Here is a 53,524-nt window from a genome sequence, read left to right on the forward strand (position 1 = left end):
CCATGCCGAACACGGAAGTTAAGCGTCTCAGCGCCGAAAGTAGTTGGGGGATCTCCCCCTGTGAGGATAGGACGTTGCCAGGCAACAACAGAGAGGACGACCGAGCATACGCTCGGTCGTTTTTTTGTATCGATTAGCGGTGCTCTCTATGAGGGCATCGCTTTTCGTTTGCCTTTTTTTAAATCAATGATAAAATATAGTCAAAAGTCAAAGATGGTCAGAGGGTGGTGGAGATGAGAAATATTTCGGATGTCATTGAACAGTATTTGAAGCAAGTGTTAAAGGAAAGTCAGGCAAATGCGATCGAGATTAAACGTCAAGACATCGCACAACGATTCGAATGTGTCCCATCCCAAATCAATTATGTCATCAACACACGTTTTACCGTCGAAAAAGGATATTTAGTAGAAAGTAAACGAGGTGGCGGTGGATATATTCGGATCCGACGCGTCATCTTACATGAAAAACAGGATGTGCTCTCTAGTTTGATGGATGTCATTCATGAGCATCCACGTCTGAATGAACAACTCGTTGAAAATGTGCTCGTGCGATTAGTGGAAGAACAAATGATGCACGAACAAGAAGCACAATTGATTTACCATCTCTTATCAGATGAAGCATTAAACTTACAAGTTGATGATCGTTCTTTTATTCGACGTCAACAATTGCTGGCACTGATGAAAGTACTTCGTTATCGTAATGGGGGATAAGTCGTATGTTATGCGAACGTTGTAAACAACGACCTGCTGTCAATGAAGTCGTTGTGATGGAACAAGATGTACCCGTAAAAAAACGATTATGTCGACAATGTACGGTAGAACTGATGACAGGATATGTACCGGTCGTGAAGCGATGCCCGACTTGTCAGATGACACGCCAAGACCTATTGCGTGTACGAAAAGCAGGATGCGCTACATGTTATACCGTATTTCGGGATGAATTGATCAAAATCACTCGTCAATATCAACAAGGACATGATCATCATATCGGTTCAATCCCTGACCAGCTACGCACGCCACATGAACGGATTGAAGAACGGCTCGAAAAGTTGGCAGGGGAGTTGAACCGCGCTGTCGAACAAGAAGATTATGAACGGGCAGCACGCATTCAAAAAGAAATGAAGCAATTAGAAGGGCAGGGAGATGTCTGATGGAAACTTTCCTAACACATCCACTTGGTCCAAAAATGAAAGAACGTGCCAAGCTCGATGATTTGGTCGTTTCTACAAGAATTCGACTGGCGCGTAATGTCAAAGACACGGTATTCTCTCCCGTACTTTCTAAAGAAGGAGAACGTCAGCTTTGCGATCGTCTAGAAGGGCGTTTACGTGGATTGAAAGGATTCGAATATCTTCATATGCGTGATTATGATGAAGTGACACGACAGGCGTTGATGGAGAAACACCTCATTAGCCCAGCCGTTGCAACCAATGAAGAGAGTGCGGTCTTTTTAAGTGAAGATGAAACCATCAGTGTATTGATTAATGAGGAAGACCATTTACGCATTCAAACGCTACTTCCAGGATATCAAGTGAAAGAGGCGTTTGAATTAGCGAAACAAGTTGATGCATTATGTGCAGAATCCCTATCGTATGCGTTTGATGAACAGTTAGGCTATTTGACGACATGTCCGAGTAATATCGGAACAGGACTTCGTGCCTCGGTCATGTTACACTTGCCGGGACTCACCTTAACGGGACGAATCAGTCCAATCTTACGAGAACTTCGAAAATTGGGCTATACGATTCGAGGTCGTTATGGTGAAGGTAGTGATGCGGCGGGTCGCTTGTTCCAACTTTCGAATCAACGGACATTAGGGAGTCACGAGTCACAGTTACTGGCTGACTTTATGGAAGTGACAGAACAAGTGATTCAAGCAGAGCGTCATGCGCGCGAAGAACTCGTTGCGAATCGACAGGAAGAGTTAGAAGATCAATTTTATCGATCATATGGTATTTTGCGATATGCAAAGTTACTATCTTCTACTGAAGCCATCGAACGATTATCTGATTTACATTTGGCGAGTGACCTAGGGATTTTGTCTGATTGGAGTCCACCAAAGTTCCATGAACTCATTGTTCGGCTACAATCAGGTTTTCTACAAAAACATTTCGGGAAAACATTATCTACGCAAGAACGGGATCGAGAACGAGCGACCCTCGTTCGTCGAACGTTAGATCAAGGCTTAGTTTGATCCAACTACAAGGAGGTTTTGTCAATGATGTTTGGACGATTTACAGAACGAGCACAGCGCGTATTGGCTTTAGCACAAGAGGAAGCAGTACGTCTTGGCCATCATAATATTGGTACAGAACATATTTTATTAGGATTGGTTCGTGAAGGAGAAGGGATTGCGGCAAAAGCGCTCTTCGCTCTCGGATTGACTTCTGAAAAAATTCAACAAGAAGTAGAATCATTGATTGGACGCGGTTCTGAGAATGGATCGACGATTCACTACACGCCACGTGCGAAAAAGGTCATTGAACTCTCGATGGATGAGGCACGTAAACTAGGACATTCATATGTTGGAACGGAGCACATCCTTCTTGGATTGATTCGTGAAGGCGAAGGTGTCGCGGCACGTGTCCTCAATAACCTTGGAATCAGTTTGACGAAAGCACGTCAACAAGTATTACAGCTTCTCGGTAACACGGAGTCTTCTTCAAATGCTTCACAACCAGGTGCGAGCGCTGCAACCCCAACACTTGATGGGTTGGCACGCGACTTGACGCAACAAGCACGTGAATCGCGTTTAGACCCGGTCATCGGCCGCGCAGGTGAGATTCAACGTGTCATTGAAGTCTTATCTCGTCGTACGAAAAACAACCCGGTTCTTATCGGAGAGCCAGGTGTCGGGAAAACGGCAGTAGTCGAAGGTCTCGCTCAACAAATCATTAACAACGAAGTACCTGAAACACTTCGCAATAAACGAGTGATGGTACTCGACATGGGTACACTCGTAGCAGGTACGAAATATCGTGGTGAGTTCGAAGATCGATTGAAAAAAGTAATGGATGAAATTCGTCAGGCAGGAAACGTCATTCTCTTCATTGACGAGTTGCACACATTGATTGGTGCGGGGGGTGCAGAAGGTGCGATTGATGCGTCGAACATCCTCAAGCCGTCATTGGCTCGTGGTGAACTTCAATGTATCGGGGCGACAACACTTGATGAATACCGGAAGTACATCGAAAAAGATGCAGCGCTTGAACGACGCTTCCAACCAATTCAAGTAAATGAACCGACAACAGAAGAAGCTGAACAAATCCTACTCGGGTTGCGCGATCGTTATGAAGCGCATCACCGCGTAACGATTACAGACACAGCGATTCACGAGGCGGTCGTTCTGTCTGACCGTTACATCTCGGATCGTTTCTTACCGGACAAAGCGATTGACCTCGTCGATGAGGCGGCATCAAAAGTACGACTTCGCTCGTTCACGGCACCACCGAACTTGAAAGAGTTGGAGTCACGCCTTGAATCGATCCGTAAAGAAAAAGACTCTGCTGTTCAAAGTCAAGAGTTTGAAAAAGCGGCTTCTCTCCGCGATACAGAACAAAAGTTACGCGATGAGTTAGAAGAGTTGAAAGCAGAATGGCAGAACAAGCAAGGAAACGAAAAACTTGAAGTGACGAAAGAGGATATCGCTCAAGTTGTCGCAAACTGGACAGGTGTGCCGGTCACGAAGATTGCCGAAGAAGAGACAGACCGTCTCCTCAAACTCGAATCCATTCTTCACAACCGTGTCATCGGTCAAGACGATGCGGTGAAATCGATTTCCCGCGCCATTCGTCGGGCTCGGGCTGGCTTGAAAGATCCAAAACGTCCAATCGGTTCATTCATCTTCCTCGGACCTACCGGAGTCGGGAAAACCGAACTCGCTCGCGCAGTTGCCGAAGCGATGTTTGGGGATGAGGATGCGATTATTCGAATCGACATGTCAGAGTACATGGAAAAACATGCGACGAGCCGTCTCGTTGGTTCGCCTCCTGGTTATGTCGGTTACGAAGAAGGCGGTCAGTTGACAGAAAAGGTACGCCGGAAACCATACTCGGTCATCCTTCTCGATGAAATTGAAAAGGCTCACCCTGAAGTGTTCAACATCTTACTTCAAGTGCTTGACGACGGTCGCTTGACGGATTCGAAAGGTCGCACGGTCGACTTCCGAAACACCGTCATCATCATGACGTCAAACGTCGGGGCCGCAGCGCTTCAACGTAATAAATACGTTGGATTCACAGTCGAAGATGACGTGAAACGTGAGTATACGGAAATGAAGGATAAAGTACTCGAAGAACTGAAAAAGGCGTTCCGACCTGAGTTCTTGAACCGGATTGACGAAATCACGGTCTTCCATTCACTTCAAAAAGAGCACATTCAAGAAATCATCAAACTTATGGCAGAGACGCTCAAGAAACGTCTTGCCGAACAAGGTGTTGATTTCAGCTTGACGGATGCGGCGCTCGACAAGATTGCCGAAGTCGGCTACGATCCGGAATACGGGGCTCGCCCTCTCCGTCGTGCCCTTCAACGAGAAGTGGAAGATCGCCTCTCAGAAGCAATGCTTGGCGGCACAATCGCTAAAGGCAGTAAAGTTGCGCTCGACGTACAAGATGGAGAGTTTGTCGTTCGTAACGAAGGTGTGGTTCAGTAAATCATTCAGCTCCCTCGTTGTTTATGAGGGAGCTTTTTTTAGACGGGAAGGAAGCTTATGGCCAAAATTAAAACGAAATACGTCTGCCAATCGTGTGGATATGAATCAGCCAAATGGATGGGACGTTGTCCAGGTTGTAATGAATGGAATACGCTCGTTGAGGAGTTCGTCGAAGAGAAGAAAGCCAAACGTGGCGCAGCGTTTGTGCATAGTTCATCCCGACAATTGAAGCCAGAACGACTCGCAAACGTCGTTTCACAAGAAGAGACACGCGTGCACACGAATAGTCGTGAATTTGACCGTGTGCTCGGTGGGGGGATCGTGCCGGGCTCACTCGTCTTAGTCGGCGGGGACCCGGGAATCGGGAAGTCGACGATTCTGTTACAGGTCAGTGCACACCTAGCCCATAGTGGTAAAAAAGTGCTCTATATCTCAGGTGAAGAATCCCTCAAACAGACGAAACTACGAGCGGAACGTCTCGGCTTACCGACCGAAGACTTATTTGTGCTCGCTGAGACAGACATGTTGATGATCGAACGCGTCATTGATGAAGAACAACCCGGGTTTGTCATCATCGACTCGATTCAGACGGTATATATGGATGAGATTCAATCGGCGCCAGGAAGTGTGTCACAAGTACGAGAATGTACGGCAGCGCTCATGAAGATTGCCAAAACACGAGGGATTGCTGTGTTCATCGTCGGTCACGTAACGAAACAAGGATCGATTGCGGGCCCACGTTTACTCGAGCACATGGTCGATGCGGTCCTTTACTTTGAAGGGGAGCGTCATCATACGTTCCGTATTTTACGCGCGGTGAAAAACCGTTTCGGTTCAACGAACGAAATCGGGATCTTCGAGATGAAAGAGAGTGGGCTAGAAGAAGTTCTCAACCCGTCCGAAATCTTTTTAGAAGAACGAACTGCCGGTGTTTCCGGTTCGACGGTCGTCGCTTCGATGGAAGGGACAAGGACAGTGCTCGTCGAACTACAAGCACTCATCTCGCCAACATCATTCGGTAACCCGAGACGTATGGCGACGGGAATCGACCAAAACCGGGTCGCGCTTCTGATGGCCGTCCTTGAGAAACGCTCTGGCTTATTGCTTCAGACACAAGACGCCTACTTAAAAGCGGCGGGTGGCGTCAAACTAGATGAGCCTGCGATTGACCTCGCGATTTGTGTCTCGATTGCCTCGAGTTTCCGTGACCGCCCGACTCGTCCGACGGATGTCTGCATCGGTGAAGTCGGATTGACTGGAGAAGTGCGACGCGTATCACGGATTGAACAACGTGTCGCCGAAGCTGCAAAATTAGGATTCACACGTGCCATCATTCCGAAAAACAACATGGGTGGATGGACCGCTCCGGCAGGAATTGAAGTGGTCGGCGTCGGAACGGTGGACGAAGCACTGCAGTTGGCGATCCCGTTTTAACGGGACGCCAATGGCAGTTTTTAACGCTTTGTAACGAACGTGATTGAAAAAACCATGTTACAATGAAAGTGTTATTTTTGAAATTTTATTTCATATAGAAGGAGGTGGAATGAGTGAAGATTGCTGTACGAATCGGATTTATTTTGATTGGTCTCGTCGTAGGTTGGTTCGGAATTATCGAAGCGACGTTATTATTAGGAGACCTCGGCATGAATGTGCCGGAATGGTTAACGATTCCATACGTAGCAAGTTTGATTGGTGGACTTATCTTCTTCATTCTTAGTTTATTCTTAACCGATGGTGTTGTTGCATTTATTCGTTTTGTCGAAGAACGGCTCGTCCGTTTACCGGTAGGGGATATTTTATTCGGTTCGATCGGCCTCATTATCGGGCTCTTGATTGCCTTTTTGATCAGTGTCTCGCTTGAAGTAACGAACATTTTCTTACTGAGTAAGATCGTTCCGATCTTTGTGACGGCACTGTTTGGTTACTTCGGTTTCGCGGTCGGGTATCGGAAGCGTAACGAATGGATTAAACTATTTGTAAAGAGTGAGCGGGAGAAACCGGCAGCTGAACCGGTACAACGTTCGAATGATAAAATCTTAGACACGAGCGTCATTATTGACGGTCGTATCGCAGATATCGCCACGACCGGATTTGTGGAAGGCACATTGATTGTTCCGCAGTTCGTCATCGGAGAACTTCAATATATCGCGGATTCATCGGATACGTTGAAACGAAACCGTGGTCGTCGTGGACTTGATATTTTAAAAGAACTGCAAGAAAACAAGCGAATCCAAGTTGAAATTTATGATGGGGACTTTGAAGATGTACCAGAAGTCGATATCAAATTAATCAAGTTGGCAGAGTTGAAAAATGGGATTGTCGTCACGAACGACTACAACTTAAACAAAGTCTGCGAAGTACGAAATGTTCCAGTCTTGAACATCAATGACTTAGCGAATGCCGTCAAGCAAATCGTCATCCCTGGCGAAGAGATGGTCGTCACTGTCATTAAAGAAGGAAAAGAGCAAAATCAAGGTGTTGCCTATCTCGAAGACGGGACGATGGTCGTCGTGGAAGGTGGACGTAAGTTGATCTCGAAGACGCTTCCTGTCGTCGTGACGAGTGTGCTGCAGACATCTGCAGGCCGAATGATTTTTGCTCGTCCTGAATAACGAACAAAAAAGAGACGCGTGAGCGCTCTCTTTTTTCACGAAGAGAGGTGTTTAGCATAGTATCTTATACAGTTGTGATCCCGGCTGCGGGAAGAGGGAAACGAATGGGAGCGGATGCGAACAAACTCATGTTGTCGCTCCGTGACAAACCGATTATCACGTGGACGTTACAAGCGTTCGATACCGATCCTTGGTGTGAACGGATTGTTTTGGCGATTCGTCCAGAGGAACGTGACTGGTTTGAAGCGATCACGGCACAAGTCGAAACACCGATTACATATGTAACAGGTGGGGAAGAACGACAACAGAGTGTCCATGCGGGGCTTAAGGTGGTTGCACCCGATACGATTGTGATGATTCATGACGGTGCCCGTCCGTTTGTAAAACGTGAACAGCTGCATCAAGTGGCAGAAGCGGCGTTACAAGGTGGCGCCATTTTAGCAGTACCGGTCAAAGACACAGTTAAACAAGTCGGACGTCATCAAATCGAACGAACGGTTCCTCGGGAAAATCTATGGTTGGCGCAAACGCCGCAAGCTTTTCAGGCCAAGGCGATCTTGGCGGCACATGAACGAGCGGTCGAACAACAGATGATGGGAACGGACGATGCGAGTTTATTCGAATGGCTTGGTGAAACGGTACAAGTCGTTCTTGGAGACTATCATAATATTAAGATGACGACGCCGGAGGATTTACTGTTTGGTGATGCGATTTTAGCGAGGGAGGACTTACAATGAGAATTGGTCAAGGATTTGATGTACACGCATTTGCGGAAGGACGTCCATTAATTTTAGGAGGAATTGAGATTCCACATGAACGTGGTCTACTCGGTCATTCCGATGCGGATGTGTTACTCCATACGATTGCCGATGCAGCGCTTGGAGCGATTGCGGCAGGTGACATCGGGAAGCATTTCCCTGATACGGACCCGGAATTTAAAGATGCGGATTCGAAAGAATTACTTCGCCACGTATGGCAACTTGTGAAGGATGAGGGGTATGTCCTCGGAAATGTGGACGCGACCGTCATGGCACAACGTCCGAAGCTACGTCCTTATATTGATGAGATGCGAGCGGTCATTGCCGACCTACTCGAAGCGGACATCGAACAGGTGAACGTGAAAGCGACGACGACGGAGAAGCTCGGCTTCACAGGACGTGAAGAAGGAATCGCGGCGCAAGCGGTCATCTTACTCAACCGGGCTTGACAGAAATGGTATACTATTTGGGCAGAAGAGAAGAAAGGTGGAACTATTATGAGTGAAGTGCGTGTACGCTATGCGCCTAGTCCGACGGGGCATCTCCACATCGGAAATGCGCGGACTGCGTTATTTAACTACTTATTTGCTCGTCATGCAGGCGGGAAATTGATTCTTCGAATTGAAGATACTGACCAGAAACGAAATGTATTAAACGGTGTCGAGAGTCAAATGAAGTATTTGGAGTGGCTCGGAATCGATTGGGATGAAGGTCCTGGTCGTGATGGAGACTACGGTCCATATTATCAAATGGAACGTCTTTCACTATATGAGAAATACGTCAACGAATTGATGAGCAAAGGTCTTGCTTATAAATGCTATATGACATCAGAGGAGCTCGAAGCAGAGCGTGAAGCACAAATCGCGCGCGGCGAAGCACCGCGTTATTCTGGTGCGCACCGCAATCTGACTGTCGAAGAACGTGAAGCGTTTGAAGCAGAGGGCCGCAAGCCGTCAATTCGAATTCGCGTGCCGGAAGGCGTGACGTATAAATGGACGGATGTCGTCAAAGGCGATGTCTCATTCGAGTCGAAAGACTTTGGTGATTGGGTCATCGTGAAACAAGATGGCATTCCGACTTACAACTTTGCTGTTGTTGTCGACGACCACTTGATGAAGATCAGCCACGTCTTGCGTGGAGACGACCACATCGCAAACACACCAAAACAGATGATGGTATATGACGCGCTTGGATGGGAATATCCTGAATTCGGTCACATGACGCTCATCTATAACGATCAACATAAGAAATTGTCAAAACGTGATGAATCGATCATCCAGTTCATTGAACAATATGCGGATCTTGGCTACCTGCCAGCAGCGCTCTTCAACTTCATTTCTCTTCTTGGCTGGTCACCAGTCGGAGAAGAAGAAATCTTCTCGAAAGAAGAGTTCATTCAAATGTTTGATGCGAACCGCTTGTCGAAGAGTCCAGCTGTGTTTGACCAACAAAAACTTTCTTGGATCAACAGTGTATACATGAAGAAGGCCACGCTTGACGAAGTAGTGGCACTCAGTTTACCATTCTTACAAGAAGCAGGACGATTACCCGAGGCGGTATCTGTCGAGGAAGCAGATTGGGCAACAAGCTTGATTGCATTGTATAAAGAACAAATGACGCACGGAGCAGAGATTGTCGCGTTGACGGACTTGTTCTTCAAAGATGAAATCGAGTATGACGAGGAAGCGAACGCTGTCCTTTCAGGGGAAACGGTTCCCACTGTCCTTGCAGAGTTCAAACAACAACTCGAAGGAATCGAAGACTTCACACCAGAAGCGATTAAAGCGGCGACGAAAGCAACGCAAAAAGCAACTGGTCAAAAAGGGAAGAACTTGTTCATGCCAATCCGTGTCGCGACGACAGGACAAACACATGGACCAGAGCTCCCGAACGCGATTTCGTTAATCGGAAAAGAGCGTGTCTTGAAACGTCTGACAACTTTATTGGCATAAAGGCATCGATGAGGAAAGTAAGCGGTATGACACTTTGCAGAGACTAGAACCTAGGCTGGGAGTTCTAGATGTGTCCCCCGAAGAAGTGCACCTCGGAGCCGTCTCGGCGATACGTAGTCGAGGCCGTGACTCGGCGTTAACGAGACTTGAGAGGGGAACACTTTTTCCCAAACAGAGTGGAACCGCGCTTACGGCGTCTCTGTGCCTTGGCACAGGGGCGTCTTTGTTTTTGTATACGAAAAGGAGATATCAATTATGGGATTTTGGAGCAGTGTACGCGAAGACTTGCGGACTGTCTTGGAACTAGATCCTGCCGCCCGTTCAAAAGTAGAGGTGGCACTGACGTATCCAGGATTACACGCCATATGGGCACATCGGATCGCGCACGGATTATGGAAGCGTAACGTGAAGCTTGTGGCCAAGTTATTGGCCCAGTTCAGTCGCTGGTTGACCGGTATTGAAATTCATCCGGGAGCAGTTCTCGGCGATCGTGTATTCATCGATCACGGTTTTGGTGTCGTCATCGGAGAGACGGCGATTATCGGGAACGACGTGACAATTTATCAAGGCGTCACACTTGGAGGAACAGGGAAAGAGAAAGGGAAGCGTCACCCGACGATTGGGAGTGACGTGCTCATCTCGGCAGGAGCGAAAGTACTTGGAAACATTACGGTTGGCGATTGCGTCAAAATCGGAGCAAGTTCTGTCGTCTTGAACGATGTACCGTCTGATTCGACCGTCGTCGGGATTCCGGGTCGTGTCGTCATTCGAAACGGGAAGCGTGTGAAACAACATGACCTCGATCATCGTTTCCCAGATCCGGACCGCGAGTGTCAAGAACGCTTAGAAGCGGCAGTGGATGAACTACAACAAAAATTAGCGACGCTTGAAAAGCGGATGGAGGAGAAAACGCATGATTCAGCTGTACAACAGTCTCACGAATAAAAAAGAACCGTTTGTTCCAATCGTTCCGGGGAAAGTATCCATGTATGTGTGTGGACCGACCGTCTACAATTACATCCATGTCGGAAATGCCCGCCCGGCCATCGCCTTCGATACGGTTCGTCGCTATTTGACATATCGTGGGTATGAGGTGAAATACGTCCTAAACTTCACGGACGTAGACGACAAGATCATTCGTACCGCGAACGAACTTGGGGAAGACACCGAGACGTTGACGAATCGTTATATTGAGGCTTATTTGGCCGATACGGGAGCATTGAACGTGCAACCGGCAGACGTTCACCCGCGTGTTACCGATACGATGGAAGAGATCATCGAGTTCATCCGTCAACTAGAGACGGAAGGGTTCGCTTATGAATCAGAAGGCGACGTTTATTTCCGGACGAAGAAGTTTGAGACGTACGGGAAGCTAAGTCAACAATCGATTGAAGATTTACGGGCAGGCTCGCGTGTCGATGTCGGCGAAAAGAAAGAAGACCCGCTCGACTTCGTCTTATGGAAAGCCGCTAAACCGGACGAACCTTCTTGGGATAGTCCATGGGGCAAAGGGCGACCAGGTTGGCATATCGAATGCTCGGCGATGGCGAAAAAGCATCTCGGGGCAACGATCGATATCCATGCAGGTGGTCATGATTTAAAATTCCCACACCACGAGAATGAGATTGCCCAGTCAGAAGCTTGCAACCATGCGAAGTTCGCCAACTACTGGTTGCATAACGGATTCATCAACATTGAAAATGAGAAAATGTCCAAATCGCTTGGAAACTTCCTTCTCGTCCACGAAGCGCTGAAAGAAGTAGATCCAATGGTTCTTCGTTTCTTCATGTTGTCCGTCCATTATCGTCATCCGATCAACTATAGCCGTGAATTGATTGAACAGGCGGCAAACGGTTGGAGTCGAATCAAAGAAGCATATCAAAACATCGAATATCGTTTATCGGTAACGGCTGGACTTGGTGAACCGAGCGAGTCGATGGAGCGGAAACTTGAAGCAATCAAGGCGTCGTTCATCGAATCGATGGATGACGATATCAATACGGCCAATGCGATGACTGTCCTCTTTGACTTGGCACGAGAAGCGAACATTTACGCCAAGGCGGATCATGTGGCAAAAGCGACACTCGAACAAGTTCTCTCGTTATTCGACGAATTGACAGGTGTGCTCGGATTGACGCTCGCTGAAGAGAAAGAACTGCTTGATGCCGAAATCGATCAATTGATTCAAGAACGAAACGACGCACGCGCGGCACGTAACTTTGCCCGGGCTGACGAGATTCGTGATTTACTGAAAGAACAAAACATCCAACTCGAAGACACGGCCCAAGGGGTTCGGTGGAAGCGGTTATGATGCAACCGAAACAAATGAATGCCCTCGCACTCGCCTATATGGGTGACGTGGTATATGAATTGGCCGTACGAGAAAGACTGCTCGAGCAAGGATTGACGCGCCCGAACGATTTGCATCGGGGTGCCGTCCGTTATGTGAACGCGCGGGCGCAAGCGAGCGTCGTGACCTATTGGCTAGAGACGGACGTATTGACGGAAGAAGAACAAGCCGTCGTCAGACGTGGCAAAAATGCGAAATCAGGCTCGATTCCGAAGCGGGTCGACGTCCATACGTATCGTTATTCCACAGCATTCGAGGCATTGATTGGCTATATCTACTTAACAGAAAGAAGGGATCGTCTTGAAGAACTCATCAAACAAGCGTTCGAACGACTCGAAGCCGAGTCGACCGAAACGACATGACGGAAAACGAGGTGCGGAAAAACGAACGTTTGACCGCCCACGTGGGGAACGTCCAGAGCGTTCACGCCATCAAAAGTCGGAACGACCGGACTATAAGGAAGTAGACGTGATGGAGGAAGGGATTGATTTCCTTTACGGGCGAAACCCTGTACTCGAAGCACTTCGAAGCGGTCGCGACATGAACAAAGTATTTATCATGGAAGGGCAACAAAAAGGCCCGCTCGCTCAAATCATTGCGATGGCGAATGAAGCATCCGTTCAAGTGTCATTCGTACCGAAAACAAAGCTTGAGAAGATGGCTGGTAGTGAACATCATCAGGGTGTCGTGGCAGCCGTCGCGGCCTATGAATATAAAACCATCGAGGACATGTTCGCACTCGCCGCTTCAAAAGAAGAGACACCGCTCTTTATTTTACTAGATGAACTCGAGGACCCACATAACCTCGGTTCCATTTTACGGACTGCGGATGCTGTCGGCGCACATGGAATCATCATCCCGAAACGCCGCTCGGTCGGTTTAACTCAAACAGTCGCCAAAGCTTCGACTGGGGCGATTGAGCATATCCCGGTTGCGCGCGTGACGAATTTGACGCGGACACTCGAAGAATTGAAAGAAAAAGGATTATGGGTCGTCGGGACCGATGCGAAAGAGAGTCAGGACTATCGTCGATTAGATGGGAATATGCCACTTGTCGTGGTCATCGGAAGTGAAGGTAAAGGAATGAGCCGACTCGTACGTGAATCATGCGATTTCCTCGTTCATTTACCAATGGTTGGTCATGTCACGTCACTCAATGCATCTGTTGCAGCGGCACTCCTTCTGTATGAAGTGCATCGCTCACGTAACCCGTTAGCATGAGTATCCAAAAGCGCGAGCTCCTTCTTGTCGACGGATATAACATCATCGGGGCGTGGCCGCATTTAAGAAGTTTGCGCGATATGGATTTTGATCAAGCGCGCAATTTGTTAATTGAAGCGATGGCGGAATATCAGGCCGTATCTGGAAAAGAAGTCACCATCGTCTTCGATGCCCATATGCGTTACGGTCGTGAATCGAAAGAAAAACGAAGTCGTGTCGATGTCGTCTATACGAAAGAGAACGAGACGGCGGACGAGTGGATTGAGCGGCGAGCGCACGAACTGGTAGATAACCGACTCGTCACACTATTCGTTGCGACGAACGATTTCACCGAGCAGTGGGTCATTTTCGGCCAAGGTGCCTTACGAGTTCCTGCGACCGAGTTATTAAAAGATTGGAAGCATGCCAAAGCACTGATTGAGCAACAACGCCTCTCTTTAGAGAAGGAACAATCGAATCGAAAAACGATCGATATTCCTCCGCATATTCAAGAACGATTTGAAGAAATGCGACGTCGTAAATCAAAAGGTGATTGAAATCACGGACGAGTTCATGAAATGGACTCGTCTTTGTTTCGATTTTGACATTTTTTTGCAGAGGAATGTTGTATACTATTACATATATGAGTTACACAGTATTTAATTGACGGAATTTTTAGAAATTTGTTTGACGCATAGGAGTAGGGAGTCCTATAATGAGACACAACCTTACATAGTTCAGGATCAATCGCCGGGGGGTAACGAGCATGAACGGATGGCCGTACGAACAGTTTGAAAAAATGTCAGACGAAGAGTTGGTCTTATTGGCGCGCAACGAAGGGGATAGTGACGCGCTTGAGTTTTTGATTGAACGATACCGGTATTTTGTACGCGCGAAAGCACGTTCTTATTTCTTGATTGGTGCAGATCATGAGGATATCGTCCAAGAAGGGATGATCGGTCTCTATAAAGGGGTGCGGGACTATAAAGACGAGCGACTCGCCTCGTTCAAAAGTTTTGCCGAGATGTGCATCACACGTCAGATGATCACGGCAATCAAGACGGCGACACGTCAAAAACATATTCCGCTCAACTCATATGTGTCACTCGATAAACCGATTTTTGATGAAGAGTCGGATCGGACGTTACTCGATGTCATCTTGCCACCACATCCGACGGATCCACAAGAACTCATCGTGACACAAGAAGAACAGACGTTTATGGAAGCGAAGATGGATGAGATTTTAAGTGATCTCGAGCGGAAGGTGTTGCGTCTTTATTTAGACGGACGTTCTTATCAAGAGATTTCAGACGACCTAGACCGTCATGTTAAATCGATTGATAATGCGTTACAGCGTGTGAAGAAGAAATTCGAACGTCATGTTGACGTCCGGATGCTCACGAGCTAACCGATGATTGACCGCGTGCCTCCTATGTGATACTTTAAAAGCAGCGCCTTGTCCGTAGACGCCATTTACAGGAGGCGTTTTTTTTTCGCTCTTTTTTAAGAGGGATTAGTCGAAAGGGGCGCTTATGAATGGCAAAGAAAGTAAGTCTCGCTTGCTCAGAATGCGGGTCTCGGGAGTATTCGACGACAAAAAAAGATGGTGTGTCGACACGGCTTGAAATGAAAAAGTTTTGTCGCCGCTGTAACGCGCATACGATGCATCGAGAATCAAAGTAACGTAGATTGGCATTCAATGTAGGAGGAAGCTACCATGAACTTTTTGCGCGACGTATGGAAAGAGTTGAAAAAAACGAGTTGGCCAACTCGTAAAGAACTCACGAAATATACCGTTACCGTCATCGCGACTGTTGTCGTGATTGGCCTGTTCGTGTTCGGCGTAGATACTGGAGTCAGCTATCTCGTCAATTTATTGATTAACTAAGGAAGAGGTGAAAGCCGTGGAGAAACAATGGTTTGTTGTCCAGACGTACTCAGGTTTTGAGAATAACGTCAAAGAAAACCTAGAACGTCGAATCGGTTCGATGAACATGGAAGATAAAATTTTCCGCGTCCTCGTCCCGACTGAAACGACGCAAGAAGAAGTCACATTAAAGAGTGGCGAGAAGAAAATTAAAGAGCGTGAAGTCAAAAGCTTCCCGGGCTATGTGTTCGTAGAGATGGTCATGACTGACGATTCATGGTATGTTGTCCGCAACACGCCTAACGTCACCGGCTTCCTCGGTTCAACAGGCGGCGGGGCAAAACCGATCCCGCTCCAACCGGACGAAGTGACAAACGTCTTGTCACAAATGGGACTCATCGAGAAGAAAGATCGTTACAACTACGAGCTCGGTGATCTTGTCCGCGTGAAAGAAGGCGCGTTCGAGAACTTTGAAGGGACAATCGATGAGATTGAAGCCGACAAAGAGAAGCTCAAAGTCGTGGTCGACATGTTTGGTCGCGAAACAAAAATTGAGCTTGATTTCGAACAAGTTCAGAAAATTAACTAAACCCACTTGCTAATCCGTGAAACGGATGGTACAATCGAAAATGTTTGATGTTGTGCTATATTTCGGTACAAACTCGACCTAATAGATTGAGTGGGAGGGCGCACAACGTCCAAGAAACCACATTTTAGACTTAAGGAGGTGTGTCTCGTGGCGAAAAAAGTTTCTAAACTCGTTAAACTTCAAATCCCAGCTGGTAAAGCTAACCCAGCACCACCAGTAGGTCCAGCACTTGGTCAAGCAGGTGTTAACATCATGGGATTCTGTAAAGAGTTCAACGCTCGTACACAAGACCAAGCCGGATTGATTATTCCTGTAGTCATCACGGTATACGAAGATCGTTCGTTTACATTTATTACGAAAACTCCACCAGCTGCAGTTCTCTTGAAGAAAGCTGCTGGTATCGAGAGTGGTTCTGGTGAACCAAACCGTAAGAAAGTAGCAACGGTTAAGCGTGACAAAGTTCGCGAAATCGCTGAACTTAAAATGCCTGACCTTAACGCATCATCTGTAGAAACAGCGATGCTTATGGTTGAAGGTACTGCACGTAGTATGGGTATTGTAATCGAAGACTAATTGTTAGTCTCTGGGGTTGTCGGTGAATACTGCTCACCTTCAATCCCTTCATTATGTGGGAGGAAATTCCGCTAACCACAAGGAGGAAAAGATCATGGGTAAAAAACACCAAGAAGCAGCTAAGCTTGTTGACCGCACGAAGTCATACGACCTCGCTGAAGCTGTCGAGCTCGTTCAAAAAACAGCTACTGCTAAATTCGATGAAACAATCGAAGTTGCTGTCCGTCTCGGCGTAGATCCGAAGAAAGCAGACCAACAAATCCGTGGTGCCGTTGTACTTCCACACGGTACTGGTAAAACACAAAAAGTTCTCGTCTTCGCAAAAGGTGAGAAAGTGAAAGAAGCGGAAGCTGCTGGTGCAGACTACGTTGGCGATGCTGAGTACATCAACAAAATCCAACAAGGATGGTTCGACTTCGATGTAATCGTTGCGACACCTGACATGATGGGTGAAGTTGGTAAACTCGGTCGTGTTCTCGGACCTAAAGGCCTCATGCCTAACCCGAAAACAGGAACAGTTACTTTTGACGTAGAAAAAGCAATCGCGGATATCAAAGCTGGTAAAGTTGAATACCGTGTTGATAAAGCTGGTAACATCCACGTTCCAGTTGGTAAGAAATCATTTGAAGCATCTAAACTTACTGAGAACATCGAGACAATCCTCGAAACACTCATGAAAGTGAAGCCTGCTACTGCAAAAGGAACTTACCTTAAAAACATCGCGCTTTCATCTACAATGGGTCCTGGGATCCGTGTAGCGACTGCGGATTTCCTTAAGTAATCTTGTTGAAATAAATTGTTGACAACGTGTGACGCCGCTGTTAAAGTAATACACGTTCAACCGAATATGTTGGATTACCGTAGACAGAAGGTGGACATCGGTCCGTAAACCCTTCCGAGGTGTCTTTGCTCGAACTTGAGCCTGTTGTCACAGGTTTACTTTCAAACAATTACGCCCTCGTATGTCTTCATACGAGGGATTTCTTTTGGAGAGCAGCCTCTCGTCCGGTATAAGAATTGACTAGGAGGTGCAAACACATGGCAAACGAAAAAATCGTAGCTCAGAAATCGGCACTCGTCGATGAAATCGCTGAGAAAATGCAAGCGAGCGTTGGAACAGTTGTTGTTGACTACCGTGGACTTACAGTTGAAGAAGTGACTACACTCCGTAAATCACTCCGTGACGCTGGAATCGAGTTCAAAGTTTACAAGAACGGTCTTCTTCGCCGCGCAGCTACTCAGTCGAACTTCGAAGGTCTTGACGAAGTCTTCACTGGTCCTACAGCAATCGCCTTCTCTAACGAAGACGTTGTTGCTCCAGCGAAGATCTTGAACGACTTCTCGAAAGAGCACAAAGCGCTCGAACTCAAAGGCGGAATCATCGAAGGCAAAGTGACTTCACTCGAAGAAATCAAAGCCCTTGCAGAACTTCCATCACGCGATGGTCTTCTCTCGATGCTTCTCAGCGTACTTCAAGCTCCAATCCGTGGGCTCGCAGTCGCAACAAACGCAATCGCAGAACAAAAAGAAGAGCAATCAGCTTAATTTTTGTCGCGTAGCGTAACTCAAAAAACTTTTTCACAACATCAAAGGAGGAAAACCATAATGGCTTTCAACAAAGAGCAATTCATCGAAGACCTCAAATCAATGACGGTTCTCGAACTTAACGAACTCGTAAAAACAATCGAAGAAGAATTCGGCGTATCAGCAGCAGCTCCAGTAGCAGTTGCAGGTGCTGGCGCAGGCGCAGCAGCTGAAGAGAAAACTGAATTCGACGTAGTACTCACAAACGCTGGCGCTGGTAAAATCAACGTCATCAAAGCTGTTCGTGAAATCACAGGTCTCGGCCTTAAAGAAGCAAAAGCACTCGTTGACGGAACTCCAGCTCCAGTCAAAGAAGGCGTTTCTAAAGAAGACGCTGAGTCAATCAAAGCTAAGCTTGAAGAAGCTGGCGCATCTGTTGAAGTTAAGTAATTCAACTTCACAACCTATAGAAGCTCGCCATGGCGAGCTTCTTTTATTTCCTTGAAGAAAGGGTTAGGAGGTTCAACGCATGGGAGATCATTACTATACGAACGATCCACGTTCGGAAAGTGCCCCGGAGACATGGACGTACGAGTTGCGAGGGAAACAGTATCATTTCACTTCGGACCGCGGTGTGTTCTCGAAAGGATCAGTCGATTTTGGGTCGCGTCTTTTAATTGAGTCGTTTGAAGTGCCTGATGTCTCAGGTCGTATTTTAGATGTAGGCTGTGGCTATGGTCCGATGGGGATCTCGCTTGCCGATGCCTCTGGGCGTGAAGCCTTGCTCATCGATGTGAATGAGCGTGCGCTGGCGCTCTCTGAGCAAAACGCCGCCCGTAATGGAGTGACGGTCGAAACACGACTTTCTCACGCGTATGACGCGGTGGGGGGAGAACGGTTTGCCGCCATTGTCACCAATCCGCCGATTCGTGCGGGGAAACAAGTCGTCCATACGATCTTGCGTGAAGCACATGCGCATTTGGTCGATGGAGGAGCAATCTATGTCGTCATTCAGAAAAAACAAGGAGCGCCTTCTGCTAAGAAATTATTAGAAGAGGTGTTTGGTCAAGTCGAAACGATTGCGAAAGAAAAAGGTTACTTTATTTTCCGAGCAATTCGGTCTTGACAAACGGTGAAGTCTTGTTGACTCGCCATAACGTATATGCTAACATTATAAAATGCCATTGGAATGGAATTCGCTTGAAACTGCCGTGTCTGCTGCTTTTTAGAGACGGAAAACGAGCGACATTCAATGACAATGTTCGATTACTACGCCCGAAAAATTCGCTAAAGAATTGGGGGTCTGAGAGGTGAATCAGTTGACTGGTCAACTTGTTCAGTACGGTCGTCACCGTCAGAGAAGAAGCTTTGCCCGTATCAGTGAGGTATTAGAGCTTCCGAATTTGATTGAAATTCAAACTGCTTCTTATGAGTGGTTCTTGCGTGAAGGATTGAAGGAAATGTTCACGGACATTTCACCGATTTCCGACTTCACAGGAAACCTCGTATTGGAGTTCATCGATTACTCGCTCAGTGAGCCGAAGTATTCAATCGATGAATCGAAGGAGCGCGACGTTACTTATTCTGCGCCACTTCGCGTAAAAGTACGTCTCCAAAACAAAGAGACAGGTGAGCTTAAGGAACAAGAAGTATTCATGGGGGATTTCCCGCTCATGACAGAATCGGGAACGTTTATCATTAATGGTGCAGAACGCGTCATCGTTTCCCAGCTTGTCCGTTCACCGAGCGTGTACTATAACGCTAAACTCGATAAAAACGGTAAACGTGGATTTGGCGCAACCGTCATCCCGAACCGTGGTGCTTGGCTCGAACTCGAGACAGATGCCAAAGATATCGTTTATGTTCGTATCGACCGTACCCGTAAAATCCCGGTAACGGTGTTGTTGCGTGCCCTCGGATTCGGTACGGACCAAGAGATTATCGACCTTCTCGGGGATGACGAATACCTTCGTAACACCCTTGAAAAAGATAATACAGAGTCTACAGAGAAAGCGTTGATCGAGATTTATGAGCGTCTTCGCCCTGGTGAACCACCAACGGTAGAAAATGCGAAATCACTTCTCGTGTCACGTTTCTTCGACCCGAAACGTTATGACTTAGCGAACGTCGGTCGCTACAAGATGAACAAAAAGCTTCATCTTAAGAACCGTTTGTTCGGTCAAAAATTGGCGGAAACGCTCGTGGACCCAGAAACAGGCGAAGTACTCGCTGAAGCTGGAACAGTCCTCGATCGCCGCAACTTAGATCGTATCCTCCCACACTTGGAGAGCGGCCTCGGTTATGTCGATGCGGAACCAACTGGTGGTGTCGCTGAAGGTGAACCGTTCGGTCTTCAATCAATCAAAGTCATCTCACCAGATGACCCAGATGGAGAGCGTGTCTTGAACATCATCGGAAATGGCAATATCGACCGTAGTATCAAGCATATTACACCGGCTGATATTATCGCTTCAATCAACTACTTCTTCAACTTACTTCACGAAGTCGGAACAACAGATGACATCGACCACTTAGGAAACCGTCGTCTTCGTTCAGTCGGAGAACTTCTCCAAAACCAATTCCGTATCGGGCTTTCTCGTATGGAACGTGTCGTAAAAGAACGTATGTCGATTCAAGATCAAAACGCGATCACACCGCAGGCGCTTATCAACATTCGCCCAGTTATCGCATCATTGAAAGAGTTCTTCGGTAGCTCGCAATTGTCACAGTTCATGGACCAGACGAACCCGCTCGCTGAGTTGACGCACAAACGTCGTCTCTCTGCACTTGGACCGGGTGGTTTGACACGTGAGCGTGCTGGTTTCGAAGTTCGAGACGTTCACTATTCGCACTACGGTCGGATGTGTCCAATCGAAACACCAGAGGGACCGAACATCGGACTCATCAACTCACTCTCGTCTTATGCGAAAGTGAACGAGTACGGTTTCATCGAAGCACCGTATCGTCGCGTCGACCCGGAAACAGGTCTTGTCACTGGCGATATCCAATATATGACGGCTGATGAGGAAGATCTCTACGTCGTCGCACAGGCGAACATGCCACTCACAGAAGACGGTCACTTTGCAGACGAACAAGTTCTTTGCCGCTTCCGCGGACAAAACTTGTCAGTTGAGCCAAGTCGAGTCGATTACATGGACGTTTCGCCGAAACAGGTTGTTTCTGCCGCGACAGCATGTATCCCGTTCCTTGAGAACGATGACTCGAACCGTGCCCTCATGGGAGCGAACATGCAACGTCAAGCAGTACCGCTTCTCCAACCAGATTCACCGATCGTCGGTACTGGAATGGAGTACGTGTCTGCGAAAGACTCTGGGGCAGCAATCGTTGCGAAATACCCAGGTGTCGTTGAGCGTGTCACAGCGCGTGAAATCTTGATCCGTCGTACGTCTGACGTTAACGGTTCTGAGGTCTCAGGTGATTTAGACCGCTACAAACTTCAAAAATATGTCCGTTCTAACCAAGGGACATGCTACAACCAAAAACCAATCATCGCAGCTGGTGACCGTGTCGAAAAAGGAGAAATCCTTGCAGACGGTCCGTCGATGGATATGGGTGAGCTCGCGCTCGGCCGTAACGTCGTCGTTGCCTTCATGACTTGGGATGGTTACAACTATGAGGATGCGATCATCATGAGTGAGCGTCTCGTGAAAGATGACGTGTACACTTCGATTCATATCGAAGAGTACGAGTCAGAGTCACGTGACACGAAACTCGGACCAGAGGAAATCACACGTGATATTCCAAACGTCGGAGATGACGCGCTTCGTAACTTGGACGATCGTGGAATTATCCGCATCGGAGCTGAAGTCAAGGATGGCGATATCCTCGTCGGTAAAGTAACGCCTAAGGGAGTTACGGAATTGACGGCGGAAGAGCGTCTCTTGCACGCAATCTTCGGTGAGAAGGCACGTGAAGTACGTGATACGTCACTTCGTGTACCAAACGGTGGAGACGGAATTATCTTGGATGTCAAAGTGTTCGACCGTGAAAACGGCGACGAGTTGTCTCCAGGCGTCAACCAGATGGTACGTGTCTACATCGTTCAAAAACGTAAGATTCACGAAGGGGATAAGATGGCGGGACGTCACGGTAACAAAGGTGTTATCTCGCGGATCCTCCCTGAAGAAGATATGCCATACATGCCAGACGGTACACCGGTTGACATCATGCTCAACCCGCTTGGGGTACCATCTCGTATGAACATCGGTCAGGTTCTTGAACTTCACTTAGGGATGGCGGCGAAGAAGCTCGGCATCAAAGTGGCGACACCTGTATTCGATGGAGCGCGTGAGGAAGACGTATGGGCAACGATTGAAGAGGCTGGTATGGATAAAGATGCGAAAACGCGTCTCTATGACGGTCGTACGGGTGAACCGTTCGATAACCGTGTCTCTGTCGGTGTCATGTACATGATCAAACTCGCGCACATGGTTGATGATAAACTTCACGCTCGTTCGACTGGACCATACTCACTCGTTACGCAACAACCGCTCGGTGGTAAAGCACAGTTCGGTGGTCAGCGCTTCGGGGAGATGGAAGTTTGGGCTCTTGAAGCGTACGGCGCAGCCTACACGCTCCAAGAAATCTTGACAATCAAGTCGGATGACACGGTTGGTCGTGTGAAAGCATACGAGGCCATCGTGAAAGGCGAGAGCGTTCCGAAAGCGGGCGTTCCTGAATCATTCCGCGTCTTGATCAAAGAGCTTCAAGCGCTCGGTATGGAAGTCAAGATGATGTCAGCGGATGATGAAGAAGTCGAAATGAAAGATGAAGATGACGACAACATCCCGAACGCAACATCGGCGTTAGAACAAGTCGTTCAACCGACTGTTACGGAAGAGGAATAAGGCGAAAAGGGAGGTCGGCCCCTTGGTAGATGTTAATCGATTTGAATATATGAAAATCGGCTTGGCTTCATCAGAGAAGATCCGTTCGTGGTCTTACGGTGAAGTCAAAAAGCCGGAAACGATCAACTATCGTACACTTAAACCAGAGAAGGACGGATTATTCTGTGAACGAATCTTTGGTCCTACGAAAGACTGGGAATGTTACTGCGGGAAGTACAAACGTATCCGTTATAAAGGAGTCATTTGTGACCGCTGTGGCGTTGAAGTGACGAAAGCGAAAGTGCGTCGCGAGCGAATGGGCCATATCGAGCTCGCGGCACCAGTTTCGCACATCTGGTACTTCAAAGGGATTCCAAGCCGCATGGGGCTTGTTCTCGATATGTCACCACGTGCACTCGAAGAAGTGATTTACTTCGCTTCTTACGTGGTCACAGAGCCAGGTGATACACCGCTTGAGAAGAAACAACTTCTCTCGGAAAAAGAATTCCGTCTCTATCGTGAAAAATACGGTAGCGACTTCAAAGCAGACATGGGTGCTGAAGCGATCCGCACACTCCTTCAAGACGTTAATCTTGAAAAAGAAGTGAGCGAGCTTCGTGAAGAGTTGAAAACTGTCCAAGGTCAACGTCGTACACGTGCGATCAAGCGTTTGGAAGTTCTCGATGCGTTCTTCACATCAGGGAACAATCCGGATTGGATGATCCTTGAAGTACTTCCTGTCATCCCACCAGAGCTTCGCCCAATGGTACAGCTCGACGGTGGACGCTTTGCAACATCTGACTTGAACGACTTGTATCGTCGAGTCATCAACCGTAACAACCGTCTCAAACGTTTGCTCGACCTCGGCGCGCCGAACATCATCGTGCAAAACGAGAAGCGTATGCTTCAAGAAGCGGTTGACGCCCTCATCGACAACGGTCGTCGTGGTCGTCCGGTAACAGGTCCTGGTAACCGTCCGCTCAAATCACTTTCACACATGTTGAAAGGGAAACAAGGTCGCTTCCGTCAAAACCTTCTTGGTAAACGGGTCGACTACTCAGGACGTTCGGTTATCGTCGTCGGACCGAACTTGAAGATGTATCAGTGTGGTCTTCCAAAAGAGATGGCACTTGAGCTCTTCAAACCGTTCGTGATGAAAGAGCTTGTCGGTCGCGGCATCGCTTCGAACATCAAGAACGCAAAACGCAAAATCGAGAAGATGCAACCTGAAATCTGGGGCGTCCTTGAAGAAGTCATCCGTGAGCATCCGGTTCTCTTGAACCGTGCCCCGACACTTCACCGTCTTGGTATTCAAGCATTCGAACCGATTCTTGTTGAAGGTCGTGCGATTCGCCTTCACCCACTCGTATGTACGGCTTATAACGCCGACTTTGATGGTGACCAAATGGCCGTCCACGTTCCGCTTTCTGCAGAAGCACAAGCGGAAGCACGTCTTCTCATGCTCGCTGCACAGAACATCTTGAACCCGAAAGACGGAAAACCGGTTGTTACACCATCGCAGGATATGGTCCTCGGTAACTACTACATCTCACTCGAACGTGAAGATGCCGTCGGTCAAGGTAAAGTGTTCTCGAACGTCAACGAGGCGTTGATCGCTTACCAAAACGGATATGTCCACTTGCACTCGCGTGTGGCACTTCCGGCACGTACGCTCAACAACCCGACGTTCACAGACGAACAGAACGAGAAATTGCTCATTACGACTGTTGGTAAGATGATCTTCAACGAGATCTTGCCAAACACGTTCCCATACTTGAACGAGCCGACGATGGAAAACTTGCAGGAAGCAACTCCTGATAAGTACTTCATCGACAAAGGGGCGAACGTTGCGGAAGAAATCGCATCACGTCCAATTATCGACCCGTTCAAAAAAGGATTCCTTGGAAAAGTCATCGCGGAAGTGTTCCAGAAGTTTGAAACGACTGAAACAAGCCGCATGCTTGACCGCATGAAAGATCTCGGCTTCAAACACTCGACGAAAGCCGGTGTGACAGTTGGGATCGCCGACATCATCGTACTTCCTGATAAACAGGAAATCTTGGATGAGGCACAAAAACAAGTCGACCAAATCATGAAGTCGTTCCGTCGTGGTCTCATCACAGAAGATGAGCGTTACGAGCGCGTTGTACGTGCTTGGAACGAAGCGAAGGATGAAATTCAATCTCGATTGATGAAATCCCTCAACCGCTTGAACCCAATCTTCATGATGTCTGATTCTGGTGCCCGTGGTAACGCATCTAACTTTACGCAGCTTGCGGGTATGCGTGGTTTGATGGCCGCTCCATCTGGTCGCATCATCGAACTTCCAATCAAATCGTCGTTCCGTGAAGGTCTGACGGTTCAAGAGTACTTCATCTCGACTCACGGGGCTCGTAAAGGTCTTGCCGATACAGCCTTGAAGACAGCCGACTCAGGTTACTTGACGCGTCGTCTCGTTGACGTTGCGCAAGATGTCATCATCCGTGAAGAAGATTGTGGAACAGACCGCGGGATCCGCGTATCTGCACTCCGCGAAGGTACGGAAGAAATCGAAAACTTGTACGACCGTCTCGTCGGACGTACATCGTTTGAAACAGTCACACACCCTGAAACGGGCGAAGTGTTGGTTGATAAGAATGAATTGATCACAGAAGACATCGCACGCGTCATCGTTGATGCGGGTGTCGAGCAAGTAGAAATCCGTACAGCCTTCACATGTAACACGTCACACGGCGTATGTAAGAAGTGTTACGGACGTAACTTGGCTACTGGATCAAACGTTGAAGTCGGGGAAGCCGTCGGTATCATCGCCGCACAATCAATCGGTGAGCCAGGAACGCAGCTTACAATGCGTACCTTCCACACAGGTGGGGTTGCCGGAGACGATATCACACAAGGTCTTCCACGTATTCAAGAGGTATTCGAAGCCCGTAACCCGAAAGGTCAAGCGGTCATCTCGGAAATCTCTGGTACGGTCATCGACTTCACGGAATCGCGTGACAAGCGTGAACTCACAGTCGAAGGATTCAGTGAAACACGTTCTTACACGATTCCATTCGGAGCGCGTCTCCGTGTTCAAATCGGCGATACAGTAGAAGCCGGTGAAGTCTTCACAGAAGGTTCGATCGATCCGAAAGAATTGCTCGCCGTCCGTGGTGTGTCTGGTGTTCAGAACTATCTTCTCCAAGAAGTTCAAAAAGTATACCGGATGCAAGGGGTAGAAATTGGTGATAAGCACGTTGAGGTAATGGTTCGCCAAATGCTTCGTCGTGTCAAAGTCATCGAGTCTGGTGACACACCACTTCTCCCAGGTTCACTTGTCGACATCAGCGTCTTCAAAGAAGCGTGTAAAGATGCGATTCGTGACGGAAAACACCCAGCGACTGCAAAACCAGTCCTTCTCGGGATCACAAAAGCATCGCTTGAGACAGATTCGTTCCTCTCAGCGGCTTCGTTCCAAGAAACGACTCGTGTCTTGACAGATGCGGCAATCAAAGGGAAACGCGACTATCTCCTCGGACTCAAAGAGAACGTCATCATCGGTAAACTTGTTCCAGCTGGTACTGGAATGGCTGTCTACCGCGATGTCGAACTTAAAGAAGATGAGGCGCCAGTTGCACTCGAAGATACAACCGTCGAGTAAAATACGTCTTGACAGCGCAGGTTGGCGGTGCTACTATGATTTAGTGCCGCCAATCGGTTGTTGTCGATGACAACGATGTCCAGCAGTCGGCAAGCTACTTGGACGTCCATCCGAACTTTCTACGGGAAGGTTTGGCTGCTACAATTGCCACTTTCAAGGTATAACTCACGTTTTTGCGAGGTCATGGAATGCCTACGCCTCGTAAAAGCGTTTCGTTATGACCTTAAATGAACCACCCGGGTCGGTGGGACTAGAAAATAGCAACATTCAGGAAGGGAGGATCTTCAAAGATGCCTACTATTAACCAGTTAGTCCGTAAAGGACGTAAATCGAAAGTCGTTAAATCTGACTCTCCAGCACTTAACAAAGGTTACAACAGTTTCATCAAGTCACAAACAAACGTGAGCTCGCCACAAAAACGTGGTGTTTGTACACGTGTTGGTACAATGACTCCGAAGAAACCGAACTCGGCGCTTCGTAAGTATGCTCGTGTTCGTTTGACTAACCAAATCGAAGTGACTGCGTACATTCCAGGTATTGGCCACAACCTTCAAGAGCACAGCGTTGTTCTTATCCGTGGAGGACGTGTAAAAGACTTACCAGGGGTACGTTACCACATCGTTCGTGGTGCGCTTGACACTGCAGGTGTTGATGGACGTATGCAAGGCCGTTCTAAATACGGTACGAAGCGTCCGAAAGCTGCGAAGAAGTAATTCTCGCCAACTAAAATACAATTGAAATTTTGAAAGGAGGGTACTCGGATGCGTAAAAACCGTGCAGAACGTCGTGACGTTATCGCAGATCCGATCTACAACTCGAAATTGGTAACTCGCCTCATTAACCGTGTCATGTTAGACGGTAAAAAAGGTACAGCTCAAACTATCATTTACAACGCATTTGGCATCATCGCTGAACGCTCAGGCAAAGAGCCTATGGAAGTGTTCGAAGAAGCAATGAACAACATCATGCCTGTACTTGAAGTTAAAGCACGCCGTGTAGGTGGAGCTAACTACCAAGTTCCTGTTGAAGTTCGTCCAGAGCGCCGTACAACACTTGGTCTTCGTTACCTCGTAAACTACGCTCGTCTCCGCAACGAAAAAACGATGGAGCAACGTATCGCGAACGAAATCATGGATGCAGCCAACAACACTGGTGCGTCTGTTAAGAAACGCGAAGACATGCATAAGATGGCAGAAGCAAACAAAGCGTTTGCTCACTATCGTTGGTAATTTAATCGTAAAGTCCACTCCGCCAAGCATGGCTTAACGGAGTGGCTTTCGGGTATAATCATATCGTGTGCGCGCACACGAAAATCAAACATGCGGAAGGAGAATACCCAGTATGGCAAGAGAATTCTCCCTAAAGAATACTCGTAACATCGGGATCATGGCTCACATCGATGCCGGTAAAACGACAACAACTGAACGTATTCTTTATTACACAGGTCGTATCCACAAAATTGGTGAAACGCACGAAGGTGCTTCACAAATGGACTGGATGGAGCAGGAGCAAGAGCGTGGAATCACGATCACTTCAGCTGCGACAACTGCACAGTGGAATGGCCACCGTGTAAACATCATCGATACACCTGGACACGTAGACTTCACAGTAGAAGTTGAACGTTCACTCCGTGTACTTGATGGTGCTGTTGCTGTACTTGACGCTCAGTCAGGTGTAGAACCACAAACTGAAACTGTATGGCGTCAAGCGACGACATATGGTGTACCACGTGTCGTATTCGTCAACAAGATGGATAAAATCGGCGCAGACTTCTTGTACTCTGTGAAGACGCTTCATGAGCGCCTCCAAGCGAACGCTTACGCGATCCAACTCCCAATCGGAGCAGAGGACGATTTCAAAGGGATCATCGATCTCGTTGAAATGAAGACTTACATGTACAACAACGACCTCGGTACTGACATCGAAGTAACAGATGGCTTCCCAGCTGACATGGCTGACCAAGCTGAAGAACTTCGTGGTCAATTGATCGAAGGTGTTGCTGACTTCAACGAAGAGTTGATGATGAAGTACCTTGAAGGTGAAGAGATTTCAATCGATGAATTGAAAGCTGCAATCCGTCAAGCGACACTTAGCGTTGAATTCTACCCTGTACTCGTTGGTTCTGCCTTCAAGAACAAAGGTGTTCAGCTCATGCTTAACGCCGTTGTTGATTACCTCCCATCACCAGTTGATGTTGAGTCAATCAAAGGGATCAACCTCGATACAGAAGAAGAAATCACGCGTGAGCCTTCTGACGAAGCTCCATTCTCAGCACTTGCGTTCAAAGTTATGACTGACCCTTACGTCGGTAAATTGACGTTCTTCCGCGTGTACTCTGGTACAGCTGAAGCAGGATCATACGTGAAGAACTCGACTAAAGGGAAGCGTGAGCGTCTCGGTCGTATCCTTCAAATGCACGCAAACAGCCGTGAAGAGATTCCAATGGTATACGCTGGTGACATCGCCGCTGCTGTTGGTTTCAAAGACACGACTACTGGTGACACGCTTTGCACAGAGAAAGATAACATCGTTCTCGAGTCAATGACGTTCCCAGAACCAGTTATCTCGGTTGCAATCGAGCCTAAATCGAAAGCAGACCAAGATAAGATGGGTCAAGCTCTTGCGAAACTCGCAGAAGAAGATCCAACATTCCGCACTGAAACAAACCCTGAGACTGGTCAAACGATCATCTCTGGTATGGGTGAGCTTCACCTTGATATCCTCGTTGACCGTATGCGTCGCGAATTCAAAGTAGAAGCTAACGTTGGTGCACCACAAGTTGCTTACCGTGAAACAATCCGTGGCGCTGCGAAGATCGATTCGAAATTCGTTCGTCAGTCTGGTGGACGCGGTCAGTACGGTCACGTTGTCGTAGAATTCGAGCCGAACGAAGAAGGCGCTGGATTCGAGTTCGAGAACAAGATCGTCGGTGGTGTTGTACCACGTGAATACGTCCCAGCTGTTCAAAACGGGATTGAAGAAGCTCTCGAAAACGGTATCCTCGCTGGTTACCCAGTAGTGGACGTTAAAGCTCGCCTCGTATTCGGATCGTACCACGATGTCGACTCGAACGAGATGGCGTTTAAAGTTGCTGCTTCGATGGCGGTTAAACAACTTAAGGACCAAGCGAAAGCTGTCATCCTTGAGCCAATGATGCGTGTTGAAGTTGTTATCCCTGAAGAATACATGGGTGACATCATGGGTGACGTAACGTCACGCCGTGGACGCGTAGAAGGTATGGAAGCTCGCGGTAACGCACAAGTCGTTAAAGCGATGATTCCACTTTCAGAAATGTTCGGTTACGCAACATCACTTCGTTCACGTACACAAGGACGTGGAACGTACTCGATGCACTTCGATCACTACGAAGAAGTACCGAAATCAATTGCTGAAGAAATCGTCAAAAAAGCGAACGGCTAATAACGGTTGTATCGCTAGATTGATTGTTGTAAGCTAAGGAGGACGTATGTTAAAAGTAACCTACGTCTTCCTAGTTAAATAAAAACTAATCGTTTAATAGAGGAGGAATCTAGAATGGGTAAAGAAAAATTCGACCGTTCTAAGCCGCACGTTAACATTGGTACAATTGGCCACGTTGACCACGGTAAAACAACTTTGACTGCAGCAATCTCTGCTGTACTTTCACGTGCACAAGGTAAAACAGCTACTAAGTTCGACCAAATCGATGGTGCTCCAGAAGAGCGCGAGCGCGGTATCACAATCGCAACAGCTCACATCGAGTACGAAACTGACAAGCGTCACTACGCACACGTTGACTGCCCAGGACACGCTGACTATGTTAAAAACATGATCACTGGTGCTGCTCAAATGGACGGCGCGATCCTCGTTGTATCTGCAACAGATGGCCCAATGCCACAAACACGTGAGCACATCCTTCTTTCACGTCAAGTAGGTGTTCCTTACATCGTAGTCTTCATGAACAAAGTTGACATGGTAGACGACGAAGAGCTCCTCGAACTCGTTGAAATGGAAATCCGTGAACTTCTTTCTGAATACGACTTCCCAGGCGACGACCTCCCTGTAATCAAAGGTTCTGCACTTGGCGCACTTAACGGTGAAGCTCAGTGGGAAGAAAAAGTTATGGAACTCATGAACGCTGTTGATGAGTACATCCCAGAACCAGTTCGTGATACAGAAAAAGACTTCATGATGCCTGTTGAGGACGTATTCTCAATCACTGGTCGTGGTACTGTAGCAACTGGTCGTGTTGAGCGTGGTGTTCTCCGCGTCAACGATGAGATCGAAATCGTTGGTCTTACAGAAGAAACTAAGAAAACTGTATGTACTGGTGTAGAGATGTTCCGTAAGCTTCTTGACTATGCTGAAGCTGGCGACAACATCGGTGCACTTCTCCGTGGTGTATCACGTGACGACATCGAGCGTGGACAAGTACTTGCTAAGCCAGGTTCAATCACACCACACTCAAAATTCAAAGCATCAATCTACGTTCTTTCTAAAGAAGAGGGTGGCCGTCACACGCCATTCTTCGCGAACTACCGCCCGCAGTTCTACTTCCGTACAACTGACGTAACAGGTATCGTTCACCTTCCAGAAGGTACTGAAATGGTAATGCCAGGAGACAACATCGAGTTGACGGTCGAATTGATTTCTACAATCGCGATCGAAGACGGTACACGTTTCTCTATCCGTGAGGGTGGCCGTACTGTAGGTGCTGGTTCAGTAACAGAAATCATCGAGTAATCGATTGATTCAACTGAACAACTTCAAGCAGTCCGCAATATGCGGACTGCTTTTTTGTGTTTCTGGATGGGCGTGGTAAGATGAAGCATACGAGAAAGGGGTGGCGTCATGTTGAAACAATTGGAGACGATTTGTCGCTTGAATGGAATCGCATATCGTATCGGTGGCTCGCAACTGTTAAAGCATCATGGAATTGTCGACGTAACGAATGATATCGATGTATTCGTGGAGCCCGATCAGTTTGAACGGTTAGACAAAATCTTAAGTCGTGCCGGAGAAAAACAATCATCTGAACCACATGAGGCGTACTTGACGACGTACTTTGGGGAGTATGTTTTCGAAGGGACCGAGGTAGACGTCATGTCCAGTTTTCGCATGAAGTGTACCGACGGCATCTATACACATCCTTATATAGAAGCAGAAGGGAACTGGATGCACCTCGAAGAATGGATTGTCCTTTATACAGTCATCGGTCGAGAGGATAAACTGACGCGTCTGACTCACTATTTTGAGACACACGATATAAATGAAGGAATTGTTCATGCATGTTTAAGAAGAGCCCCACAATCGGTCGTAGAAGGGGTAACGGAGCGATTTGGAGAGATGATGAAACGCTAGGTCGAGTTGACATGGGACTTCGTTTGAAAAATAGTTCAATAAAAGAATGAATTTTCTCTTGCAAAAGCTCGCGAATCTTGTTACATTAGGGAACGTTGAGCAACTCATCAGACAACCAGCAACTTCAAAAATCTAATCTTGCATTCCATGACCAGATTAGATATAATGATTAAGTGTTTGTGCGAGTGGTGAGAGACTTTACAGCAGAAAAACGGGTCCAATCGTTGATTCGCAATGATCGGATGCCTCTGCTGACACAAGCACGCTGCGTTGAAGCGGGAGGTTATGACACGCCAGGCAGCATTGCCATGGCCGGTGTGGAAATTTCCGCGGAGAATTGTCTATTTTTAAAATAGGCGACAAAGGAGGGAAACAAACATGGCAAATGAAAAAATTCGTATTCGTTTAAAAGCATATGACCATCGCGTTCTCGATCAATCAGCTGAGAAGATCGTTGACACTGCGAAGCGTTCAGGTGCAAAGGTATCGGGTCCAATCCCGCTCCCAACTGAAAAATCGGTTTACACGATCCTTCGTGCGGTTCACAAGTACAAAGATGCTCGTGAGCAGTTCGAAATGCGTACACACAAACGCTTGATCGACATCGTAAACCCAACACCGAAAACAGTCGATGCGCTTATGCGTCTCGAGTTACCATCAGGTGTAGACATCGAAATCAAACTTTAATTCTTCATATAGTAGATACTAGCCAGAAGAGACAATTAATTATTTAACAGGAGGTGTATCTCATGGCTAAAGGAATCTTAGGAACAAAACTTGGTATGACTCAAATCTTCAACGAAGCAGGCGAAGTTGTACCGGTAACAGTAGTTGCTGTAGAAGGTAACGTCGTTCTTCAACTTAAAACAGTTGATACAGACGGTTACGAAGCAGTTCAACTTGGTTTCGGAGACATCAAAGAATCACGTCAAAACAAACCATCAAAAGGTCACGCTGCGAAAGCAAACGCGACACCTAAGCGCTTCATCAAAGAAGTTCGTACTTCAGTAGAAGGATACGAAATCGGTCAAGAGATTAAGGCAGACATTTTCGCTGCAGGTGAATTAGTAGACGTTACAGGTACATCGAAAGGTAAAGGATTCCAAGGTGCGATCAAGCGTCACGGACAATCACGTGGACCAATGGCTCACGGTTCGCGCTACCACCGTCGTCCTGGTTCGATGGGTCCTGTCGCTCCTAACCGCGTATTCAAAGGGAAGCTTCTTCCTGGTCAAATGGGTGGAGAGCGTAAAACAATTCAAAACCTTGAAATCGTTAAAGTTGATGTGGAACGCGGCCTTCTCCTCGTGAAAGGTGCTATCCCAGGCGCTCGTAAATCGAACGTCATCATCAAATCAGCGGTCAAAGGTAACTAATTAACTGCACGGAAAGGAGGAATTACGAATGCCTAAAGTAGCTTTGCTTAACCAAACAGGTTCACAAGTTGGCGAAATCGAATTGGCAGAAGCCATCTTCGGAATCGAGCCAAACGAATCAGTACTTTACGACGCAATCGTCATGCAACAAGCATCACGCCGTCAAGGTACTCACGATACGAAAGGTCGCTCGGAAGTACGCGGTGGCGGCCGTAAACCATGGAAACAAAAGGGAACTGGTCGTGCGCGCCAAGGTTCTATCCGCTCACCACAATGGGTTGGTGGTGGTACAGTCTTCGGTCCAACACCACGTTCATACTCTTACAAACTTCCTAAGAAGGTTCGTCGTTTAGCACTTCTCTCGGCTCTTTCGTCGAAAGTACAAAACAACGAAATCATCGTCCTCGAAGGCCTTGCTTTCGATGCACCAAAAACAAAAGATATGGCTGCTGTACTCAACAGCTTATCAGTAGAACGTAAGGCTCTTGTAGTCACAGCGGACTACAATGAGACTATCGCTCTCGCAGCTCGTAACATCCCAGGAGTGACTGTGATCGACGCAGCAGGCGTAAACGTTCTTGACCTCGTTGCTAACGACAAAGTCATCTTCACTAAAGATGCGGTTGCGAAGGTAGAGGAGGTGCTTGCATAATGGCTCAAGCATACGATATCATCAAACGTCCGATCATCACTGAGCGTTCAGTTAGCCTCATGGAAGCTAACAAATACGTTTTCGAAATCGACGTAAAAGCGACTAAATCGCAAGTGAAACACGCTATCGAAACAATCTTCAATGTGAAAGTTGCTTCGGTAAACACAATGAACTACAAACCGAAAGCGAAACGTGTTGGTCGTCACGCTGGTTACACAGCTCGCCGTAAAAAAGCGATCGTAACTCTTGCAGAAGGCAACACAATCGACTTCCTCGGTTAATTAACTACCTTAGAAGAAAAGGAGGGAATCCTCGATGGCAATCAAAAAGTTTAAGCCGACCACTAACGGTCGTCGTAACATGACATCTCTCGACTTTGCAGAGATCACAACGAATCGCCCTGAAAAATCGTTAACTGAAAAGCTTTCGAAAAAAGGCGGACGTAACAACCAAGGTCGCTTGACTGTTCGTCACCAAGGTGGCGGTCACAAGCGTAAATACCGTATCATCGATTTCAAACGTAACAAAGATGGCGTTGCAGGACGCGTAGCAACGATCGAATACGATCCAAACCGTTCAGCAAACATCGCACTCATCAACTATGTAGATGGTGAGAAACGTTACATCCTCGCTCCTAAGGGCATCAAAGTAGGCATGGAAATCATGTCTGGTCCTGAGGCGGATATCAAAGTGGGGAACGCTCTTCCACTCGTAAACATCCCTGTCGGTACAACAATCCACAACATCGAGCTTAAGCCTGGTAAAGGCGGTCAGCTTGTTCGTGCGGCTGGTGCATCGGCACAAATCCAAGGACGTGACGGCAAGTACGTCATCGTTCGTCTTCAATCAGGTGAATCACGCTTGTTCCTCGGCACTTGCCGCGCGACAATCGGTTCAGTTGGTAACGAAGAACACGAACTCGTAAACATCGGTAAAGCAGGACGTTCACGTTGGTTAGGCAAACGCCCAACAGTACGTGGTTCTGTAATGAACCCGGTTGATCACCCACACGGTGGTGGTGAAGGTCGTGCGCCAATCGGTCGTTCGGGCCCACTTACTCCTTGGGGTAAACCAGCTCTTGGTCTTAAGACTCGTAAGAAAAACAAATCGAGCGACATGTACATCCTTCGTCGCCGTAAGAAATAATTACTACATGATTCTCGGGCGGTTCGAAAGGGCCGTTCCCGAATCATTCCAAAGGGAGGTTCTAACATGGGTCGCAGCTTAAAAAAAGGTCCATTCGCAGATCACCACTTGCTCGCTAAAGTTGACAAACTCAACGAATCTGGTGAGAAGCAAGTCATCAAAACTTGGTCACGTCGCTCGACGATCTTCCCAGAATTCATGGGTCACACGTTCGGTGTGCACGATGGTCGTAAACACGTACCAGTATTCGTGACAGAAGACATGGTTGGTCACAAACTTGGTGAATTCGCTCCAACACGCACGTACAAAGGTCACGGATCAGACAAGAAAACGAAACGGTAATTTGAGGGGAGGTCAAATCCATGCAAGCTAAAGCATCAGCTAATATGGTCCGTCTTGCTCCTCGCAAAGCACGTCTCGTTGTAGACTTAATTCGCGGGAAACAAGTCGGCGAAGCGCTCTCTGTCCTTGCTCACACGAACAAGGCAGCATCGCCAGTCGTTGAAAAAGTATTAAAATCAGCGATTGCTAACGCAGAGCACAACTACGATATGAACATTGAGAACCTCGTTGTAACAGAAGCTTACGTAAACGAAGGTCCAACACTCAAACGCTTCCGCCCACGTGCGATGGGTCGCGCAAGCCGTATTAACAAACGCACAAGCCACATCCACATCGTGGTAACTGAGAAATAAGGAGGGATATGTAGTGGGTCAAAAGGTAAATCCGCACGGTCTTCGCGTTGGTGTTATCAAAGACTGGGATTCGCGTTGGTACGCTGAGAAAGACTACGCTGATCTCCTTCATGAAGACTTCGTTATTCGTGAATACATCGAAAACAAAATGAAGGATGCTAGTGTTTCTAAAGTTGAAATCGAACGCGCTGCAAACCGCGTGAACATTTCGCTTCACACTGCGAAGCCAGGTATGGTAATCGGTAAAGGTGGTTCTGAAATCGAATCACTCCGTAAACACATTACAAAAATCGCTGACGGAAAACGCGTTCACATCAACGTTGTTGAAGTGAAAAACGCTGACGCTGTTGCGAAGCTTGTAGCAGAAAACATTGCTCGTCAATTGGAAGGTCGCGTATCATTCCGTCGTGCAATGAAACAATCAATTCAACGTTCGATGCGTACTGGCATCAAAGGGATCAAAACAGAAGTTTCTGGTCGTCTTGGTGGCGCTGATATCGCTCGTTCAGAGAAATACTCGGAAGGAACAGTTCCACTTCACACACTCCGTGCCGACATCGACTACGGAACAGCTGAAGCTGACACAACTTACGGTAAAATCGGCGTAAAAGTTTGGTTATACCACGGTGAAGTTCTTCCAACAAAAAACAACACAGCGAAAAACGCTGAATAATAAACACTCTTTCAGGAAGGAGGCAACACACTATGTTGTTACCTAAACGCGTGAAATATCGTCGTGTACACCGTGGTAAAATGCGCGGGAATGCTAAACGCGGCACAACTGTACACTTCGGTGAGTTCGGTCTCCAAGCTCTCGAAGCGAGCTGGATTACAAACCGTCAAATCGAATCAGCACGTATTGCAATGACACGTTATATGAAACGTGGTGGTAAAGTGTGGATCAAGATCTTCCCACACAAGCCGTACACTAAAAAGCCTCTCGAAGTCCGAATGGGTTCGGGTAAAGGTGCTCCAGAAGGCTGGGTAGCTGTAGTTAAGCCTGGCAAAGTAATGTTCGAAATCGCAGGTGTATCTGAGGAAGTGGCACGTGAGGCACTTCGTCTTGCATCGCACAAACTTCCAGTAAAATGTAAGTTCGTGAAACGTGAAGAAAATGGTGGTGATACGAATGAAAGCAACTGATCTCCGTCAATCAACAACTGAAGAGCTCAACGGTAAAGTGGGCGAGTGGAAAGAAGAACTCTTTAACCTTCGCTTCCAACTTGCTACAGGTCAGCTTGAGAATCCTGCTCGTATCCGTGAAGTACGCAAGTCGATTGCGCGTGCTAAAACGATTCTTCGTGAACGCGAACTCGGCATCAACAACGGCTAATTACATCGGATTCTTGAGAGGAGGTAACACTCATGGAACGCAACAACCGTAAAGTGTTCACTGGTCGCGTCGTGTCTGACAAAATGGACAAAACGATCGTCGTCGCAGTAGAAACAAAGGTTCGTCATAAACTTTATGGCAAACGTGTAAACTACACGAAGAAATATAAAGCACACGATGAGAACAACGTCGCTAAAGTGGGCGATATCGTTCGCATCGCGGAAACACGTCCTCTTTCTAAAGACAAACGTTTCCGTCTTGTAACAGTAGTAGAAGAATCAGTAATCATCTAATAACAGTTCGGATTTATTAAACATCCGGAGGGAGGTACACTCGCATGATTCAACAAGAATCTCGCTTGAAAGTAGCAGACAACTCTGGCGCGCGTGAACTGTTGACAATTAAAGTCCTCGGTGGTTCTGGTCGTAAGACTGCAAACATCGGTGACGTTATCGTCGCTACGGTAAAACAAGCAACACCAGGTGGCGTTGTTAAAAAAGGTGACGTTGTCAGAGCAGTTGTCGTTCGTACAAAACGCGGCGCTCGTCGTAAAGATGGTTCGTACATCCGTTTCGATGAGAACGCAGCAGTCATTATCAAAGATGACAAGAGCCCACGCGGCACACGGATCTTCGGGCCAGTTGCACGTGAACTTCGTGAAAAAGAATTCATGAAGATCGTTTCGTTGGCACCGGAAGTACTTTAATTTCCAATTTCAATCCTATAAGGAGGTGCGCAAACGATGCATGTTAAAAAAGGCGATACAGTCCAGGTAATGTCTGGTAAAGATAAAGGCAAGCAAGGGGTTATCCTCAAAGCTATGCCAAGCAAAAACCGCGTAGTGGTTGAAGGTGTAAACGTGATGAAAAAGCACTCTAAACCTTCACAAGCGAATCCACAAGGCGGGATCCTTGAGATCGAAGCACCAATTCACGTCTCGAACGTAATGCCACTCGACCCTAAAACTGGCAAACCAACTCGTGTTGGTTTCAAAGTAGTCGATGGTAAAAAAGTTCGTGTCGCGAAATCGGGCGAATCACTCGATAAATAAGAAGAACGTGACGAAAGGAGGTCCATTCGACTATGAACCGTTTGCAAGAGAAGTATAAAAGCGACATCGTGAAAGCGATGATGGATAAATTCAACTATGACTCGGTCATGCAAGTACCGAAAATCGAAAAGATCGTCATCAACATGGGTGTAGGTGATGCTGTTTCGAACTCGAAAGCACTTGACATGGCAGTTGAAGAATTAACAATTCTTTCAGGTCAAAAACCACTCGTAACGAAAGCGAAGAAATCAATCGCTGGTTTCAAGCTTCGTGAAGGTATGCCAATCGGTGCGAAGGTTACACTTCGTGGCGAGCGTATGTACGATTTCCTCGACAAATTGGTAACTGTTTCACTTCCACGTGTACGTGACTTCCGCGGTGTATCGAAGAAAGCATTCGACGGACGCGGTAACTACACGCTTGGCGTGAAAGAGCAACTTATTTTCCCTGAGATCGATTACGATAAAGTATCTAAAGTACGCGGTATGGACATCGTTGTTGTTACAACAGCAAACACAGACGAAGAAGCACGTGAATTGCTCACACTTCTCGGTATGCCATTCCAAAAATAATCTAGAGGGAGGTCGACAACATGGCTAAAAAGTCAATGGTGAATCGCGAACTAAAACGCGAGAAACTCGTTGCCCAGTACGCTGAAAAGCGTGCGAAGTTGAAAGCTGAAGGCGATTATATCGGACTCAGCAAATTGCCACGTAACTCGTCACCTGTACGCTTGCACAACCGTTGCAGCATCACAGGTCGTCCGCATGGTTACATGGGTAAATTCGGGATCAGCCGTATCAAGTTCCGTGATCTTGCATACAAAGGTCAAATCCCTGGTGTTAAAAAAGCAAGCTGGTAATCCACTAACAGTGTGAAAGGAGGTACATCGCATGGTAATGACAGACCCTATTGCAGATATGCTTACACGTATCCGTAACGCTAACATGGTTCGCCATGAAAAAATGGAGCTTCCAGCTTCGAACATTAAACGTGAGATCGCTGAAATCCTTAAGCGTGAAGGTTTCATTCGCGATGTTGAATATATCGAGGACGCTAAACAAGGTACACTTCGTCTTTTCCTTAAATATGGAGCAAGCAACGAACGTGTAATCACTGGTCTCAAACGTATTTCGAAACCAGGTCTTCGCGTATACGCAAAAGCTGATGAAGTGCCTAAAGTACTCGGAGGACTCGGAATCGCAGTTCTTTCGACATCTAAAGGTCTTATGACTGATAAAGAAGCTCGCCAACAACAAGTCGGCGGCGAAGTGATCGCCTACATCTGGTAAGTCACTTTTCTAACAAGAACGGAGGTGTAATCAATGTCACGTATTGGTAAAAAACCAGTTACGATTCCTGCTGGCGTTACTGTAACAGTTGCTAATGACAACACGGTCACAGTAAAAGGTGCTAAAGGTGAACTTTCGCTTTCAGCTAACCCGGCATTGGAAATCAAAGTTGAAGAGAACGAATTGACGGTTGTTCGTCCAGACGAATCGAAAGAAAGCCGCACAATTCACGGTACGACACGTGCCCTTATTGCCAACATGGTACAAGGTGTGTCGAACGGATTCCAAAAAACACTTGAGATCTCGGGGGTTGGTTACCGTGCTACGAAGCAAGGTAACAAACTCGTCCTCAACCTCGGCTACTCGCACCCAATCGAGTACGTTGCTGAGGAAGGTATCGAAATCGAAGTTCCTTCAAACACGCAAATCATCGTAAAAGGGATTAACAAAGAGCGCGTCGGTCACGTTGCTGCTCAAATCCGCTCGTACCGTGCTCCAGAACCTTACAAAGGTAAAGGTGTTCGTTACTCTGATGAACGTATTCGCCGTAAAGAAGGTAAGACTGGTAAGTAATTCGTCACGAAATGAACGGAAAGGAGTGGCATAAATGATCACAAAGGCAGATAAAAATGCAGTTCGTAAAAAACGTCATGCTCGCGTACGTCGTACGATCTCGGGGACAGCAGCTCGTCCACGTTTGAACGTATTCCGTTCGAGCAAGCACATTTACGTTCAACTTATCGATGACGCAGCACAAACAACGCTTGTGTCTGCATCTTCGAAAGATAAAGCTCTCGATCTTACAAATGGCGGTAACGTTGAAGCAGCGAAAGCTGTTGGTAAACTTGCTGCAGAACGTGCACTCGAGAAAGGTATCGACACAGTTGTGTTCGACCGTGGTGGATACCTCTATCATGGCCGCGTCAAAGCTGTTGCAGAAGCAGCTCGTGAAGCAGGTCTTAAATTCTAATAAAAAGGAGGGGACACTCGATGCGCCAGTTAGACGTTAACATGGAACAACTTGAAGAACGCGTTGTTACCGTAAACCGCGTCGCGAAAGTCGTAAAAGGTGGCCGCCGCTTCCGTTTTGCTGCTCTCGTAGTCGTAGGTGACAAAAATGGTCACGTCGGTTTCGGTACAGGTAAGGCACAAGAGGTGCCAGAAGCGATTCGCAAGGCTATTGAAGCCGCTAAGAAAAACATGGTACAAGTACCTATGGTTGGTACAACAATTCCACACGAAATCACAGGAGTATTCGGAGCAGGTCGTGTATTCATGAAACCAGCTTCTGAAGGTACTGGGGTTATCGCTGGTGGTCCAGTTCGTGCGGTGCTCGAACTTGCAGGTGTAGGTGACATCCTTTCGAAATCGTTAGGTTCAAACACACCGATCAACATCGTCCGTGCGACGGTACAGGGCTTGACTGAGCTCAAAAAAGCAGAGGAAGTTGCTAAACTACGTGGTAAAAGCGTAGAAGAACTTCTTAACTAAGGGAGGGAACTAGACATGGCGAAACTCGCAATCACCCTCACACGCAGCACAATTGGTCGTCCGGAAGGTCAGCGTGTTACTGTACGTACACTCGGTCTTCGCAAAATGCATCAAACGGTCGTTGTCCCAGACAACGTCGCGATGCGCGGTATGATCAATAAAGTGTCGCACCTTGTGACTGTAAAAGAAATCAACGAATAATAAAGATTTTAATAAATAAGGAGGTGCCACTATGAAACTCCATGAATTGAAGCCAACTCCAGGTTCACGTCACGAACGTAACCGTGTCGGTCGCGGTATGGCGACTGGTAACGGTAAAACTTCTGGCCGTGGACACAAAGGTCAAAAAGCTCGTTCGGGCGGTGGCGTTCGTCCAGGATTCGAAGGTGGACAAAACCCACTTTACCGTCGTCTTCCAAAACGCGGTTTCAACAACCCAACTCGTAAAGAGTACGCGGTTGTTTCCCTAGACACGCTTAACCGTTTCGAAGCAGGTACTGAAGTTACTCCAGAACTCTTAATCGAGACTGGTGTAGTCAGCTCTGCTAAAGACGGAATCAAGGTCCTTGCTAACGGCAAGCTTGAAACTAAATTGACTGTAAAAGCCAACAAGTTCTCGGGTGCAGCGAAAGAAGCAATCGAAGCAGCTGGCGGTACAGTTGAGGTGATCTGATGTTTCAGACGATCTCCAATATGTGGCGCGTGAAAGATATTCGACAGCGTATTCTCTTCACACTCGCAATCATCATCATTTTCCGCATCGGGGCTCATATCCCGGTGCCGATGGTGAATACGGATGTGTTGCGTTTTGACTCAGGAGGTCTTCTTGACTTCTTGAACTTGTTTGGAGGAAATGCTTTACAGAACTTCTCCTTGTTCGCAATGGGGATCATGCCGTACATTACGGCATCGATCGTTGTGCAACTTTTACAAATGGACGTCGTTCCAAAGTTTGCCGAATGGGCAAAACAAGGAGAGGCGGGCCGTAAAAAGTTAGCGACGGTCACGCGCTATGGGACGATCATCTTAGGCTTTGTCCAAGCGACTTCATTGTCGTTTGGATTTAACCGCCTCTACCCAGGTCTCGTCAATGAAACATGGGGAACGGCAACTTACTTTGTGATCGCGATTGTACTCACTGCGGGTACAGCGTTCTTGATGTTCCTTGGTGAGATGACAACGGAGAAAGGTGTTGGGAATGGTATTTCCATCATTATCTTCGCTGGTATCGTCGCTGGGTTCCCAAGAATCTTTACGCAGATTTATGAAACAAAACTCCAAAACGCTGGAGATGCATTGTTCATTAACATCGTTTACTTGGTTGTATTGGCCCTTGTTATTTTGGCTGTGACGGTTGGGATCATTTATGTTCAACAAGCGGCACGCAAAATTCCGATCCAATATGCAAAACGCACGGCAAACCGTACCCCAGTGGGCGGTCAGTCGACGCACTTGCCAATCAAGCTAAACGCTGCAGGTGTTATCCCGGTAATCTTCGCGATTTCCTTCATGGTAACACCACCAACTGTTGCAAGCTTCATTGCTTCTCCAGAGACAACGCAAAAATTACAGACGTACTTTGACACGACGGCGCCAATCGGAATGTCGATTTACGTTGCGTTAATCATTGCGTTCTCTTACTTCTATACATTTGTTCAGGTCAACCCAGAGCAGATGGCAGAAAACCTGCAGAAGCAAGGTGGTTATATTCCTGGGATTCGTCCTGGGGCGCAAACAGAACAGTACATCACGAAGTTGCTGTATCGATTGACTTTCTTCGGAGCGATTTTCTTATCGCTCGTGGCGATCATGCCGACAATCTTCATTAAGCTTGCCGGTCTTCCAACTTCCGTTCAAATCGGAGGAACGAGCTTATTGATCGTCATCGGGGTAGCCCTCGAAACGATGAAGCAAATCGAGAGTCAACTTGTAAAACGACACTATAAAGGCTTTATCCGTTAAAGCGGAAGGAAGGGTTGACCCTTCCTTCCTGTCGTGTTTACAAGCCCTTCGTGAAAATCAAAACTGGAGGCTAACCGAGATGAATCTAGTACTCATGGGCTTACCGGGTGCTGGGAAAGGGACTCAAGCTGCTAAAATCGTAGAAGAGTACCAAATCCCTCACATTTCGACAGGCGACATGTTTCGTGCGGCAATCAAAGGCGGAACGCCACTCGGTAAAGAAGCCAAGTCGTTCATGGATAAAGGCGAACTCGTACCGGATGAGGTAACAATCGGAATCGTACGCGAACGTCTTAGCCAAGATGACACTGAAAAAGGTTTCTTACTTGATGGATTCCCGCGTACTGTTGCTCAAGCAGAGGCACTCGAAAGTTTGCTTAAAGATTTGGGGAAACAGATTGACCACGTCGTCAACATCGATGTGGATGCGGAAATTCTCGTTCCACGTTTGACAGGTCGTTGGATCTGCCCAACATGTGGTGCGACATATCACGTGATCTTCAACCCACCAAAAGTGGAAGGCATCTGTGATGTGGATGGGTCGGCTCTCATGCAACGTGAAGACGATAAAGAGGAAACGGTTCGCCGTCGCCTTGACGTCAACATCGAGCAATCGAAACCACTCATTGACTTTTACGCTGAAAAAGGGTATCTTCGTACATTGGATGGAGATCGTCCAATCGATGTCGTATATGCCGATGTCAAAGCATTACTCGGTGATACTGAATGATCATCACGAAGACGCCTCGTGAAATTGCGATTATGCGTGAGGCTGGGCAAATTGTTGCTCGAACGCACCAGGTGCTCAAACAGCACATAAAACCAGGAATCACGACGCTTGAGCTCGACCAGATTGCGGAAGATTACATTCGCAGCCAAGGTGCGACGCCATCGTTTAAAGGCTATAACGGTTTTACCGGTAGTGTTTGCGCTTCGGTGAATGAAGAGCTTGTTCATGGCATTCCAGGAAAACGGGTATTGAACGATGGAGATATTATCTCAATCGACATTGGTGCCTACTATAATGGATACCATGGAGATTCCGCTTGGACTTATCCAGTGGGAACAATCTCAGAAGAGACACAGCGGCTACTTGACGTAACCGAAGAAAGTCTGTATAAAGGATTGGAGCACGCCAAGGCTGGAGGGCGATTGACAGATATTTCACATGCGATTCAAGCATATGTTGAATCACACGATTTCTCTGTCGTCCGCGAATACGTCGGTCATGGTGTTGGACAAAATTTGCATGAAGAACCGCAAATTCCACACTATGGTCCACCGGGGAAAGGGCCGCGCCTGAAGACTGGGATGACGTTAGCTATTGAACCAATGGTTAATGCTGGTCAACGCTATGTTCGAACACTGGCTGATAACTGGACAGTTGTCACAGTGGACGGTAGCATGTGCGCCCACTTTGAGCACACCATCGCCATCACAGACGATGGATACGAGATTTTAACGAAACTCGATTCCGGTGAATGAGGCTCTATTGTTTCATACTGATCCATTCTGGATCCTTCTCTCACAGTAGATGGCAATAGATCGTCTGTGCTCCTAAAGATCTTCATATAGAAAGGGGAATAAATGATGGCGAAACAAGATGTCATTGAAGTGGAAGGCACTGTTGTCGAACCACTTCCGAACGCAATGTTTAAAGTGGAGTTAGAAAACGGCCACACGGTGCTCGCGCACGTCTCAGGGAAAATTCGGATGCACTACATTCGGATCCTTCCAGGTGACCGCGTAACTGTTGAGTTGTCTCCATACGACTTGACTCGCGGGCGGATTACGTACCGTTATAAGTAACTCCGATTTTTCCAGGAGGAGGGTATACTCATGAAAGTAAGACCGTCGGTAAAACCGATTTGCGAAAAATGTAAAGTTATTCGCCGTAAGGGTAAAGTAATGGTAATTTGCGAAAACCCGAAACACAAACAAAAACAAGGTTAATTTCAGAGGAGGTGCACACATGGCACGTATTGCTGGTGTAGATATTCCACGCGAAAAACGTATCGTTATTTCGCTCACATACATCTATGGTATTGGTAAAACAAAAGCACAAGAAATTTTGAAGGCTGCTAACGTTTCTGAAGAGACACGCACACGCGACCTTACTGAAGATGAACTCAACCGTATCCGTGAAGCAATTGACGGAATCAAAGTTGAAGGTGACCTTCGTCGTGAAGTTTCACTTAACATCAAACGTTTGATCGAGATCGGCGCATACCGCGGTATCCGTCATCGCCGTAGTCTCCCTGTTCGCGGTCAAAACACGAAGAACAACTCGCGTACTCGTAAAGGCCCACGCCGTACAGTAGCGAACAAGAAGAAGTAAAGGAGGGAATTGAACAATGGCGAAACGTAAGCAAAACGTACGTTCTAAACGTAAAGTTAAAAAACATGTTGAAGTCGGTGTGGTACACATCCGTTCTACATTCAACAACACAATCATTACAATCACTGACACGCAAGGTAACGCGATCTCATGGGCTACTTCTGGTAACCTTGGATTTAAAGGATCACGTAAATCGACTCCGTTCGCAGCACAAATGGCTGCTGAAACTGCAGCGAAAGTTGCAATGGACAACGGTATGCGTACAGTAGAAGTTAACGTTAAAGGTCCTGGTGCTGGACGTGAAGCGGCTATCCGTGCGCTCCAAGCTACTGGTCTCGAAGTTACTGCAATCCGTGACGTAACTCCAGTTCCGCACAACGGTTGCCGCCCTCCGAAACGTCGCCGCGTATAATCGCTTGAACGTGTGAGGGGTTTACCTAGCACGACAGCTTATACTTTAGCAGTTCAAACTGCACGGCAGGATATACTCAAGGAGGGGTTCAGATGATCGAGATTGAAAAACCAAAGATCGAAACGGTCGAAATCAGCGAGGACGCTACGTTTGGTAAATTCGTAGTAGAACCGCTTGAACGTGGATATGGCACTACTCTCGGTAACTCACTACGTCGAATTCTATTGTCATCGCTCCCAGGTGCAGCGGTAACAGCGGTTCAAATCGATGGCGTGCTTCACGAGTTCTCTACGATTGACGGTGTCGTCGAAGACGTTACTCAAATCGTACTAAACCTCAAGAAGTTAGCACTCAAAGTGTACTCGGAAGAAGAGAAAACGCTTGAGATTAACGTTTCAAGTGCCGGTGCTGTCACTGCGGCAGACATTACCCATGATAGCGACGTTGAAATCTTGAATCCTGAGCTCCACATCGCGACTCTCGCTGACAATGCGACGCTTCGCATGCGTTTGACTGCTCGCCGTGGTCGTGGTTACGTCCAGGCAGAAGATAACAAACGTGATGATATGCCGATTGGGGTCATTCCAATCGATTCGATCTATACACCGATTCAACGCGTGAACTACGAAGTAGATAAAACACGTGTCGGTCAAGACGCTAGCTTTGATAAGCTTTTATTAGACGTGTGGACAGATGGTTCAATTCGTCCGGAAGAAGCTGTATCATTAGGAGCAAAAATTTTGACTGAACACTTGAACATCTTCGTTGGTTTGACAGATGAGGCTCTCAACGCAGAAATCATGGTCGAGAAAGAAGAAGACCAAAAAGAAAAAGTACTCGAAATGACGATTGAAGAACTCGATCTCTCAGTTCGTTCGTACAACTGCTTGAAGCGCGCTGGCATCAACACTGTTCAAGAACTCGCAAACAAATCAGAGGAAGAGATGATGAAAGTTCGTAACCTCGGACGTAAATCACTCGAAGAAGTTCAACACAAGTTGGACGAACTCGGTTTGGGCTTGCGTAAAGAAGACTAAGTTCAACCGAAGGAGGGAAATGTAATGGCTTATTCGAAACTTGGCCGTACAAGCTCGCAACGCAAGGCGCTTTTGCGTGATCTTGCAACTGACCTAATCATCAACGAGCGCATTCAAACAACTGAACAAAAAGCGAAAGAACTTCGCCCAGTCGTTGAAAAATTGATCACTCTTGGGAAACGTGGCGATCTTCATGCCCGTCGTCAAGTAGCTTCATTCGTTCGTAAGGAGAACGCTGGAGAAAAAGACGCAATCCAAAAATTGTTCGAAGACGTGGCTCCACGCTACGCTGAACGTCAAGGTGGATACACGCGCATCATGAAAGTCGGCCCACGCCGCGGTGATGGTGCAGAAGTTGTAATCATCGAACTCGTCTAATTCATTAGGCAGTCAACAGGGCATGCGGTGACGTATTGCCCTGTTTCCACATCAGAAAGGAGTCGACCTATGGAATCGCAAATTATGGTACGGGACGTCGTATTTCATTACCCTGGACAGTCTGAGCCGGCACTTAACGGCCTGTCGCTCGATGTATATAAAGGGGAATGGCTTGCGATTGTCGGCCATAATGGTTCTGGTAAGTCGACACTGACGAAGTTGTGGAACGGACTTCTTATTCCTGAACAGGGGGAAGTCCGCGTCGAGACACTCGATCCATCGAACGCCGCAGACGTGTGGGACGTTCGAACGCGGATCGGGGTCGTCTTTCAAAATCCCGACAATCAATTTGTCGGGGCGACCGTGCGCGATGATGTGGCATTTTCTCTCGAAAACATGGGACTTCCACGTCAAGAAATGGTTCGTCGAATTGATGACAGTCTAGCGCGCGTTGGATTATCGGAACTAGCGGACCGTGAACCGCATCAGTTATCCGGTGGACAAAAGCAGCGCGTTGCGATTGCTGCGGCTCTCGCAATGCGCCCGCGTGTCCTCGTGCTCGATGAAGCGACCTCGATGCTCGACCCAATTGGGCGACAAGAGGTATTACAAACGGTACGACAGCTCGTCTCAGAAGGGATGACCGTTGTCGCCATTACACACGAGCTCGACGAAGTGTTGTTTGCCGACCGTATCATTGCATTATCGAAAGGTAAGATTGCGATGACCGGTACACCTGAAGACGTGTTTCAACATCCCGATCAGCTTCGTGACATTCAATTGGATGTTCCGTTCATTGTCCGGATGCAACTCGAACTGAAGGCACGTGGCATTCCACTCGATCGTCTGATGCTACAACATTCGGAGTTGGTGAACCATCTATGCCGATACGCATTGAAGAAGTAACATATCAATATCAAATGAATACTCCGTTTGAACGAACCGCGCTGCGCGATGTGAATGTAACCATTCCGTCGGGAGCGCTTGTTGCGTTTCTTGGGCATACGGGCTCTGGGAAATCAACACTCGTTCAACATATGAACGGCTTATTACGACCGACTGATGGACGTGTCGTGGTCGATGACATCACGGTCACACCAATTCGAACGCGTCGTGATAAAAAACAAAATCTCTTGCCGCTTCGGCGTCGCGTTGGGCTCGTCTTTCAATATCCTGAGCACCAATTGTTTGAAGAGACGGTCGAACGCGACGTCATGTTCGGTCCGCGCAACTTTGGCGCGACAGATGCCGAAGCAAAAGAGCGTGCCCATGAGGCACTTCGTCTCGTCGGTTTAGATGAATCACTATGGGACCGTTCTCCATTCGACCTTTCTGGGGGGCAAATGCGTCGCGTCGCAATTGCGGGCGTCTTAGCAAGCCGCCCCGACGTCCTCATCGTCGACGAACCGACAGCGGGTCTCGATCCGATTGGCAGACGAGATATGCTGGCATTATTTAAACGATTACGAGAAGAGCTGAATCTAACACTGATTCTCGTTTCTCATGATATGGATGACGTGCTCACTTACGCGGAACGCGTCGTCGTGATGGAGCGTGGACAGGTAGCGTTCGATGGCGATCCGTTTGAGTTGTTTCAGGATGAAGCTCTCGTACGTCGTCTCCAGCTTGATATCCCGCACGTTCTCCGATTCGCCCGTGATCTAGCACCGGCTTTTGGGGAAACGGTCACTCCACTCGTACGAACGGAGGCCGAATTAGCGGATTGGATCGCAGAGCACTTGAGAGGGGGAGCCATATGATTATTGGTCAATATATACCGGGTCATTCCTGGCTCCATTCACTCGATGCCCGTGCGAAGACACTCTTTATTTTAGGATTTATCCCGGTCGTGTTTTTAGCGGATAACTTATGGACGAACTTGTTTCTACTAGCGTTCACATTATTTGCGGTGAAACTATCACAACTATCGTGGCGTTATTTATGGAATGGCTTACGGATGATTCTTTTCTTGATCGTCTTCACGTTGATCTTGCAGTTATTATTTAATCGTGACGGGACACTCCTTTTTGAATTTGGCCCGATTGCCATTTACTCAGAAGGGATTCGGATGGGACTGATTGTCTCGCTCCGGTTCTTCTATCTCGTCATGTTAACGACACTCGTCACATTGACGACGACACCGATGGAATTGACCGATTCGATTGAAGCGGGTCTGCGACCGTTTGAGCGGATTCGTGTACCGGCACACGAGATTGCCTTGATGTTATCGATCTCGCTTCGCTTCTTACCAACTCTTGCAGACGAGACAGACCGAATCATGAAAGCCCAGCAAGCACGAGGGGTTGATTTGATGAGCGGTCCATGGAAGTCTCGTTTAAAAGGAGTCATCCCTTTATTGATTCCATTGTTCATCTCGGCGTTTAAGCGCGCTGAGGACCTCGCTACGGCGATGGAGGCTCGTGGGTATCGTGGGGGTGAAGGACGGACGAGGTTGCGTGAGATGGAGTGGCAGACGCGTGATACAGCAGTACTGCTGATTTTTGTCGCGTTATCACTCATATTGTTCGGATTGAGAGGGATTGGATGAGACGGATTAAACTGACAGTTGCCTATGACGGGACACACTACGCGGGATATCAAGTACAGCCAAATGGGAACACGATTCAAGCGGAGATTGAGGCAGTTCTCACACGAATGCATCGCCATCCCGTCAAAATTGTCGCCTCAGGTCGTACAGACGCTCGTGTCCATGCCTTAGGACAAGTGATTCATTTTGACACTTCGTTACAGATGCCGGCGGAGCGGTTTGTCAAAGCGTTGAACGCGATGTTGCCCGACGACATCCTCGTCAAACAAGCAGAAGAAGCGGATGCTGGGTTCCATGCTCGATATGGGGCGAAGCGAAAAGAGTATCGCTATCATATCCGTAAGACCGAGGATCCATTCAGAAGGCACTATGCTGCCACGGTGACGTATGACCTTAGCCTTGATCGAATGCGTGAGGCGATAGAGCGGCTAGTCGGCACCCACGACTTTACATCGTTCTCTGTGACAAAGGCGGAAGTCGAGGACCGTGTTCGTACCATCTTTGAAGCAGAAGTGCTCGAAATGGGGGATGAGATCGTATTCCGTTTCGTCGGTTCTGGTTTCTTATATAATCAAGTACGTATCATGGCTGGGACGGTCATTGAGGTAGGGAGAGGCAAATATAAGCCGGCTGACATCACCGAAATGCTGGAAGCGAAAGACCGCCGTATGGCGGGGATTACCGCGCCCCCACACGGTTTGTATTTATGGAATGTGAATTATGAAAAAGTAGATTGACATTCCCTCTATAAAATCGTATTATATTCATTGGCATTTCATTTTCACATTTAGAGATGAACCACAATCTTAGCCCCGTAAACTAGGATTATGATAAAGCATCAAAAAAATTAAGTGAACAGACATTTTAGGAGGTATTCCACATGCGCACAACATTCATGGCTAAAGCATCTGAAGTAGAACGCAAATGGCTCCTTATCGACGCAGAAGGCAAAACACTCGGTCGTTTGACTAGTGAAGTAGCATCACTTCTTCGCGGTAAGCACAAGCCGACTTTCACACCACACGTTGATTGCGGAGACCACGTCATCATCATCAACGCTGAGAAAATCAAATTGACTGGTAACAAATTGAATGACAAGATCTACTACCGTCATTCAGGTCATCCAGGCGGCTTGAAATCACAAACTGCAAAAGAGCTTCTCGCAAAACGTCCAGAGCGTATGCTTGAACTCGCGATCAAAGGGATGCTTCCAAAAGGATCACTCGGTCGTCAACAATTCAACAAACTCCACGTTTACGCTGGAACTGAACACAAGCATGAAGCACAAAAACCAGAAGTTTACGAACTTCGCGGTTAATCGAGACACAGGGAGGAACTAAACGATGGCAGATGTACGTTACTACGGAACAGGCCGCCGCAAACACTCGGTGGCTCGCGTTCACCTCGTTGCAGGTGACGGCAAAGTTGTTGTAAATGGCCGCGATATCTCAGAATACTTCGGTCATGAGACTTTAATCATGATGGCTAAATCACCACTCGTATTGACTGAAACAGAAGGTAAATACGATGTAATCGTTAACGTTAACGGTGGTGGATACACTGGACAAGCTGGAGCGATTCGCCACGGCGTATCACGTGCGCTTCTTCAAGCGGACCCAGAATTCCGTCCAAGCCTCAAAGAAAAAGGCTTCTTAACTCGTGACGCTCGTATGAAAGAACGTAAAAAATACGGTCTTAAAGCAGCACGTCGCGCACCACAATTCTCGAAGCGTTAATCTTCGCGAAGTGGTTCGAACTCTCCATCCTTTCGGGTGGAGAGTTTTTTGTTTGAATTAGTCGATTCCAAAGCCGTCAAGAAAACGCTTTTTTTGATATACTGATATCGAAACAGTTATAAGGGGGAAGCGATATGCTTACAGTAGAGCAAGTACGCGAGGAATTGGCGGGGCTCGTTGATCCAACGATCAACCGAACGCTTGGAGATACAGCGGGAGTCAAAGACATCCGCATTAAAGAAGATTACGTCAGTGTGAAAGTGGCACTCGGACAAACAGGGAGCGGGGAACAGCTTCAGTTACAACAAGAGATTGTCACATTGCTCAAGGGGAAAGGCTTTAAGACGGTCGGGCTTCGCTTTGAAGCATTGAACGATGAAAGTTTGAAGGAGGCAACAAAGCCAGCAATCCTTCGCGAGAATTCAGGAACGACATTTATCGCTATCGCTTCAGGTAAAGGTGGCGTAGGGAAGTCGACAGTATCCGTCAACTTAGCGGTTGCGCTTGCGCGTGCTGGGAAGAAAGTTGGATTGATTGACGCGGACATTTATGGTTTCAGCGTTCCAGATATGCTCGGAATCGAAGAACGTCCAGTCGTTCGTGGAGAAAAAATCATCCCAGTTGAGCGATTTGGTGTAAAAGTCATCTCGATGGGCTTCTTCGTTGAAGATAATGCACCTGTTATCTGGCGCGGACCGATGCTCGGGAAGATGCTCAACAACTTCTTTAATGATGTGGAGTGGGGAGACCTTGACTATCTATTGCTCGACTTACCACCAGGAACAGGAGATGTCGCGCTCGATATCCATTCCATGCTCCCATCATGTCAAGAGTTGATTGTGACGACACCTCACGCTACAGCAGCCTTCGTAGCTGCACGTGCAGGGGCAATGGCGATTAAAACGAACCATAAAGTGTTAGGGATCATTGAGAACATGGCTTACTTCGAAAGTAAGGTCACAGGCGAGAAAGAATACGTATTTGGGTATGGCGGTGGAGAAAAACTCTCAGAAGCACTGAAGAGTAAACTCCTCGCTCAAATCCCACTCGGTCAACCGTATGACAACGAAGAAGACTTTGCACCATCTGTGTATCGTGATGGGCATCCGTTTGAGCATACGTATGATGAGTTGGCGCAAGCAGTCATTCAACAAATAGAAGGGTGAATCGGTGAGAGATGAAAGTACAAGGTTTTTTACGTTTGTTTTGGACAACGCTCGTGTTTGGGACGTTGTTCGGGTTCCTAATGAATTTATTGGCGAACCCGGGTTATTTGGTCAGTCAGTCCTGGGAGGCAATTGTCACGGCACTCAGTTACTCGAGTACATGGACCGGGATCAGCATGATGGGCTTCTTCGCCTACCTAATCATCCACCGAGTCGGTCTCGACTTGTTTAGAGGACCACGTCTATGGAATCGTGTTCAAGTATTGCTGATTGCTTTCGCAATCTTTGATGCCGTTTATTTACGAATGCTCGCATTTGGGAACGATCATATGTGGCGTTATATCGGTGAGATGGCTGTGTTATTAATTGTCGCTTGGGTAGTTGCTGCAAGTAAGGCGAAACAAACGAATATGAGTGCTTTCATTCCGACACTCTTCTTGATGACGGTGATTACGTTAATCGAATGGATTCCAGCGCTTCAAACAACTGATGAAATTCCATTACTTTGGCCGGCGCTCGCGACACTCGTGTTTGCGAACGCTTATCAAGTGTTAATGCTTCATCGTTTCCAACAGACTGGGCAAGTGGCCGAGTCGACTTCATCAGAAACAGGAAAGAAAAAAGTTAAAAAGCAGATGTCTTCTAAGTCATCATAACGATCAACCGGTCTTGAATTGCTCCTTAACATGGGAACAATTCAACGACTGGTTTTTTATTTTGATTGCATTAGAAGAAAAAATAAAGTTTTTTTAGAAAAACAGTTGACGTTTTTTGACGATGCTGATATATTAATAAACGTCGCTGATGTTGTTCACGAAACAATAATCAGAAAGCGAAAAAAATAATAAAAAGTGGTTGACTTTCACAAGTCAAATCGCTATTATTAAAAAGTCGCTAACACGACAACGATTGGTCTTTGAAAACTGAACGATGAGGCAAAAATAAGTTTTACAATTTTTGAATGAAGCGCAAGCTTCGTCAATTTAAGAGCTATATCAAATTC

At 47.3% G+C, this 53,524-nt stretch carries 68 protein-coding genes, 1 rRNA gene and 2 other annotated features; all 69 genes read left to right on the top strand.

Translation table 11 applies throughout. The features are described 5' to 3' along the window. Positions 1 to 83: ribosomal RNA gene (rrf, locus tag KNO99_RS15540) — 5S ribosomal RNA — on the top strand; the annotation flags it as partial. A 150-nt stretch (positions 84 to 233) separates the two neighbouring features. Then, on the top strand, positions 234 to 710 hold the full coding sequence (locus KNO99_RS13990) for a CtsR family transcriptional regulator (RefSeq protein WP_214697106.1): 477 nt from the start codon (positions 234 to 236) through the stop codon (positions 708 to 710). Positions 711 to 715: 5 nt separating this feature from the next. Continuing rightward, a complete protein-coding gene (locus tag KNO99_RS13995) occupies positions 716 to 1,150 on the top strand; it encodes a UvrB/UvrC motif-containing protein (protein ID WP_214697108.1) in 435 nt (144 codons plus the stop codon). Beyond that, positions 1,150 to 2,193: a protein arginine kinase gene (locus KNO99_RS14000; protein ID WP_214697110.1), complete on the top strand. Its 1,044-nt coding sequence runs from the start codon at positions 1,150 to 1,152 to the stop codon at positions 2,191 to 2,193. The genes KNO99_RS13995 and KNO99_RS14000 overlap by 1 nt, the downstream gene beginning before the upstream one ends. A 24-nt stretch (positions 2,194 to 2,217) precedes the next feature. Continuing rightward, entirely contained in the window at positions 2,218 to 4,653 is a 2,436-nt protein-coding gene (gene clpC / locus KNO99_RS14005; protein ID WP_214697112.1) for an ATP-dependent Clp protease ATP-binding subunit, read from the top strand. Between the two features lie 57 nt (positions 4,654 to 4,710). Beyond that, on the top strand, positions 4,711 to 6,087 hold the full coding sequence (gene radA, locus KNO99_RS14010) for a DNA repair protein RadA (protein ID WP_074032385.1): 1,377 nt from the start codon (positions 4,711 to 4,713) through the stop codon (positions 6,085 to 6,087). A 113-nt stretch (positions 6,088 to 6,200) separates the two neighbouring features. Then, on the top strand, positions 6,201 to 7,265 hold the full coding sequence (locus KNO99_RS14015) for a PIN/TRAM domain-containing protein (protein WP_074032388.1): 1,065 nt from the start codon (positions 6,201 to 6,203) through the stop codon (positions 7,263 to 7,265). A 56-nt stretch (positions 7,266 to 7,321) separates the two neighbouring features. Beyond that, complete coding sequence (gene ispD / locus KNO99_RS14020) at positions 7,322 to 8,002, top strand: 2-C-methyl-D-erythritol 4-phosphate cytidylyltransferase (protein WP_214749800.1); 681 nt, start codon at positions 7,322 to 7,324, stop codon at positions 8,000 to 8,002. Next, positions 7,999 to 8,472 (top strand): 2-C-methyl-D-erythritol 2,4-cyclodiphosphate synthase, encoded by a 474-nt coding sequence (gene ispF, locus KNO99_RS14025; protein WP_074032390.1) that lies wholly within the window; start codon positions 7,999 to 8,001, stop codon positions 8,470 to 8,472. The genes ispD and ispF overlap by 4 nt, the downstream gene beginning before the upstream one ends. Before the next feature lie 45 nt (positions 8,473 to 8,517). After that, on the top strand, positions 8,518 to 9,975 hold the full coding sequence (gltX, locus tag KNO99_RS14030; RefSeq protein ID WP_214749803.1) for a glutamate--tRNA ligase: 1,458 nt from the start codon (positions 8,518 to 8,520) through the stop codon (positions 9,973 to 9,975). Continuing rightward, positions 9,972 to 10,179, top strand: a binding site (T-box leader). Its footprint overlaps the gene before it by 4 nt. Positions 10,180 to 10,230: 51 nt before the next feature. Next, entirely contained in the window at positions 10,231 to 10,920 is a 690-nt protein-coding gene (gene cysE / locus KNO99_RS14035; protein ID WP_012727699.1) for a serine O-acetyltransferase, read from the top strand. Continuing rightward, positions 10,889 to 12,286 carry a cysteine--tRNA ligase gene (gene cysS, locus KNO99_RS14040; protein WP_214749777.1) on the top strand — a complete coding sequence of 466 codons (1,398 nt, stop codon included), beginning with the start codon at positions 10,889 to 10,891 and terminating at the stop codon, positions 12,284 to 12,286. The genes cysE and cysS overlap by 32 nt, the downstream gene beginning before the upstream one ends. Beyond that, positions 12,283 to 12,687, top strand: a complete 405-nt coding sequence (locus KNO99_RS14045; RefSeq protein ID WP_074032405.1) for a Mini-ribonuclease 3 — start codon at positions 12,283 to 12,285, stop codon at positions 12,685 to 12,687. The genes cysS and KNO99_RS14045 overlap by 4 nt, the downstream gene beginning before the upstream one ends. Positions 12,688 to 12,796: 109 nt before the next feature. Beyond that, complete coding sequence (gene rlmB, locus KNO99_RS14050; protein WP_074032495.1) at positions 12,797 to 13,546, top strand: 23S rRNA (guanosine(2251)-2'-O)-methyltransferase RlmB; 750 nt, start codon at positions 12,797 to 12,799, stop codon at positions 13,544 to 13,546. Beyond that, complete coding sequence (locus tag KNO99_RS14055) at positions 13,543 to 14,082, top strand: NYN domain-containing protein (RefSeq protein WP_214749780.1); 540 nt, start codon at positions 13,543 to 13,545, stop codon at positions 14,080 to 14,082. The genes rlmB and KNO99_RS14055 overlap by 4 nt, the downstream gene beginning before the upstream one ends. 209 nt (positions 14,083 to 14,291) lie before the next feature. Continuing rightward, positions 14,292 to 14,933: an RNA polymerase sporulation sigma factor SigH gene (sigH, locus tag KNO99_RS14060; RefSeq protein ID WP_031421852.1), complete on the top strand. Its 642-nt coding sequence runs from the start codon at positions 14,292 to 14,294 to the stop codon at positions 14,931 to 14,933. Between the two features lie 128 nt (positions 14,934 to 15,061). Next, on the top strand, positions 15,062 to 15,208 hold the full coding sequence (gene rpmG, locus KNO99_RS14065; protein ID WP_026824819.1) for a 50S ribosomal protein L33: 147 nt from the start codon (positions 15,062 to 15,064) through the stop codon (positions 15,206 to 15,208). A gap of 34 nt (positions 15,209 to 15,242) precedes the next feature. Next, positions 15,243 to 15,413 (top strand): preprotein translocase subunit SecE, encoded by a 171-nt coding sequence (secE, locus tag KNO99_RS14070; RefSeq protein ID WP_074032412.1) that lies wholly within the window; start codon positions 15,243 to 15,245, stop codon positions 15,411 to 15,413. A 16-nt stretch (positions 15,414 to 15,429) separates the two neighbouring features. Beyond that, positions 15,430 to 15,981, top strand: a complete 552-nt coding sequence (nusG, locus tag KNO99_RS14075; protein WP_012727691.1) for a transcription termination/antitermination protein NusG — start codon at positions 15,430 to 15,432, stop codon at positions 15,979 to 15,981. 147 nt (positions 15,982 to 16,128) lie between these two features. Then, complete coding sequence (gene rplK / locus KNO99_RS14080) at positions 16,129 to 16,554, top strand: 50S ribosomal protein L11 (RefSeq protein WP_012727690.1); 426 nt, start codon at positions 16,129 to 16,131, stop codon at positions 16,552 to 16,554. A gap of 94 nt (positions 16,555 to 16,648) precedes the next feature. Then, the gene (gene rplA / locus KNO99_RS14085; protein WP_074032415.1) at positions 16,649 to 17,335 is read left to right on the top strand and encodes a 50S ribosomal protein L1; all 687 of its coding nucleotides are present in this window, start codon (positions 16,649 to 16,651) and stop codon (positions 17,333 to 17,335) included. A 59-nt stretch (positions 17,336 to 17,394) separates the two neighbouring features. Then, positions 17,395 to 17,548 (top strand) — a sequence feature (ribosomal protein L10 leader region). A 44-nt stretch (positions 17,549 to 17,592) separates the two neighbouring features. Beyond that, positions 17,593 to 18,099: a 50S ribosomal protein L10 gene (rplJ, locus tag KNO99_RS14090; RefSeq protein WP_214697119.1), complete on the top strand. Its 507-nt coding sequence runs from the start codon at positions 17,593 to 17,595 to the stop codon at positions 18,097 to 18,099. 60 nt (positions 18,100 to 18,159) lie between these two features. Then, positions 18,160 to 18,528, top strand: a complete 369-nt coding sequence (gene rplL, locus KNO99_RS14095; protein WP_074032420.1) for a 50S ribosomal protein L7/L12 — start codon at positions 18,160 to 18,162, stop codon at positions 18,526 to 18,528. A gap of 79 nt (positions 18,529 to 18,607) precedes the next feature. Then, the gene (locus KNO99_RS14100) at positions 18,608 to 19,204 is read left to right on the top strand and encodes a class I SAM-dependent methyltransferase (protein ID WP_074032423.1); all 597 of its coding nucleotides are present in this window, start codon (positions 18,608 to 18,610) and stop codon (positions 19,202 to 19,204) included. 193 nt (positions 19,205 to 19,397) lie between these two features. Continuing rightward, the gene (gene rpoB / locus KNO99_RS14105; protein WP_214697140.1) at positions 19,398 to 22,946 is read left to right on the top strand and encodes a DNA-directed RNA polymerase subunit beta; all 3,549 of its coding nucleotides are present in this window, start codon (positions 19,398 to 19,400) and stop codon (positions 22,944 to 22,946) included. Between the two features lie 22 nt (positions 22,947 to 22,968). Then, positions 22,969 to 26,568: a DNA-directed RNA polymerase subunit beta' gene (rpoC, locus tag KNO99_RS14110; RefSeq protein WP_214697121.1), complete on the top strand. Its 3,600-nt coding sequence runs from the start codon at positions 22,969 to 22,971 to the stop codon at positions 26,566 to 26,568. Between the two features lie 290 nt (positions 26,569 to 26,858). Next, the gene (gene rpsL, locus KNO99_RS14115) at positions 26,859 to 27,281 is read left to right on the top strand and encodes a 30S ribosomal protein S12 (protein ID WP_012727683.1); all 423 of its coding nucleotides are present in this window, start codon (positions 26,859 to 26,861) and stop codon (positions 27,279 to 27,281) included. A gap of 48 nt (positions 27,282 to 27,329) precedes the next feature. Further along, positions 27,330 to 27,797, top strand: coding sequence for a 30S ribosomal protein S7 (gene rpsG, locus KNO99_RS14120; RefSeq protein ID WP_012727682.1), 468 nt, complete (start codon positions 27,330 to 27,332; stop codon positions 27,795 to 27,797). 112 nt (positions 27,798 to 27,909) lie between these two features. Then, positions 27,910 to 29,988, top strand: a complete 2,079-nt coding sequence (gene fusA, locus KNO99_RS14125) for an elongation factor G (RefSeq protein ID WP_074032427.1) — start codon at positions 27,910 to 27,912, stop codon at positions 29,986 to 29,988. Between the two features lie 114 nt (positions 29,989 to 30,102). Continuing rightward, positions 30,103 to 31,290 carry an elongation factor Tu gene (gene tuf / locus KNO99_RS14130; protein WP_074032430.1) on the top strand — a complete coding sequence of 396 codons (1,188 nt, stop codon included), beginning with the start codon at positions 30,103 to 30,105 and terminating at the stop codon, positions 31,288 to 31,290. Between the two features lie 108 nt (positions 31,291 to 31,398). After that, positions 31,399 to 31,908 (top strand): hypothetical protein, encoded by a 510-nt coding sequence (locus KNO99_RS14135; RefSeq protein ID WP_214749783.1) that lies wholly within the window; start codon positions 31,399 to 31,401, stop codon positions 31,906 to 31,908. A gap of 378 nt (positions 31,909 to 32,286) precedes the next feature. After that, a complete protein-coding gene (gene rpsJ / locus KNO99_RS14140; RefSeq protein WP_214749786.1) occupies positions 32,287 to 32,595 on the top strand; it encodes a 30S ribosomal protein S10 in 309 nt (102 codons plus the stop codon). 62 nt (positions 32,596 to 32,657) lie between these two features. Beyond that, on the top strand, positions 32,658 to 33,284 hold the full coding sequence (rplC, locus tag KNO99_RS14145) for a 50S ribosomal protein L3 (RefSeq protein ID WP_074032441.1): 627 nt from the start codon (positions 32,658 to 32,660) through the stop codon (positions 33,282 to 33,284). A gap of 28 nt (positions 33,285 to 33,312) precedes the next feature. Continuing rightward, positions 33,313 to 33,936, top strand: coding sequence for a 50S ribosomal protein L4 (gene rplD, locus KNO99_RS14150; RefSeq protein WP_012727676.1), 624 nt, complete (start codon positions 33,313 to 33,315; stop codon positions 33,934 to 33,936). Then, entirely contained in the window at positions 33,936 to 34,217 is a 282-nt protein-coding gene (rplW, locus tag KNO99_RS14155) for a 50S ribosomal protein L23 (protein WP_026824834.1), read from the top strand. The genes rplD and rplW overlap by 1 nt, the downstream gene beginning before the upstream one ends. Positions 34,218 to 34,251: 34 nt before the next feature. Beyond that, positions 34,252 to 35,082, top strand: a complete 831-nt coding sequence (gene rplB, locus KNO99_RS14160; protein WP_012727674.1) for a 50S ribosomal protein L2 — start codon at positions 34,252 to 34,254, stop codon at positions 35,080 to 35,082. Positions 35,083 to 35,148: 66 nt separating this feature from the next. Then, entirely contained in the window at positions 35,149 to 35,424 is a 276-nt protein-coding gene (gene rpsS, locus KNO99_RS14165; protein ID WP_012727673.1) for a 30S ribosomal protein S19, read from the top strand. 20 nt (positions 35,425 to 35,444) lie between these two features. Next, on the top strand, positions 35,445 to 35,777 hold the full coding sequence (rplV, locus tag KNO99_RS14170) for a 50S ribosomal protein L22 (RefSeq protein ID WP_012727672.1): 333 nt from the start codon (positions 35,445 to 35,447) through the stop codon (positions 35,775 to 35,777). A 13-nt stretch (positions 35,778 to 35,790) separates the two neighbouring features. Then, positions 35,791 to 36,450 (top strand): 30S ribosomal protein S3, encoded by a 660-nt coding sequence (gene rpsC, locus KNO99_RS14175; RefSeq protein ID WP_012727671.1) that lies wholly within the window; start codon positions 35,791 to 35,793, stop codon positions 36,448 to 36,450. Between the two features lie 32 nt (positions 36,451 to 36,482). Further along, positions 36,483 to 36,920 carry a 50S ribosomal protein L16 gene (gene rplP / locus KNO99_RS14180; protein WP_012727670.1) on the top strand — a complete coding sequence of 146 codons (438 nt, stop codon included), beginning with the start codon at positions 36,483 to 36,485 and terminating at the stop codon, positions 36,918 to 36,920. Beyond that, positions 36,907 to 37,110, top strand: a complete 204-nt coding sequence (rpmC, locus tag KNO99_RS14185; RefSeq protein ID WP_012727669.1) for a 50S ribosomal protein L29 — start codon at positions 36,907 to 36,909, stop codon at positions 37,108 to 37,110. Before rplP ends, rpmC begins: the two co-directional genes overlap by 14 nt. 32 nt (positions 37,111 to 37,142) lie before the next feature. After that, complete coding sequence (gene rpsQ / locus KNO99_RS14190; protein ID WP_012727668.1) at positions 37,143 to 37,403, top strand: 30S ribosomal protein S17; 261 nt, start codon at positions 37,143 to 37,145, stop codon at positions 37,401 to 37,403. 44 nt (positions 37,404 to 37,447) lie between these two features. After that, on the top strand, positions 37,448 to 37,816 hold the full coding sequence (rplN, locus tag KNO99_RS14195; protein ID WP_026824839.1) for a 50S ribosomal protein L14: 369 nt from the start codon (positions 37,448 to 37,450) through the stop codon (positions 37,814 to 37,816). A 36-nt stretch (positions 37,817 to 37,852) separates the two neighbouring features. After that, the gene (gene rplX / locus KNO99_RS14200) at positions 37,853 to 38,161 is read left to right on the top strand and encodes a 50S ribosomal protein L24 (RefSeq protein ID WP_074032448.1); all 309 of its coding nucleotides are present in this window, start codon (positions 37,853 to 37,855) and stop codon (positions 38,159 to 38,161) included. A gap of 32 nt (positions 38,162 to 38,193) precedes the next feature. After that, positions 38,194 to 38,733 carry a 50S ribosomal protein L5 gene (gene rplE, locus KNO99_RS14205; RefSeq protein ID WP_012727665.1) on the top strand — a complete coding sequence of 180 codons (540 nt, stop codon included), beginning with the start codon at positions 38,194 to 38,196 and terminating at the stop codon, positions 38,731 to 38,733. A 20-nt stretch (positions 38,734 to 38,753) separates the two neighbouring features. Continuing rightward, positions 38,754 to 39,023, top strand: a complete 270-nt coding sequence (gene rpsN, locus KNO99_RS14210) for a 30S ribosomal protein S14 (protein ID WP_012727664.1) — start codon at positions 38,754 to 38,756, stop codon at positions 39,021 to 39,023. A gap of 31 nt (positions 39,024 to 39,054) precedes the next feature. Next, positions 39,055 to 39,453, top strand: coding sequence for a 30S ribosomal protein S8 (gene rpsH, locus KNO99_RS14215; RefSeq protein ID WP_012727663.1), 399 nt, complete (start codon positions 39,055 to 39,057; stop codon positions 39,451 to 39,453). A gap of 33 nt (positions 39,454 to 39,486) precedes the next feature. Further along, positions 39,487 to 40,026: a 50S ribosomal protein L6 gene (gene rplF, locus KNO99_RS14220; protein ID WP_012727662.1), complete on the top strand. Its 540-nt coding sequence runs from the start codon at positions 39,487 to 39,489 to the stop codon at positions 40,024 to 40,026. 34 nt (positions 40,027 to 40,060) lie between these two features. Then, positions 40,061 to 40,423 (top strand): 50S ribosomal protein L18, encoded by a 363-nt coding sequence (gene rplR, locus KNO99_RS14225; RefSeq protein ID WP_074032453.1) that lies wholly within the window; start codon positions 40,061 to 40,063, stop codon positions 40,421 to 40,423. A gap of 20 nt (positions 40,424 to 40,443) precedes the next feature. Further along, entirely contained in the window at positions 40,444 to 40,944 is a 501-nt protein-coding gene (gene rpsE / locus KNO99_RS14230) for a 30S ribosomal protein S5 (RefSeq protein ID WP_012727660.1), read from the top strand. 15 nt (positions 40,945 to 40,959) lie between these two features. After that, positions 40,960 to 41,145, top strand: coding sequence for a 50S ribosomal protein L30 (gene rpmD, locus KNO99_RS14235; protein ID WP_012727659.1), 186 nt, complete (start codon positions 40,960 to 40,962; stop codon positions 41,143 to 41,145). Positions 41,146 to 41,176: 31 nt separating this feature from the next. Continuing rightward, positions 41,177 to 41,617: a 50S ribosomal protein L15 gene (rplO, locus tag KNO99_RS14240; protein ID WP_012727658.1), complete on the top strand. Its 441-nt coding sequence runs from the start codon at positions 41,177 to 41,179 to the stop codon at positions 41,615 to 41,617. Then, a complete protein-coding gene (gene secY, locus KNO99_RS14245; protein ID WP_214697130.1) occupies positions 41,617 to 42,906 on the top strand; it encodes a preprotein translocase subunit SecY in 1,290 nt (429 codons plus the stop codon). Before rplO ends, secY begins: the two co-directional genes overlap by 1 nt. A 79-nt stretch (positions 42,907 to 42,985) precedes the next feature. After that, positions 42,986 to 43,636, top strand: a complete 651-nt coding sequence (locus tag KNO99_RS14250) for an adenylate kinase (protein ID WP_012727656.1) — start codon at positions 42,986 to 42,988, stop codon at positions 43,634 to 43,636. Beyond that, positions 43,633 to 44,391 carry a type I methionyl aminopeptidase gene (map, locus tag KNO99_RS14255; protein WP_214749789.1) on the top strand — a complete coding sequence of 253 codons (759 nt, stop codon included), beginning with the start codon at positions 43,633 to 43,635 and terminating at the stop codon, positions 44,389 to 44,391. Before KNO99_RS14250 ends, map begins: the two co-directional genes overlap by 4 nt. Positions 44,392 to 44,496: 105 nt before the next feature. Further along, entirely contained in the window at positions 44,497 to 44,715 is a 219-nt protein-coding gene (infA, locus tag KNO99_RS14260) for a translation initiation factor IF-1 (protein ID WP_021066622.1), read from the top strand. Positions 44,716 to 44,745: 30 nt separating this feature from the next. After that, positions 44,746 to 44,859 (top strand): 50S ribosomal protein L36, encoded by a 114-nt coding sequence (rpmJ, locus tag KNO99_RS14265; protein WP_003156543.1) that lies wholly within the window; start codon positions 44,746 to 44,748, stop codon positions 44,857 to 44,859. Between the two features lie 19 nt (positions 44,860 to 44,878). Beyond that, positions 44,879 to 45,244, top strand: coding sequence for a 30S ribosomal protein S13 (gene rpsM / locus KNO99_RS14270; RefSeq protein WP_012727653.1), 366 nt, complete (start codon positions 44,879 to 44,881; stop codon positions 45,242 to 45,244). A gap of 16 nt (positions 45,245 to 45,260) precedes the next feature. After that, positions 45,261 to 45,656 (top strand): 30S ribosomal protein S11, encoded by a 396-nt coding sequence (gene rpsK / locus KNO99_RS14275; protein ID WP_012727652.1) that lies wholly within the window; start codon positions 45,261 to 45,263, stop codon positions 45,654 to 45,656. Between the two features lie 92 nt (positions 45,657 to 45,748). Further along, positions 45,749 to 46,693 carry a DNA-directed RNA polymerase subunit alpha gene (locus KNO99_RS14280; RefSeq protein ID WP_012727651.1) on the top strand — a complete coding sequence of 315 codons (945 nt, stop codon included), beginning with the start codon at positions 45,749 to 45,751 and terminating at the stop codon, positions 46,691 to 46,693. Positions 46,694 to 46,717: 24 nt separating this feature from the next. Next, positions 46,718 to 47,071: a 50S ribosomal protein L17 gene (gene rplQ, locus KNO99_RS14285; RefSeq protein ID WP_012727650.1), complete on the top strand. Its 354-nt coding sequence runs from the start codon at positions 46,718 to 46,720 to the stop codon at positions 47,069 to 47,071. A 69-nt stretch (positions 47,072 to 47,140) separates the two neighbouring features. Continuing rightward, positions 47,141 to 47,977, top strand: coding sequence for an energy-coupling factor transporter ATPase (locus KNO99_RS14290; RefSeq protein ID WP_074032463.1), 837 nt, complete (start codon positions 47,141 to 47,143; stop codon positions 47,975 to 47,977). After that, positions 47,953 to 48,831: an energy-coupling factor transporter ATPase gene (locus KNO99_RS14295; RefSeq protein WP_214749792.1), complete on the top strand. Its 879-nt coding sequence runs from the start codon at positions 47,953 to 47,955 to the stop codon at positions 48,829 to 48,831. Before KNO99_RS14290 ends, KNO99_RS14295 begins: the two co-directional genes overlap by 25 nt. Further along, the gene (locus KNO99_RS14300; protein WP_074032475.1) at positions 48,828 to 49,619 is read left to right on the top strand and encodes an energy-coupling factor transporter transmembrane component T family protein; all 792 of its coding nucleotides are present in this window, start codon (positions 48,828 to 48,830) and stop codon (positions 49,617 to 49,619) included. Before KNO99_RS14295 ends, KNO99_RS14300 begins: the two co-directional genes overlap by 4 nt. Beyond that, positions 49,616 to 50,356, top strand: a complete 741-nt coding sequence (truA, locus tag KNO99_RS14305) for a tRNA pseudouridine(38-40) synthase TruA (protein WP_214749794.1) — start codon at positions 49,616 to 49,618, stop codon at positions 50,354 to 50,356. The genes KNO99_RS14300 and truA overlap by 4 nt, the downstream gene beginning before the upstream one ends. Before the next feature lie 143 nt (positions 50,357 to 50,499). Next, the gene (rplM, locus tag KNO99_RS14310; RefSeq protein ID WP_026824852.1) at positions 50,500 to 50,937 is read left to right on the top strand and encodes a 50S ribosomal protein L13; all 438 of its coding nucleotides are present in this window, start codon (positions 50,500 to 50,502) and stop codon (positions 50,935 to 50,937) included. A 25-nt stretch (positions 50,938 to 50,962) separates the two neighbouring features. Next, positions 50,963 to 51,355 carry a 30S ribosomal protein S9 gene (gene rpsI / locus KNO99_RS14315; protein ID WP_012727644.1) on the top strand — a complete coding sequence of 131 codons (393 nt, stop codon included), beginning with the start codon at positions 50,963 to 50,965 and terminating at the stop codon, positions 51,353 to 51,355. A 134-nt stretch (positions 51,356 to 51,489) separates the two neighbouring features. Further along, positions 51,490 to 52,521, top strand: a complete 1,032-nt coding sequence (locus KNO99_RS14320; protein WP_074032486.1) for a P-loop NTPase — start codon at positions 51,490 to 51,492, stop codon at positions 52,519 to 52,521. An 11-nt stretch (positions 52,522 to 52,532) separates the two neighbouring features. Continuing rightward, entirely contained in the window at positions 52,533 to 53,177 is a 645-nt protein-coding gene (locus KNO99_RS14325; protein WP_214749797.1) for a KinB-signaling pathway activation protein, read from the top strand. Positions 53,178 to 53,524: the final 347 nt, after the last annotated feature.

This window comes from Exiguobacterium sp. s189 (assembly GCF_018617615.1).
Lineage (GTDB): Bacteria > Bacillota > Bacilli > Exiguobacteriales > Exiguobacteriaceae > Exiguobacterium > Exiguobacterium aestuarii_A.

Excerpts from the sequence above, each read along its gene's own strand:
- rplR (WP_074032453.1), top strand. The coding sequence starts at position 40,061 with ATGATCACAAAGGCAGATAAAAATGCAGTTCGTAAAAAACGTCATGCT.
- rpsG (WP_012727682.1), top strand. The coding sequence starts at position 27,330 with ATGCGTAAAAACCGTGCAGAACGTCGTGACGTTATCGCAGATCCGATC.
- KNO99_RS14320 (WP_074032486.1), top strand. The coding sequence starts at position 51,490 with ATGCTTACAGTAGAGCAAGTACGCGAGGAATTGGCGGGGCTCGTTGAT.
- rplO (WP_012727658.1), top strand. The coding sequence starts at position 41,177 with ATGAAACTCCATGAATTGAAGCCAACTCCAGGTTCACGTCACGAACGT.
- rpsK (WP_012727652.1), top strand. The coding sequence starts at position 45,261 with ATGGCGAAACGTAAGCAAAACGTACGTTCTAAACGTAAAGTTAAAAAA.
- rpsQ (WP_012727668.1), top strand. The coding sequence starts at position 37,143 with ATGGAACGCAACAACCGTAAAGTGTTCACTGGTCGCGTCGTGTCTGAC.
- rpsH (WP_012727663.1), top strand. The coding sequence starts at position 39,055 with ATGGTAATGACAGACCCTATTGCAGATATGCTTACACGTATCCGTAAC.
- cysS (WP_214749777.1), top strand. The coding sequence starts at position 10,889 with ATGATTCAGCTGTACAACAGTCTCACGAATAAAAAAGAACCGTTTGTT.
- rpsN (WP_012727664.1), top strand. The coding sequence starts at position 38,754 with ATGGCTAAAAAGTCAATGGTGAATCGCGAACTAAAACGCGAGAAACTC.
- rpmG (WP_026824819.1), top strand. The coding sequence starts at position 15,062 with ATGGCAAAGAAAGTAAGTCTCGCTTGCTCAGAATGCGGGTCTCGGGAG.
- rplD (WP_012727676.1), top strand. The coding sequence starts at position 33,313 with ATGCCTAAAGTAGCTTTGCTTAACCAAACAGGTTCACAAGTTGGCGAA.
- fusA (WP_074032427.1), top strand. The coding sequence starts at position 27,910 with ATGGCAAGAGAATTCTCCCTAAAGAATACTCGTAACATCGGGATCATG.
- rpsS (WP_012727673.1), top strand. The coding sequence starts at position 35,149 with ATGGGTCGCAGCTTAAAAAAAGGTCCATTCGCAGATCACCACTTGCTC.
- rplJ (WP_214697119.1), top strand. The coding sequence starts at position 17,593 with ATGGCAAACGAAAAAATCGTAGCTCAGAAATCGGCACTCGTCGATGAA.
- KNO99_RS14300 (WP_074032475.1), top strand. The coding sequence starts at position 48,828 with ATGATTATTGGTCAATATATACCGGGTCATTCCTGGCTCCATTCACTC.
- rlmB (WP_074032495.1), top strand. The coding sequence starts at position 12,797 with ATGGAGGAAGGGATTGATTTCCTTTACGGGCGAAACCCTGTACTCGAA.
- KNO99_RS14325 (WP_214749797.1), top strand. The coding sequence starts at position 52,533 with ATGAAAGTACAAGGTTTTTTACGTTTGTTTTGGACAACGCTCGTGTTT.
- rplC (WP_074032441.1), top strand. The coding sequence starts at position 32,658 with ATGGCTAAAGGAATCTTAGGAACAAAACTTGGTATGACTCAAATCTTC.
- secE (WP_074032412.1), top strand. The coding sequence starts at position 15,243 with ATGAACTTTTTGCGCGACGTATGGAAAGAGTTGAAAAAAACGAGTTGG.
- rplN (WP_026824839.1), top strand. The coding sequence starts at position 37,448 with ATGATTCAACAAGAATCTCGCTTGAAAGTAGCAGACAACTCTGGCGCG.
- KNO99_RS13995 (WP_214697108.1), top strand. The coding sequence starts at position 716 with ATGTTATGCGAACGTTGTAAACAACGACCTGCTGTCAATGAAGTCGTT.
- KNO99_RS14100 (WP_074032423.1), top strand. The coding sequence starts at position 18,608 with ATGGGAGATCATTACTATACGAACGATCCACGTTCGGAAAGTGCCCCG.
- map (WP_214749789.1), top strand. The coding sequence starts at position 43,633 with ATGATCATCACGAAGACGCCTCGTGAAATTGCGATTATGCGTGAGGCT.
- rplW (WP_026824834.1), top strand. The coding sequence starts at position 33,936 with ATGGCTCAAGCATACGATATCATCAAACGTCCGATCATCACTGAGCGT.
- rplM (WP_026824852.1), top strand. The coding sequence starts at position 50,500 with ATGCGCACAACATTCATGGCTAAAGCATCTGAAGTAGAACGCAAATGG.
- KNO99_RS14290 (WP_074032463.1), top strand. The coding sequence starts at position 47,141 with ATGGAATCGCAAATTATGGTACGGGACGTCGTATTTCATTACCCTGGA.
- rpsM (WP_012727653.1), top strand. The coding sequence starts at position 44,879 with ATGGCACGTATTGCTGGTGTAGATATTCCACGCGAAAAACGTATCGTT.
- rplF (WP_012727662.1), top strand. The coding sequence starts at position 39,487 with ATGTCACGTATTGGTAAAAAACCAGTTACGATTCCTGCTGGCGTTACT.
- secY (WP_214697130.1), top strand. The coding sequence starts at position 41,617 with ATGTTTCAGACGATCTCCAATATGTGGCGCGTGAAAGATATTCGACAG.
- rplL (WP_074032420.1), top strand. The coding sequence starts at position 18,160 with ATGGCTTTCAACAAAGAGCAATTCATCGAAGACCTCAAATCAATGACG.
- truA (WP_214749794.1), top strand. The coding sequence starts at position 49,616 with ATGAGACGGATTAAACTGACAGTTGCCTATGACGGGACACACTACGCG.
- rpsI (WP_012727644.1), top strand. The coding sequence starts at position 50,963 with ATGGCAGATGTACGTTACTACGGAACAGGCCGCCGCAAACACTCGGTG.
- clpC (WP_214697112.1), top strand. The coding sequence starts at position 2,218 with ATGATGTTTGGACGATTTACAGAACGAGCACAGCGCGTATTGGCTTTA.
- sigH (WP_031421852.1), top strand. The coding sequence starts at position 14,292 with ATGAACGGATGGCCGTACGAACAGTTTGAAAAAATGTCAGACGAAGAG.
- rpmJ (WP_003156543.1), top strand. The coding sequence starts at position 44,746 with ATGAAAGTAAGACCGTCGGTAAAACCGATTTGCGAAAAATGTAAAGTT.
- tuf (WP_074032430.1), top strand. The coding sequence starts at position 30,103 with ATGGGTAAAGAAAAATTCGACCGTTCTAAGCCGCACGTTAACATTGGT.
- rpsE (WP_012727660.1), top strand. The coding sequence starts at position 40,444 with ATGCGCCAGTTAGACGTTAACATGGAACAACTTGAAGAACGCGTTGTT.
- rplV (WP_012727672.1), top strand. The coding sequence starts at position 35,445 with ATGCAAGCTAAAGCATCAGCTAATATGGTCCGTCTTGCTCCTCGCAAA.
- KNO99_RS14055 (WP_214749780.1), top strand. The coding sequence starts at position 13,543 with ATGAGTATCCAAAAGCGCGAGCTCCTTCTTGTCGACGGATATAACATC.
- KNO99_RS14135 (WP_214749783.1), top strand. The coding sequence starts at position 31,399 with ATGTTGAAACAATTGGAGACGATTTGTCGCTTGAATGGAATCGCATAT.
- rpsJ (WP_214749786.1), top strand. The coding sequence starts at position 32,287 with ATGGCAAATGAAAAAATTCGTATTCGTTTAAAAGCATATGACCATCGC.
- KNO99_RS14250 (WP_012727656.1), top strand. The coding sequence starts at position 42,986 with ATGAATCTAGTACTCATGGGCTTACCGGGTGCTGGGAAAGGGACTCAA.
- infA (WP_021066622.1), top strand. The coding sequence starts at position 44,497 with ATGGCGAAACAAGATGTCATTGAAGTGGAAGGCACTGTTGTCGAACCA.
- rpmD (WP_012727659.1), top strand. The coding sequence starts at position 40,960 with ATGGCGAAACTCGCAATCACCCTCACACGCAGCACAATTGGTCGTCCG.
- cysE (WP_012727699.1), top strand. The coding sequence starts at position 10,231 with ATGGGATTTTGGAGCAGTGTACGCGAAGACTTGCGGACTGTCTTGGAA.
- ispF (WP_074032390.1), top strand. The coding sequence starts at position 7,999 with ATGAGAATTGGTCAAGGATTTGATGTACACGCATTTGCGGAAGGACGT.
- rplB (WP_012727674.1), top strand. The coding sequence starts at position 34,252 with ATGGCAATCAAAAAGTTTAAGCCGACCACTAACGGTCGTCGTAACATG.
- KNO99_RS14045 (WP_074032405.1), top strand. The coding sequence starts at position 12,283 with ATGATGCAACCGAAACAAATGAATGCCCTCGCACTCGCCTATATGGGT.
- KNO99_RS14280 (WP_012727651.1), top strand. The coding sequence starts at position 45,749 with ATGATCGAGATTGAAAAACCAAAGATCGAAACGGTCGAAATCAGCGAG.
- KNO99_RS14000 (WP_214697110.1), top strand. The coding sequence starts at position 1,150 with ATGGAAACTTTCCTAACACATCCACTTGGTCCAAAAATGAAAGAACGT.
- rplA (WP_074032415.1), top strand. The coding sequence starts at position 16,649 with ATGGGTAAAAAACACCAAGAAGCAGCTAAGCTTGTTGACCGCACGAAG.
- rpsL (WP_012727683.1), top strand. The coding sequence starts at position 26,859 with ATGCCTACTATTAACCAGTTAGTCCGTAAAGGACGTAAATCGAAAGTC.
- KNO99_RS14295 (WP_214749792.1), top strand. The coding sequence starts at position 47,953 with ATGCCGATACGCATTGAAGAAGTAACATATCAATATCAAATGAATACT.
- radA (WP_074032385.1), top strand. The coding sequence starts at position 4,711 with ATGGCCAAAATTAAAACGAAATACGTCTGCCAATCGTGTGGATATGAA.
- KNO99_RS13990 (WP_214697106.1), top strand. The coding sequence starts at position 234 with ATGAGAAATATTTCGGATGTCATTGAACAGTATTTGAAGCAAGTGTTA.
- rplQ (WP_012727650.1), top strand. The coding sequence starts at position 46,718 with ATGGCTTATTCGAAACTTGGCCGTACAAGCTCGCAACGCAAGGCGCTT.
- rplP (WP_012727670.1), top strand. The coding sequence starts at position 36,483 with ATGTTGTTACCTAAACGCGTGAAATATCGTCGTGTACACCGTGGTAAA.
- rplE (WP_012727665.1), top strand. The coding sequence starts at position 38,194 with ATGAACCGTTTGCAAGAGAAGTATAAAAGCGACATCGTGAAAGCGATG.
- rpmC (WP_012727669.1), top strand. The coding sequence starts at position 36,907 with ATGAAAGCAACTGATCTCCGTCAATCAACAACTGAAGAGCTCAACGGT.
- rplX (WP_074032448.1), top strand. The coding sequence starts at position 37,853 with ATGCATGTTAAAAAAGGCGATACAGTCCAGGTAATGTCTGGTAAAGAT.